Below are 57,671 nucleotides of genomic sequence, written 5' to 3' on the forward strand. Positions count from 1 at the left end.
TAGAGAAGAGGTTCGTAATGTTATTAAAGAAGAACTATCTCCTATTATTAAAGAGATTGAACAAAATTGTAAACCAAAAATATACTTAACTGATAGTGAGATAAGCAATGCGGAAAAAATTCTACAAAAGCATGAAATAGATACTTCAAAACAACTATTTATGATTAGCGCCTTGGGAAGCAACGAGTTTAAAACCTATCCGCTTCCTTTTATGGCAAAACTCTTGGATTATATCGTGAAACAAACCAACGGGCAATTGCTTTTCAATTATATTCCTAGTCAAAGACCAAAGGTAGAAGAGCTGTATAATTTATGTAGTCCAAAAACACAACAGCATATCTTTTTGGAGCTTTACGGAAAAACCCTTCGTGAATTTATGGCGCTTACCCACCATTGTGATGCATTGATAGGCAACGAAGGCGGCGCTATAAATATGGCAAAAGCACTGGGTGTAAAAACTTTTTCTATATTCTGTCCTTGGATTAAAAAAGAAGCGTGGAATATTTTTGAAGACCGAAAGAATCATGCTTCGGTACATTTATATGACTATATTGATTACAAACCTCATTTTTCAAATAAAAAAGGCGCACGTGCTAAGGGACAGAAAAGTTATGATTTTTTTAAACCGGAACTCATCATTCCAAAATTACATGAGTTTCTTACCGGCGAAAATTTATATCCTGAAGCTAAACGTTTTTCGGCCACAGTAATCACGTTAAACGAAGAAAGTAAAATTGCCCGATGTATTGAATCGCTGCTTCCGATAGCTGATGATATTGTTATACTAGACTCTTTCAGTACCGATGCTACTGAAGCTATTTGCAAAAAATATCCGGTTCGGTTTATTCAGCAGAAATTTGAAGGACATATTCAGCAGAAAAACTCAGCAATCGATGCTGCAAAATATGATAAGATTATTTCTCTTGATGCCGATGAAGCTTTAAACAAAGAGCTGCAAGCTGCCATATTACGATTAAAAAATAACTGGGAAAAAGACGGCTATTATGCCAAACGGTTCAATAATTATTGTGGACAATGGATTTATCATTCAGATTGGTATCCTGATAGAAAACTCCGTGTTTTTGACCGCAATAAAGCCCGTTGGGGTGGTATTAACCCACACGACACCATACAAATGCAGCCCAACTCTAAGAAAGGAAAATTAGATGGCAGTATTTTACACTGGGTACATACCAGCTATGAAGAACATAGCTTGAAAGTACACAAATTCTCTTCTATTGCGGCAAGGGAATATTATAAACTAGGCAGAAAATCGGGTATATTTGAGATTTTAGTAAAACCAGCTTGGACCTTTTTTAAAGCCTATATTTTACGCCTAGGTTTCCTAGACGGTTTCAATGGTTTAATAATTTGTACCTTTAGCGCCTACACTACTTTCTTAAAGTATTTAAAACTAAAACAGATCATTAAAAACAACTCCAATAAATAAATGAAAATCGTAATCCTTGCTGCAGGAATTGGCTCCAGATTGGGCAACCCGTTTCCTAAACCGCTTACACCACTAAAAAATGGAAAAAGCATTATGCAAATGATGCTTGAAAACATAGACAAATACTTTTCTGAACACGATGTTTACGTAGTTGTTGGGTTCAAAAAAAACAGCATTATGGAAAATTTTCCGCAATTGGCTTATGTTTACAATCCGTATTTTGATCAAACCAACACAGCAAAAAGTCTTGTACGAGCTTTAAAAAAATGCAAAGGAGAGAGTGTACTTTGGTTTAATGGTGATGTTGTTTTTGATGAAAAATTACTAGAAAACCTACAACCCCATATTGATGAAGACACTTCATTTGTAGCTGTAAATACAAATTCAGTTGGCGATGAGGAAGTAAAATATACATTAGAAAATGGCTATATAAATCAACTTTCAAAAGAAGTTAAAAACGGTTTGGGCGAAGCGGTTGGCGTTAACTTTATTTCAAAAAACAATCTTTCAGAGTATATTTTGAGACTAGAAGAATGTCATAATAACGATTACTTTGAACGTGGGCTCGAACTGCTCATTGAAAAAGACAATGCGAAAGTAAAAGCCGTAGATATTTCAGCATTTAACTGTATGGAAATAGATTTTCAAGAAGATTTAGACAACGTAAATAAATTTCTGTAACCTATGAAAGTGATTTTGTTCTGTCAAAATGCCTATGCTTTTGAAATTATGAAACCCATAAAAAAGGTTTTACAGGAACAAGCTCATGAATATATTTGGTTTATCACTCCAAAACTTGCAAAACTTTTTCCCTTTACCAATGAACCTGTAACACAAAGTATTTCTGAATTAGAAGCTTTTAAAAGCGATGCTATTATTGCGCCTGGCAATGAAGTGCCACACTATTTACAAGGGTTAAAAGTTCAGATTTTTCACGGTTTGGCAGGCGAAAAAAAAGCACACTTTCACATTCGACATTATTTTGATTTATATTTAACGCAAGGACCTTATTTTACGAGAGGTTTCAACAAGTTAAAAGCACGTTTTAAAAATTTTGATGTCATAGAAACTGGTTGGTCAAAATTGGATCCATATGCTCAAAATAATCAAGAAATTCTTTCAGAAAAAGAGGATCTGCTCAAAAAACATAATGCCAAGTACGTTTTATTATATGCGCCTACCTTCTCGCCTTCCCTAACTTCTTCAGAGGTTTTAGAGCCTGAAATAGAACAATTAGCACAACAAGGCGATTATGTAATCAATATTAAGTTTCATGATTTAATGGCCTCAAAATTCATTGAGGCTTATAAAAATCTTGCGGCTACATATGATACCGTTTATTTTAAAGAAGGTCGTGATATCATTTCGCAATTTTTAACGGCAGACTTGTTAATAAGCGATACTTCTTCAGTAATTTACGAATTTTTATTGCTAAATAAACCCGTTATCACCTTTGGAAATATTAATGAAGACATACAATGGGACAATCATACTGAAAAAGGAGAATTACAGAAAGCCGTTTCAGAAAACCTTACAACCGATCCATTTGCCAAAAAACGTGCAAAGGTAATTGCTGAATACCATCCTTATACTGACGGAAAATCTTCAGAAAGAATGGTGAAAACCATTGAAGAATATATTGAAAAATACGGCGTACCGAAAAAAAGGAAGTTATCCCTTTTCAGAAAATATAAAATCAATAAGATTTTTGATAGAAAATCGTAACTATTTCAGCTTTAGTTTTTTCTTTAATTCGCGTTTACGGTGGAACTTCATTTGAAATTTTTCAGTCAATCCCCACATTAAACCAAACACCTTACCGTAGGGTTTACCTGTAATTTTTGCATATTCATCACTCATTATTGCCACCATTTCTTTATGAGGTGATAATCTTGAAAAGTTTTTAATTCGTTCTTGAAAAGAAAGGTCTTTAAAATCCATCCTATTTAAATCTACCAAATAGAATTGATATCCATTTTCTTCTTTTTTTATCAATGTATTTCCTGGAGAGTGATCTTTAAAAAGAATTCGGTTTTCATGCAATTTATGGGTAAAAGCGGTAAACTGCCGTAATATGTTCTCACGATCAGGATAGTTTGCATTTTCCACCAATTCGCGGTAGGTTAAATCTACATCTTGGTGTTCACTTATATAATAACTTTTTCCGAAGAACAAAGGATTACTTTCTTCCATAAAAGCAACAGGATATGGTGTTCCTATATTGTTACTTAACAAATAAGATGCGTTTAAAAAAGACCGTTCAGCTTTCGATTTTCTGAAAAAATTATAAACAACCTTATTAATTAGATTTGGAACTTTAAACGATTTAATGTTGATTTCCTGCTCCCCTAACGGAAAAATCTTGATAACATTTCTATCTCCTTTTCCTACAGATTCACCATTATTTTCAAACGAATTGAGGATGCTCAGCACCTCTTTTTCTTTCGATTTGTATTTTTCAGAAAACGCTTTTTTCATTTTTCAAAGATACAATTTGAATTAGAAGAAAGCTATGTTTAATTATTATGGTTATTTTGCAGAAAACTAAACCTCAACAAACAAATTCATGAGATTAATCCAAGTAACCGCTTCGCAAGTTTGGCGCGGCCACGAACAAAAAATTATATATCTCTATGAAGCATTTAGAGACTTGGGTTACGTGGAAGATCAATGGATTGTTTGCCCTAAAGATTCTGAAGTATATAAAATTGCATCACAAAAAAACATGCAAGTGATTGGGCTGGAGTTTAACGGTGAATACGATTTGAAGTTTGCTAAATCGTTGAAAAACATTTCTGAAGAAAAGAACGCTGATGTAGTTTTTATACACAACAGCCAATCGCATACCTTGGCCGTTCTCGCTTCTTTGTTTTACGGAATGAAAACCCCAATGGCACTTTGCCGGACGCTTATAAAACGGGTGGACACCAATTTTTTCAGAAAATGGAAATACAATTACAAAGGCATTAAAAAAATAATTTGTGTGTCGCACCCCGTGGTAGAAGTGCTGAAATATGCAGTGAAAGACCATAGCAGACTGAGTGTGGTAGGAAGTGTAACCGATGTGGAAAAATTCCCCAAAAAAGAAAAAACTGGTTTACTGCATAAAGAATTTAACATACCTGAGGATTATAAAATTATAGGAAATATCGCCGAATTCACAGGCTTTAAAGACCATTATACCTGGGTAGATACAGTTGAAATATTAGTTAAAGAAGAGAAATTGAAAGCTAAATTTATTTTAGTTGGTAAAGGGAAACTAGAAACTGAAATAAGACAGTACGTTGAAGAAAAAGGATTGACCGATCACATTATTTTTGCAGGTTTTAGGAAAGATATACCACAGATTTTACCTGAATTCGATCTATTTTTGTTTACCTCTAACAATGAGCCTACGGGAGGCGTTTTATTAGAATCGTATGCCTGTAAAGTGCCCATTGTAGCTGCAAATGCCGGCGGAATACCCGAAGTAATTGTAGAAAATGAAACCGGTTTGTTAGCTGAAGTGGGAAATCCAAGAAGTTTTGCCGAAAAAACAATGCAACTTCTGAATGATATAGCGCTGCAAGAAAAATTTAAGAAAAATGGATATCAATATTTGGTAGATAATTTTACTAAAGATGTAATTGCAGAAAAAATGTATAGTGAGTTAGCCGAAATAATTAAATAAATATGAGAATTCTATTTTTTACTAATGAATATTCTCATAAAGATTTGCCTCCCGCAGGAGGCGTAGGTACATTTTTTAAAATTATGACTTCTGAGCTAACAAAGCGAGGTCATACCGTTTTTATTTATGGATTTTCAAAAAAAAGTTTCAAGATTATAGATGATGAAGCTACAATAGTTTTTTTCAAAAAGTATTTTAAACAATATCCTTTAGCAGAATTATCAAGATCTGTTTCTTCTAAATTAGGGTTTAAAAAGACCTCAAAATATTTTGTTGAAAAAGAACGAAAATACCTTGCGAAAAAATTACATAAATATGCAACAGAACAAAATATAGACGTTATTCAGTCTTTTACGTTTAGTGGTTATACCGCTTTTTGGCAAAACACTATACCCTTAGTAACTAGGTATCATGGATCAAGAGGTTTTTGGGAGCAATATTTAGGTGACACAGATAACCACCTTAAAATTAAAATGGAAAAAAAAGCTTTGGAAGCCACACCTTACACCATAGCTAACTCTTATTTTTCAGCAGATTTTATAAAAGATTATTATAATGTTTCCGTAGATACTGTAATTCAAAATGGTATTAATACACAACTATTTACCCCTAACTATAGTGTTGATACAATTGAAAAATCCATTTTTTATTTCGGAACGCTATCAAAAGCAAAGGGGGTAGACAGGTTAGCTCAAATTTTTAATGTAATTGTAGAAAAACACCCTACTGCTACTTTACATTTAATCGGTAAAAACGAGACGTATTTTAACTTCTTAAAAGATGATATTTTATCTAAAAAAGCAATAAAAAACACAACGTATTATGGACCTTTAGTGTTAGAGAAAATTCCAGAAAAATTATCTCAGGCTTCAGTAATTGCTGTACCATCAAGAGGCGAAACGTTTGGATTTACTATTGTAGAGGCTATGGCTATGGAAAAGCCAACAATAGTTTTTAATATTCCTGTTGCCGAAGAAATTATAACGCATAAAGATGATGGATTAATTGCCCATAATAAAGAGGAGTTTATAAAACATATAGATCAAGTTTTTAAAAATCCAGATAACTATAAAACGCTAAAATTAAATGCTAGAAAAAAAGTTCTTGCTAATTTTACACAAGAATTATTGGTTGAAAAATCTATTAAGTATTACGAATCTATTTTAAGTGTTAAAAAGTAAAACACAAAAACCGTCTCTTTTGAAAACTACTAATCTTCAAAAAAACATTTTTATCGATTTCCATTACCTGAAAAACCTTAACAAAGGGTTTGGGCAGTTTTCACTGCACTTAGGTGAAAAAATGGCAGAACAGCCTCATGAAGATATAAACTTGACCTACTACGCTCCTTTTAAGTTTAAGAATCGGTTTGGTAAGCAAATAAAACACAAAACTTCTTTTGACTTCCATCGCTACTTTTCCTTTAAAAAAGAGTATGATGTTTGGCATAGCGTAACCCATCTAAGCAAAGTTGAGCCTCATGACAACAACAATTCAAAATTACTTTTCACCATTCACGACGCCTTATTTACGCTCTTTGACCGTCCACATCATCAAATAAAAGATCGATTTGATAGCTTACAATCTAAAATAAATAAAGCTAGCGGGTTAGTATATATTTCAGAATTCACAAAAAATAACATTCAGGAGAAATTTGATATCCCAAACCATGTAAAAGAATATGTAATTTACAATGGCAACCCATGTGAGGGAATTTCGGCTATTAAAAGTGAAAAATATAATTTCCCATATTTGCTTTCTATCGGTGAGTTTAGAGGCTATAAAAATCAGGAAAGCCTAATCCCGATGCTTCAGTTTTTAAATTCTGAAACGCGTTTAATTTTTGTGGGTCGCTGTTCCAAAAAGCAAAAAGAGAAAATAGAAGCACTTGCCAAAAAACACCAAGTAAGCGATCGTATTATTATAAAAGGAACTGTTTCAGAAAAAGAAAAGATAACCTTGTACAGTAATGCATCTGCACTCTTACATCCGTCCCTTGCTGAAGGATTTGGACTTCCGGTAGTAGAGGCCATGACCTTTGGCGTTCCAGTTATTATTTCAAACAAAACATCGCTTCCAGAAGTTGGCGGAGATGTAGCTAGTTATTGGAATCATTATGATGCCGAATATATGGCTAAGATTGTACAAAAAGCATTAGATGATTATAAATCGAACCCAGAAAAGAAAAGTCTAAAATTAAAAGCCCAAGCAGCAAAATTCAGTTGGGAAAAAGCTGCAAAACAATATATTGATGTTTATAAGGAACTATAACCTGAAACCAAAATTTAACTTATGCGCGAAGAAATAAACAATACCATAGCCGTTTTAAAACGTGGTGGACTCATTCTCTACCCTACCGATACCGTTTGGGGTATTGGCTGCGATGCTACCAATTCTGAAGCCATTGAAAAGGTTTTTAAATTAAAACAACGCGATGAGAGTAAATCGTTAATTTGTTTGGTACACGATTTTAAAATGCTGAATGAATTTGTAGAAGATGTGCCAGAAGTAGCTTACGATATATTAAGATATGCGGCAAAACCAACCACCATAATCTATGACGATCCCATTCGAGTGGCTGAAAATTTAATTGCAGATGACAATTCGTTGGCAATACGGGTGGTACAAGATGATTTTTGTAAACAACTCATCCGAAAATTTAGAAGACCCATCGTTTCTACCTCGGCAAATATAAGTGGTGTTAAAACCCCGTTAAATTTTAAGGCCATTGCTCCCGAAATTTTGGAAGGCGTAGACTATGTGGTAAATTTGCCTCTATCTAAACAAACGGCACAACCATCGGCTATCATTAAGCTAAAGAATGATGGTACTGTAAAGGTTATTCGCAATTAAACTAAGATTAGCTTAAAAACACTTTAAACAAAAATGCCAAAATACCCTAACGCGTTACAACATCCTATATTTAAAACTGTATCTAAAGCTGCTAGCAACTTAAAAACAGAAAGCTATGTTATTGGCGGATTTGTACGCGATTATATTTTAGACCGCGGCGAAGCAAAAGATATAGATATTGTAGCCGTTGGTAGCGGTATTGAATTGGCTAAAGAGGTTTCTAAGTTGCTTCCCGGAAAACCAAAAGTCTCTGTTTTTAAAACCTATGGTACTGCGATGCTAAAAACCGGTGGAATTGAACTGGAATTTGTTGGCGCTCGTAAAGAATCCTATTCTGAAGAAAGCCGCAATCCCGCAGTGGAAGACGGAACATTGCAAGACGATCAAAACCGACGTGATTTTACTATCAACGCTTTGGCTTTAAGTTTAAATGACAAAAACTTTGGTGAGTTATTAGACCCTTTCAATGGCATAGCAGATCTTGAGAAAAAAATAATCAAAACTCCATTAGAGCCAGACATTACGTATAGTGACGATCCATTACGTATGTTACGAGCCATTCGTTTTGCTACGCAACTTGATTTTCTTATTGAAAAAGAATCGTTGCAATCCATTACTAAAAATGCAAAGCGAATCAAGATTATTTCAAAAGAACGGATTATTGACGAAATAAATAAAATATTGTTGGCCGATAAGCCTTCCAAAGGATTTGCCTTGCTTCATAAAACTGGGTTGTTACCATTTATTTTCCCCGAATTAGTCGCCTTAGAAGGAATTGATGAAAAAGAAGGACAACGCCATAAAGACAACTTTTGGCATACACTTGAAGTGGTCGATAATATTTCAAGAACAACTGACAATCTTTGGTTACGCTGGGCCGCCTTGTTACATGACATTGGTAAAGCTCCCACAAAAAAGTTTGACAAAAAAGTTGGTTGGACGTTCCATGCACACGAATTTGTAGGCTCCAAAATGGTCTATAAACTTTTTAAACGCATGAAAATGCCACTGAACGATAAGATGAAATTTGTTCAGAAAATGGTTTTTATGAGCTCCCGTCCTATCGTTTTGGCGACCGATGTAACCGATAGCGCTGTTAGACGGTTGATATTTGATGCTGGCGATTATGTAGAAGATTTAATGACGCTTTGCGAGGCGGACATCACCACTAAAAACCCGAAGAAGTTTAAAAAATACCACAATAATTTTCAAAAGGTTCGTGATAAAATTCAAGAGGTAGAAGAACGGGATCACGTTAGAAATTTTCAACCACCCGTATCTGGTGAAGAAATTATGAATACCTTTGGATTAAAGCCTTCTCGAGAAATTGGTATTATTAAAGATGCAATAAAAGAAGCTATTTTGGAAGGCGACATACCAAACGAATATGATGCTGCAAAAAAGTTTATGTTGAAAAAAGGCGAAGAATTGAAATTAACTCCCGTTAAATAATGTATAGAAAGTGGGTAAAAATAGCACTGATTGCTGTTTATCTAGTAATTATTGCAGGCGCTATGGTGCGGATGACAGGCTCGGGAATGGGTTGTCCCGATTGGCCTAAATGCTTTGGATACTACGTCCCTCCTACTGATGTTACAGAACTAGAATGGCAACCACAACGCAGCTTTAAAAAAGGACAAGTAATTATAAAAGATGAAACGTTACAAGTAGCTGCCAAAGATTTTAAAACAGGCGAAGCTTTTTCAGAAAACAACTGGAATCTCTATACCAAACACGATTACGCTACTTTCAACGTTTGGCACACCTGGATTGAATATGTAAACCGGTTATTTGGTGCGTTATCTGGTATAGCGGTTTTTATTATGGCTTTGTTTTCATTCAGCCAATGGAAATACAGCAAGCGTATCACCCTCCTTTCTTGGGTAAGTGTCTTACTGCTAGGCTTTCAAGCTTGGTTAGGCGCCACTGTGGTTTACTCCGTTCTATCACCAATACGTATTACTATCCATATGGTTATGGCCTTGGTTATTTTGGCCGTTTTACTCTATTTGTTGTACTATTCAAGACCTAAATTACGCACATTCTCAATATCAAGAGGATATATAAACTTATTAATATTTGCTCTTATACTCACCATAATACAAGTTGTAACCGGCACACAAGTGCGTCAATTTGTAGATGAACAAATAGATATAGTAGGATATCAAGCTAAATCGCTTTGGCTCGATAATCCAGATATATATTTTTACATACACCGCTCCTTTTCTATTTTAATATTCTTGGTCAACCTAGCGTTGTGGTTTTTCAATAAAAAACATAGCTACGGTTTAAGAAAAATAAACATGGTTTTCTTTTTGGTGATCCTAGAAGCCGCGACAGGCATTGGTATGTATTATTTTGACTTCCCATTCTTATCCCAACCACTCCATTTAGTGATTGCTTCTTTACTTTTTGGATATCAATTCTATGTTGTACTACAAGCCTGGAAAAGACATCGACCAGATTTTATTACTAGACAGGTTTAAATTTTAGGTTAAAAACAACAAAGATTTAACGGGTTTTTCTTCTTCTGAAAAGTGGAATAGTTCGTATCTTTGCGCCCTAAAATTTTTAGTTATGGTGTACCGTTTTAGAGTCATTCTTGATACAGATGAAGATGTTTTTAGAGACATTGAAATTGAAGCTTCAGACAACCTAGAAGACCTTCATAATGTAATCTTGCAATCCTTTGGTTTTGAAGGGCAAGAAATGGCGTCTTTTTATGTAAGCAATGAGAAATGGGAACAAGGTGAAGAAATCGCTCTGTTCGATATGGATGACAAACCCGGAGCTGTTCGGGTAATGAGTGAAAATAGGCTGGAAGATACTGTTTGGAGAGAACAAACTCGATTGCTTTACATATACGACTACCTCAATATGTGGACTTTTATGGTAGAATTGGCAGATATTGTCGAGCCAGAAGATGGTCAAAGCTATCCAAACTTGATGTACGTGGAAGGCCAAATACCTGCAATAGCTCCCGAACGTGAATTTATTATAGAAGATATTGACGATGCTTTTTCTGAAGAAGATGAAGACGTAATGGATCTTGATCCAGAAGATTATGATACGCTTGATTTTGACGAAAACTGGAACTAATTTAATTCAAATTCTCAGCTTTTTACAGTAGCTTTAAACGTTTCAATTTTCAGTTAATTTAACCTTTAGATTTTACATTTCAAATGATCAACTTATACGCTGCACATACCGCCTCCCTTTCTATTCATAGGGTAGGAAATAAAAGCCGCAATGAAGGTATTTTTCTTTCTTCGGCTCCTTACAAAATGGATGATGAGATTAGACCTTTGTTAAAAGAGTTTTTTCTAAAACCATTTCGTGATAAAGAAGAGAACTATTTTCAGTTTCGTCATGAAACCGATTTGGAATTTCACGATTTATACAATACTATTTCTGCAATTTTTGATAATCCAGAAAGCATTCATGAGCATAGTAAAAAAATAACCAAACATCTTTTTGATCAGTCCATGCACCCGCATATTAAAAATGGTGAAGTGTATGTAGCCTACCTTGAAGGTTTGCAGATTGATAATATAAAAGTAGATGGTATCGGTATTTTCAAATCTGAAATTAAGCAAGATTTCCTTCAATTTGCTGAGCAAGGCGACCAATTGGATGCTATCCTTCAACAAGGGGTCAACTTGAAAAAGCTGGATAAAGGCGCACTCATTTTCAATGTAAAAAAGGAAGAAGGTTACAAAGTGCTTTCTATTGATAGTAACCGTTATGATGCCCGTTATTGGGTGGAAAGCTTTTTAGGGGTCGAAGCATTTGAAGATGAAAACTTCTTCACCAAAAAGTATTTAAAGTTCTGTCAAGATTTTGCGAAAGATGTAGTACTTCCGGCGGAAGATAAACAACAAGAAGTTATGTTTATGAACCGTGCGGTAAATCACTTTGCAAAAAACGATAATTTTGAAGAAAGTTCTTTTGTTAACGAAGTGATTGACAACCCTGCATTAGTGCCTGAATTTAATCATTACAAAACAGAAAAAGCACCAAAATATAAAATTGAAGACCTAACTACCTTTCCTATTGCTAATACTGCAGTCAGCGCCGCACGTAAAAAGATTAAAAATGTAATTAATCTAGATACTAACATTCAGATAAAAATGGATTTTATCAACCCGGACAGTGCAGAACGCTTTGTGGAAAAAGGTTGGGACGAAGAAAAACAGATGTATTATTATTTGGTTTATTTCAACAAAGAAGAAAAGTCATAAAAACCGCTGTGTTGCAACAAATACAAAGCAGTATTCATTTTCGAATGCTGCTTTTCTTTTTTCTAATTGTAACAAATCTTCAGTACATTCGTCGTATAGATAGCTAACCCAAAAAACACAATTCTTTGGAACCCATACTTACTATTGATAATCTCACCAAAAAATTTGGTCCCATCACCGCCGTAAAAAACCTTTCTTTTACCATTGAAAAAGGAAATGTATACGGAATTTTAGGACCAAATGGCAGCGGAAAATCTACCACTTTAGGCATTGTCCTGAATGTTGTTAATAAAACTAACGGTAGTTACCATTGGTTTGATGGCATAGATTCTACTCACAACGCGTTAAAAAAAGTAGGCGCTATTATCGAGCACCCCAACTTTTACCCGTATATGACCGCGGCACAAAACTTAGCTTTAGTTTGTAAAATTAAAGACGTTTCTACTTCAAAAATTGAAGAAAAACTAGAGGTTGTAGGATTACTTGATAGAAAAGACAGCAAATTTAGAACGTTTTCATTAGGAATGAAACAACGTTTAGCTATTGCCTCAGCACTATTAAATGATCCTGAAATATTAATATTAGATGAACCCACAAACGGCTTGGACCCACAAGGAATTCATCAAATACGGGAAATTATTAAAAAAATTGCTTCGGAAGGAACAACGATTCTTTTGGCTTCTCACCTACTAGATGAAGTTGAAAAAGTATGTTCACATGTTGTAATTCTTCGGAAAGGAGAAAGTTTGTACACGGGTACTGTTGATGAAATGAACGCCAGTCACGGCTTTTTTATTCTTCAAGCAGGCGATATGACTGTTTTGGAAAATGAGTTGAAAAATCACGCTGGTTTCGGAAAAATAAAAAAAGAAGGCGACACACTTGTTGCCTATTTAGAACAACCGATGGATGCCTCCACATTGAACAAGGATCTTCAGCAAAAAGGAATCATTCTATCGCACTTAGTAAAACGAAAAGAAAGCCTAGAAGAGCAGTTTCTTGAATTGACTAAAAACCTAAACTAACCAACCGACATGGTACGACTTCTCAATATAGAACTTCAAAAATTAAGATATAACCGCTCCGCAAAGGTAATTTCGATCATTTATTTCGTATTAATTACGTTTATAGCATTAATCGCTTCGATAGAATTTAGCTTAGGAAGTGTAAATTTTAGAGTGGCAGATCAAGGGATTTTTAACTTTCCGTTTATTTGGCATTTCAATACCTATATCGCTGCAATTCTTAAAATATTCTTGGCAATCGTCATCGTTTCCATGATGAGCAATGAATATAGTTACCGGACATTAAAACAAAACTTGATTGACGGTTTAAGTAAAAAAGAATTTGTTCTTTCAAAATTTATAACAGTAATCGGTTTTGCGCTGATTTCTACACTATTTGTCTTTATCGTTTCGCTGATTTTAGGACTTAGTTTTTCAGATTATACTGAAATGGGCATCATTTTTAGCGATATGGAATATTTACTTGCCTATTTCATCAAATTAATCGGTTTTTTTGCCTTTTGTATGTTCTTAGGGATATTAGTAAAACGCTCCGCTTTTGCCATCGGCTTTTTAGTGGTTTGGTGGATTATTGAAAGTATTGCGTACGGACTTTTAAAATGGCAATTTTTTAAGGGAACCAACATCGCCGAAAACATTTCACAGTTTTTCCCTTTGGAAGCGATGAGTAATTTAATTAAGGAACCTATGACGCGTTTGGGAGCCGTACAATCTGCCGCCACTCAATTAGGAGAGAACTTTACTAAAAACTATGATGTCACCTTTTTAAACGTTGCCATCGTATTAGTTTGGACATTCCTTTTTGTGTATTGGAGTTATGCTTTGTTAAAAAAACGTGATTTATAATTTTTCTGAAATATAGTTTCGATAACTAAAATACTTTCAGCCGTTCACAGTTCTTTCACAAGTTACTACTTACATTTTCGTTATTTTTGTAGCGCATTGAAAAAGAACCTATGAAGTTTAAAGTAGTATCAGATTTTACGCCTACTGGTGACCAACCGGAAGCGATAAAATCATTGGTGAACGGCCTCAATTCCGAAGAAAGATATCAAACCCTCCTCGGTGTTACAGGGAGTGGAAAAACCTTTACCGTAGCCAACGTTGTTGAAGAAGTACAGAAACCAACCTTGGTATTAGCACACAACAAAACGCTAGCAGCACAATTGTATGCTGAGTTTAAAAACTTCTTTCCAAATAATGCAGTAGAATATTTTGTCTCCTATTACGATTACTACCAACCAGAAGCATTTATACCCAGCAGCGGAACGTATATTGAAAAAGATCTTTCCATCAATGAAGAAATAGAAAAACTTCGGTTAAGCACAACCTCTTCCCTATTGTCGGGACGGCGAGACGTGATTGTAGTTGCTTCAGTTTCATGCTTGTATGGTATTGGTAACCCTGTTGAATTTCAGAAAAACGTAATCAGTTTACAGCAAGGTCAGACCCTTTCGCGTACTAAACTACTACATAGTTTGGTACAAAGTTTATACGCACGTACCGAAGCAGAGTTTCATAACGGAAATTTCAGAATAAAAGGAGATACCGTAGATGTGTATCCGGGTTATGCTGATGATGCTTTTCGAATTCATTTTTTTGGAGATGAAATTGAAGAAATTGAAGCTTTTGATCCGAAAACGAATGAAGTAATTGAGAAATACGAACGCTTGAACATCTATCCTGCTAATATGTTTGTTACTTCGCCAGATGTATTACAAGGAGCTATTCGTGAAATTCAAGATGATCTGGTAAAACAGATTGATTATTTTAAAGAAATAGGAAAACACTTAGAAGCCAAACGCTTAGAAGAACGAACCAATTTTGATTTGGAAATGATTCGCGAATTAGGCTATTGTAGCGGTATTGAAAACTATTCTCGCTATTTAGATAGACGCTTACCAGGAACGAGACCGTTCTGCTTATTAGATTATTTTCCAGATGATTACTTAATGATTGTAGATGAAAGTCACGTTTCTATACCACAGGTTGGAGCGATGTATGGTGGTGACCGCAGTCGAAAAGAGAATTTGGTTGAATATGGTTTCCGCTTACCGGCCGCTATGGACAACCGTCCTTTAAAAGCTGAAGAGTTTGAAGCGTTACAAAACCAAGTGATATACGTAAGTGCAACACCAGCCGATTATGAATTGGAAAAAACCGATGGAGTTTATGTTGAGCAAGTTATTAGACCCACCGGATTGTTGGATCCGCCTATTGAAGTGCGCCCAAGTTTAAATCAAATTGATGATTTACTGGAAGAGATGCAACTTCGCATTGAAAAAGATGAACGGGTACTGGTCACCACACTTACCAAAAGAATGGCCGAAGAGTTAACAAAATATCTAACACGTGTTCAAATACGGTGTCGCTATATTCATAGTGATGTAGATACATTAGAACGTGTAGAGATTATGCAAGATTTACGTTTAGGATTATTTGATGTCTTAGTAGGTGTCAATTTATTACGGGAAGGGCTGGATTTACCAGAGGTATCTTTAGTAGCAATTTTGGATGCTGACAAAGAAGGTTTTTTACGTAGCAAACGTTCACTTACCCAAACGGTAGGTCGTGCAGCAAGACACATAAACGGAAAAGCTATTCTGTATGCTGATAAAATAACCAAAAGTATGCAAGGTACTATTGATGAAACCGAATATCGTCGTGAAAAACAAATAGCATATAACAAAGAACATAACATTACTCCAACGGCAATTAAAAAGTCTTTTGAAAACACTTTGGCAAAATCAAAACAAGAAGCTTACACTTTTGAAACAGCCGACACCTTAGCTGCCGCAGAACCGGAAGATGCTTATCTAACTAAATCACAGATTGAAAAGAAAATCCGTGACACTAGAAAAGCAATGGAGAAATCTGCAAAAGAGTTAGATTTTATGATGGCTGCCAAGTTGAGAGATAAGATTAAGGTGCTGCAAAAATCCTTAGAAGAAGTTTAGTCATTCCGAAGAAGGAACGACGAGGAATCGCATCTGAGTAGACAGAATAGGTTCAATAAAAAAGTAGAATCTATAAAGCAATTCCTGACAAAGTGGGTGTGGTTTCTCCTTATAGACAAAGTGATTGAAAATCGTTATATTTAAGAGTGCTATTCAATCATTTTGTATATATAGTAACCAACATTTACAGGACAACACTTTACATTGGTGTAACTAATAATATTCAGCGAAGGATCTCCCAATATTATTTTGACAGTCAAAACGGCGGGAAGTCGTTTGCAGAAAAATACAACTGCTACTATCTAGTGTATTATGAAGGTTTTGAATCCTCAAGAGATGCAATCGCAAGAGAAAAAGAACTGAAAAAATGGCGACGAGAGAAGAAAAACAAATTGATTAAAGGTTTTAATCCTAAATGGGAAAGTCTAAACAATCAAGTGATATGACAATCTCTAAAAGAATAAAAATGAAAATTAAAACCCGGCAAGCAGGATGTGATTTCTCCTATCGTCGAAATGACTTACAACATAGTTTATGACCTTATTAACACAACTGTTTTTACCAATTTTGTACTTTTCAATTAATATGATGCCAACGCAAGACAGTATTCCCGAAAACAAGACAATTCCTGAAATTATTAAAAAAGAAGCCTTAATCGCCCTTTCTTATTATCCTGAATTAAAAGACACGCCAATAACCTTTAAGTTTAAAGACCGTATTAAAAAATCTACAATGCAGGCGCAACCTACTTGGACTAGCTTTTTTAAGCGAAGTAAAAACCGGGAGTATATTATACTAATTAGCAGAGAAATACAGATTGAAAACGAAGCTTTTACCATAAACGACATCCCTTCAGATGTTATCGTTGGTTGGTTAGGACACGAATTAGGTCATGTTATGGATTACAGCGATCGGAATAACTTAGGAATGTTAATTTTCGGTTTTAAATATCTTTTTTCCAAAATGCATATTAAAGAAGTAGAACGAACGGCCGATACTATTGCCATTGCGCATGGAATGGGAGATTACATCTTACAGACAAAACATTATATTCTAGATCAAGCTAATATTTCTGAAAAATACAAAAAAAGAATCCGTTCATTTTACATGTCTCCTGAGGAGGTTATGGAATTAATTAACGAAGGAAAGTTAGAAGAAGCCGCTACTGCTGAATAGTCTTTACAAATGCTTCCCAGTCGGCAAACTTTTCTTCATCCATTACTTTTTCCATTTTTACTTGACCGCCTTTCTTTTTATTTTTAGCACTCCATTCGTGAAAAACATTTGGCGAAACAGTAGTCACTTTTATTCCTTTTAATGCTTTACCACGAGCCACTTTATAGTTTTTATTAGCTTCTTTTAAAGCATTATCAAGTGCTTCGGAAAGCTTATCCCCTTCCACGTTAGCTGTTGTTCCTAAATACCAATGATGGTAAAATTCATCGTCTATTTTTATAGCCGCAATAGTAAATTCTGGTAATTCTATATCGAATTGTTGCTCTAATTCTCGAAGTGCTGTTTCCATTTTATTAACCGAAAGTTGCGACCCAACAACATTTAAAAAGAATTTTGTTCGACCCGTAATTATAATTTCGGCTTTTTCAAGATTTGTAAATGCTATGGTATCTCCAATTAAATAGCGCCAAGCACCTGAAACCGAACTCATAATCAGCACATAGTCGGTATCTTTTTCAACTTCTGAAAGATTTAAAATTGGAGCTTCTTGAGCAATGGAACCATCTTTATGTATGTATTCTGGTTTAAAAGGAACAAACTCAAAATAAATTCCGTTGTCAGTAACCAACTTCATAGAAGTAGTTTCTGGTCTTTGTTGATATGCAATAAACCCTTCCGAAGCTAAATACGTATCTATAATTGTAATGGGATGCGATAAGAGTTTATTAAAGCTTTTCTCATATGGTTGAAATGCTACACCTCCACTAGTATATACTTGTAAGTTAGGCCAAATATCGTGTATAGTTTCTAGATTGTTGTGGTCGATAACTTTTTTCATCATCAGTTCCATCCAAGATGGAATGCCACTTAAAGCACCTATGTCCCATTCGTGAGCACGTTCAGCAATGGTTTGTACGCGTTCGTCCCAATCGGCTATTTTGGCGATTTCTTCACCTGGCTTGTAATATCCTCGAAACCAAAAAGGAATATTACTCGCGCTAATTCCACTAATCTCACCTTCTTTAAATTCATCTCTCTTTTCCAAGTCTGTTGAACTACCCAACATCATAATTTCCTTTTCAAAAAAATCTGATGGTAAATTAAAATTGGTTAAAGCACCTACTTGTTTAATCCCTGTATTTCTAATAGCTTCAATCATAGCATCGGTTACAGGTATCCGTTTACTTGTTTTTCCTGTAGTCCCACTACTTATTGCAAAATAAGTGGGTTTTCCGGGCCAAGTAATATCTTCAAATCCATCGTGAACACGACACCACCACTCTTCGGTCATTTTATTATAGTCGTGAAAAGGGATTGCTTCAGAAAAACTTTTTTCAATTTTTTCTGAATTTATTATTCCTTTAAATCCGTAATATTTTCCAAATGCTGTATTCTGAGCCTTTTCTAATAAGCTTTTTAATACTTTTTTTTGTGCTTCTACTGGAGAATCTTCAGAAACTAAATTATCCCGAAGATCAATCGCACTTTTTATGATAGAGCCTAAAACAGCCATAGTTTTCAGTTTTATATGAAAATATAATAATTAAAATTACCTCGCTATTTATTTAAAATAAGTTTAACGCTTACACAATGTGTATCTTTGTAACCTATGACACATCACCCAGATTCTGTACGGATAAATAAAGCCATTAGCGACAGTGGATACTGTTCCAGAAGACAAGCAGATACGTTAATTGAAAAGGAAAAAGTTACTATTAACGATACCTTGGCTACTTTAGGAGATCGCGTAATGCCTAATGATATTGTGAAGGTTGATGGTAAACTTATTGCCGAAAATGAAAATCTGGTTTATATCGCGCTTAATAAACCCATTGGCATTACTTGTACAACTGATAAACGAGTAGAAGGAAATGTAGTAGATTTTATAAACCATAAAGAGCGAATTTTTCACGTGGGCAGATTAGATAAACCTAGTGAAGGATTACTTTTAATGACCAATGATGGTGATATTGTAAACAAAATATTACGTGCTGGAAACAAACACGAAAAAGAATATATTGTAACAGTGGATCGCCCTATAACAAACGATTTTATAAAAAGAATGGGCAATGGAATCCCTATACTAGATACGGTTACCAAAAACTGTGAAGTAGAAAAAATAAGCCGTTTTGTATTTCGTATTGTGTTAGTTCAAGGTTTAAATAGGCAAATTAGAAGGATGTGTGAATATTTAGGGTACGAAGTAACAGCTTTAAAAAGGCTTCGGATAATGAATATTGAATTAGGTAACTTACCAACTGGAAAATGGAGAGACCTTACCCAAGCAGAGTTAAAGGGTTTACAAGATTCGGTTGAAGAATCTAAAAATGTACCACAGGCTAATCGCTTTCAAAGTACAGGCGGTAAACGCAGAAGAAGGTAAGGTTTAGGCATAAAAAAACCACGCACCGATTGAGTAGCACGTGGTCATTTCAACTAACTAACCAAATTAAATTTCAATTATGAAATCTCAACCATTCTCTTTAATGCTTTTTCTTCTTCTTTTTTTGGTAATGTAATTTCTAACACACCGTTTTCGTAACTCGCATTTACACTTTCAACATTTACATTTTCTGGCAACGTAAATGACCTTTTGAAACTATTGTAATTAAACTCTTTGCGAGTATATTTTATTTCGTCTTCTGTTTTGTTTTCTTCATTTTCTGAAGAAACTTCAGCAGAAATTTTTAATATATCTTCTTCAACCTCTATACTGAAATTTTCTTTACTTAAGCCAGGTACAGCCAATTGAACTACAAAATTCGTGTTTTTTTCCTGAATATTTACCGCAGGAATGCTAAAGTTTTCATAATTGGGAGTATCTAACCTGTTTTCTGTAAAAAGCTCATCTAATAAAGATGGAAGCCAATTATCATTTCTTTTAACTAAATTCATAACATTTTATTTTATTAATATTTTACTTTACTTTTTGTACTATGGTTATAGCAAAACCAATTCCAATTAAGGTTTCAAGACATTTTGACACTGTTAACGCAATTATTTACGACTTATTGACAGTTTATTTTGTAAATACATACATAGTATCTGACTGAAATACTAAATTTTTCTGTTTATCTTTAAACTAATTGATAAATTTATGAAACAATTTTTTACACGAATTCGTACTTTTTACAGTACGTTACAAAGCAAAATAGCTTTTTACCCCTCTCTAATTTCTCTTGCAGGTTTTATGTTTGCTTTGGCAATGATTATTGCTGAAAAGGAAGGTGTCTCAAGAAGTCTTATAGAAATATTTCCTCTCTTAGTAGTTGAAGATGGTGATACGGCTTTAAGCGTTTTAAGCACATGTATTGGAGGACTTATATCGTTAATGGTGTTCAGTTTTTCTATGGTGATGCTATTGTTAAGCCAGGCTTCCAGTAATTTTTCACCCCGATTGCTTCCAGGTTTGATTTCAAACAAAAGTCACCAAATGATTTTAGGGATTTATTTAGGTACTATTATCTACAATATTTTCACACTCTTTAGTATTGAAACTAGCGAAGAAAAATTTACACTCCCAGGATTTTCCATATTACTGGGAGTTATTTTTAGCATCATCTGCTTAGGTGCGTTCATCTTTTTTATTCACAATATTTCGCAAAGCATCCAGATTAATAATATCATGGATGGTATTTACGATCAAGCAACAATAAAATTGAATAGCACCATAAATCGTGAAAACAAAACTGAAACTAAAACGATAGAAACATTTCCTGATACTGAAAATTGGCACAGCCACACATCGCCGAAAAGTGGCTATTTTCAAAATATAGCGACTCAAAACATCATCAACATCTGTAAAGAGAAAGATATAAAGATATATATTACAGTTCCCAAAGGGTTATTTGTACTGAAGAACATACGTGTTTTAAAATCCAATAAAAAACTGGAAGACGAAACAGTTAAAGCCATATTTTCAAATTTAAACTTTGCTAGAGGAGAATATATTCAAGATAACTATGTACTTGCTTTTAAACAAATTACTGAAATTGCTGTAAGAGCAATGTCACCAGGAATTAACGATCCAGGAACAGCTATAAACAGTATTGATTACCTTACCGAGTTGTTTGCACTTCGAATGCAGAAAAACGACTTGGGAGTTTTTTCAGAAAATGGCACCGCTTATATTAAAATGGCTGTCGTTCATTTTGACGAACTCTTATATCAAGTAATGGCATCGTTGCGCACCTATTGTTCTCAAGACCCCACAGTAGCTCAAAAACTGATTTGGATGCTCGCATACCTAAAACAACAACCTTCTATAGAAAAAGCATATATGGAAGCTATTGACGAGGAGTTAAAAGTGTTATTGAAAGTTGTTTCTTTTGATTCTGAAAAAGACATGAAAACCATACAAAAGCTAGCAGATAATATCTTAGAAACTTAGCATTAAGGCATAAAAAAAGCCTGAAGCGAAACGCTTCAGGCTTTTCTAAAATTCTATTGTGTGATTATGACAATACTGCGTGTACTTTATCTGCAGCTTCTTGAAATTCTACTGCACTTTCTACAGCTAAGCCACTATTGTCTATCAATTCTTTAGCTTCATCAGCGTTGGTACCTTGTAAACGTACAATAATAGGAACGTCTATATTTCCCATGTTTTTATAAGCATCTACAATACCTTGCGCTACACGGTCACAACGAACTATACCTCCAAAAATATTAACTAGGATAGCTTTTACTGATGGGTCTTTAAGTATTAAGTTAAACGCTGTTTCCACACGTTCGGCATCTGCTGTACCACCAACATCCAAAAAGTTAGCAGGTTCTCCACCAGCTTGCTTAATAAGATCCATTGTAGCCATTGCCAAACCTGCACCATTTACCATACAACCAACATTCCCATCTAAGTCAACATAACTTAATCCAGCTTCACGGGCTTCTACCTCAACTGGGTTTTCCTCACGTACGTCACGCATAGCCGCATAATCTTTATGACGGAACAAAGCGTTGTCATCCAAACTTACTTTTGCATCTACTGCAATGATTTTATCGTCACTTGTCTTTAAAACTGGATTGATTTCAAATAAAGAAGAATCAGATTCTGTATAAGCTTTGTAAAGTGACGTAACAAACTTAGTCATTTGCTTAAATGATTTTCCACTTAACCCTAAGTTAAAAGCAATTCGGCGTGCTTGAAATGGCATTAAACCCAAAGCAGGATCTACTTCTTCATTAAAAATTAAATGAGGAGTTTCTTCAGCTACAGTTTCAATATCCATTCCACCTTCAGTAGAATACATAATCATGTTTTTACCAGTTGCACGGTTAAGCAATACGCTCATATAATATTCTTCCGGCTCACTATCACCTGGATAATAAACATCTTCAGTAATTAAAACTTGGTTTACTTTTTTTCCTTCTGCACTGGTTTGAGGAGTTACCAGGTTCATCCCGATGATGTCGCCTGCAATTTCTTCAACCTCTTTAAGGTTTTTGGCCAACTTTACACCGCCACCTTTACCTCGGCCCCCAGCATGTACTTGTGCTTTGATAACGTGCCAACCGGTTCCGGTTTCTTCAGTTAATTTTTTTGCAGCTTCTACAGCTTCCGCTGGGGTTTGTGCAACGATTCCTCGTTGTATTTCAACTCCAAAACTGTTTAATATTTCTTTTCCTTGATATTCGTGTAAATTCATAATAGCGTTTTATGGCTTAATTTTCAGATGCACAAAAGTAATAAATGTAATAGGATTTTACTATTATTTTTTAAGTAGTCCTGCTTTAATTACAAAAACTTTAGGCTTTGAAGGAGTTTATTTTTTTTTGATAAAGTTTAAACTCCTACTATTTTTTAATAATGTATCTTTTAAGAACAAAAAATCACTACTATGTCTCTCGATCATTTTTTTAAAAACCTCACAGAAATTCCCGAAGTATTTATTGGTACCACATGTATCTTTTTACTTATAATCCTATACACAAGAATCTTTGGCTTAAAAAGTTTTAGTAAAATGACAGGATTCGATTTTGTGATAACAGTTGCCATAGGTAATATTATCGCGATGACTGTAAATACAGGTAATCCTTCTGTATTAGTGGGAGCCATCTTACTTCTTATTCTTTATCTTCTTAATTATTTAATCACATATATACGATACAAAAGCAAATCTGTTGAAAATTTGATTGAGAACAAACCCATAATGATTATGCGGAATGGTGTCGTTTTAAAGGAGAACCTTAAAAAATCGAAAGTAACAGAATCTGAACTACAATCAAAATTACGAGAAGCTAACGTGATTACGCTTGACCAAGTAAAAGCCGTTATCCTTGAAACAACAGGTGATGTATCGGTTTTACATAGTGATAAAGAAAATATAGAAGTGGCTGATTACTTGTTGGAAGGAATAGACATCTAAAGACTAGAAACTTCTTTTTTGGCCGTTTCAAACTCCGTTATCATTTCTTCAACAATTTGTGCTGCTGGCTTTATATCGTGTATCAATCCAGCTATTTGTCCTATTTCTAATTCGCCTTCTTCTAAATCGCCTTCAAACATACCCTTTTTAGCACGTGCTCTACCTAAAAGTTCAATTAATTGTTCTTTTTTAGGGTTTTGAGTGTAAAGTTGCATTACGTCTTCGAAAAATTTGTTTTTCAACATGCGTACTGGCGCCAATTCTTTTAACGTAAGCATGGTATCTCCCTCTTTGGCATCGACCACCATTTTTTTGAATGCCTGGTGCGAACTAGATTCTTCACTTGCTACAAAACGACTACCTACCTGTACAGCATCTGCTCCTAAAACCATAGCTGCTAACATGCCTCGGCCAGTGGCAATACCTCCAGCTGCAATTAATGGAATATCTATTTTTTCCTTTACCATAGGGATTAATGTAAACGTAGTGGTTTCATCTCTCCCATTATGCCCTCCAGCTTCAAAACCTTCTGCAACAACTGCATCCACACCTGCCTCTTGTGATTTTAAAGCAAATTTCAAGCTACTTACCACATGCACAACGGTAACTCCGTGCTCTTTTAATTTTGGTGTATATGTCTTGGGATTTCCGGCAGAAGTGAATACAATTTCCACTCCTTCATCTATGATTATATCAATAATTTTATCGATATCGGGATACAACATCGGTACATTAACTCCAAAGGGCTTGTCGGTTGCTTTTTTACATTTTTGAATATGTTCCAAAAGTACTTCTGGATACATAGAACCAGCACCTATGATGCCCAATCCACCTGCATTACTAACAGCACTAGCCAAATGCCAGCCACTGTTCCAGATCATACCAGCTTGAATTAATGGGTATTGTATCTTGAAAAGATCAGTAATCCTATTTTGCACGTACTATTACTTTTTAATTAATTTGAAAGAAGTTTTCTCTGTTCCAGTCTGGATAGTCGCAATATAAACCCCCGCAGACAAATAGCTTACGTCTACTTGATTATTTTGACTTGAAATACGAGCCTTTTTCACCTGTTCTCCTAACACATTATCTAAAGAAAACGTTGCTTCAGTATATCTTTTAGGAAACGAAATATTCACTTCAGTAGTGACCGGATTTGGATATAATGCAAAATTATTTTCTAGCATTTCATCTTCAATACTCAACTCAATTAAAGCATTATATGCATCTTGAAAGTTTGGTATTCCGTACCCCATTCCATCTGAAGGGTTATCAAACATGGAAGCTGATTCCCGTATAATTTGCATAATTTCATTATTAGGAGTTTGTGGTCTTGCTTGCCAAAATGAAGCAACCGACCCTGCCATAATTGGTGAACTAAAAGAAGTTCCATTACTAAACGTAACATTACCAAAACGATCTACTATCGCTGCGAACTCTCCTTGCGCCATAACATCTGGTTTTACGCGCCCATCAACTGTGGGCCCAATGGAGCTAAATCCTGCTAAATTACCGTTAGAGTCTACCGCACCAATTGTCAACATTCCTGGTGAATCTCCTGGGGTGCCTACATATGTAAATCCACCTCCATCATTACCTGCAGAGGTTACCAATATCATTCCTTTGTCAAACGCATGATTGGCGCCGCGAGCACCAATAGTGGTTTGCCCGTCTAAATCTTCATAGCTATGGTCATAATCTGAATCGTCAAAATCTTGATATCCTAAAGAAGTGTTTACTACATCAACTCCAAGACTATCAGCCCGTTCTAACGCTTCCACCCAAAGGGCTTCTTCTACAGGACTCTCATTATCACCATCTTCTGTTACATATAAATAATAAGACGCCTCAGGGGCCGTACCTACAAATTCACCATCTAAAAATGCCGCAGCATCACTAAATGTATTAGATCCATGACTACTAGTACCATCTGCATTCTCTTGACGTTCTACAAAATCGTATGTTCCTAATAATCTTCCTTCATTTCTAAGAGTTGCAAATGCTGGGTTGCTCATTACATTAGGAAAACCACCATCCATAAATGCTACAACCATTCCTTCTCCTGTAAAATCATTTTCATGCAGAAAATCCACTGAAAGCATTTCAGTCTGGTTAGTGGCATCACCATAATTATACTCTATTCTAGCTTGTTGGTTCTCGATTGTAAATTTATCTGAGGTTTGTCCAGCTGGCTTTTTAAAATTCATATCCTTATCGGCAAACTCTACTTCAGTTACAAATTCTAAATTCAATAAATCATTAATACTGGAAACCGAACCACGAACATAAACTGCGTTCATCCATTTAGACTTTGCTAACACGGTTATGCCTGCAGTATTATTTATTTCTGTTTTATAGTTTTCATTAAGGGGGACATCACGTTCATCAATTGATGTTCCTTGCATTTGCTTTCGGTCAATTGCATCTTGTGTTAAAATGGTAAGTGGATTTGCAAGAGCGTCTGCTACTCCTTCTTTATCTGCTAAGAAAACAAGTGCGTCTTCTTGTGCATAATTAAATTGAGTTACAAATACTGTAAGTAGTAGTAATAGTATTTTTTTCATAATATTTTTTTTTAAGAAATAACACCACTGCCGAGCAATTCTTCTCCTTGATACCAAGCAACAAATTGTCCTTCAGTAATAGCAGATTGTGGTTTGTCAAATATAACATAAAGTCCGGAGACTGCTTGATGTATAGTAGCTTTTTCCAAAGATTGTCTGTACCGAATGCGAGCCGTAACCTCTTTGGCTTCGTCCTCTTGTAAGCGTAAATCTTCTCGAACCCAATGAATTTCTTCATTTTTAACAAAAAGCCCACGACGGTATAAACCCGGATGGTCTTTTCCTTGTCCAGTGTAGATTACGTTTTCTTCCACATCGGTATCAATCACAAAGAGTGGTTCTTTAGTCCCGCCAACAGCCAAACCCTTACGCTGTCCTTTGGTAAAAAAGTGAGCACCTTGATGTTTCCCCACTTCTGTACCATCTGTAATAGTGTATTTATTTTTTTCTGAGAGGAATTGTAATTTTTCCTCTTCGGAAGTAAATTCAGGCTCGGTTTTATTGTAATTTGAATACGCTGTAGGTACTTCAATTATCTTTCCTTCTTTAGGCGCCAATTGTTGTTGCAAAAAGTCTGGAAGTCTTACCTTACCAATAAAGCACAATCCTTGCGAATCTCTCTTCTCTGCAGTGATTAAACCTTGTTCCGAAGCTATTTTTCGCACATCTGGCTTTAAAATTTCACCTATAGGAAATAATGTTTTGGAAAGCTGCTCTTGAGATAATTGACAAAGAAAATACGACTGATCTTTGTTAGGGTCTTTTCCTGAAAGTAATTGATAGGTGGTTTTACCATCATTTACAATTTCCCCTTTTCTGCAATAATGACCGGTAGCTACATAATCTGCTCCGAGCTCTAATGCTATTTTTAGAAATACATCGAACTTAATCTCTCGGTTACAAAGTACATCTGGATTTGGAGTTCTTCCCATTTTGTACTCCTTGAACATATAATCTACAATACGTTCTTTATATTGCTCACTCAGGTCGACAGTTTGAAATGGAATATCTAATTTTTCAGCGACCAACATGGCGTCATTACTATCTTCTAGCCACGGACATTCGTTAGATATGGTAACAGTATCATCATGCCAATTTTTCATGAACAGCCCAATAACATCATAACCCTGTTCTTTCAATAGGTATGCCGCAACACTTGAATCTACTCCGCCGCTTAGACCAACAACAACTTTTTTTTGTTTGCTCATTTTAATACTCTAAATATTCTAATTTTCTGCAAAGATACAGTTTTCAAAAGGCTTTTTTTATTCGAATGTATCTATTGATTTTATGGGTACCAATGCAAAATTTATACCGTGTTGAAGTAAAAAAGAAAATGATTTGTTTTTATTCAGGCTTTTCTGGTTTGGGGTAGGTTTCTTCCATTTCCACTTCGCCGTTTTTAAAGTACTGCCAAAGACCGTTCTTTTTGCCTTTTTTATAATAACCTTTAATCGTTATTGTACCATTAGCATCATAGTAAAGAGCTTCTCCATTAAGTTTATCATCGAAGTAGTTCAATTTCTTTAAAAGAACACCTTCTGGTGAGTAGTAGTTATTTTCGCCTTGTTTTAAACCGTTTTGATAGTGGGTTTCTTCAGTTTTGGTTCCATTAGGGTAATATGTGATCTTAACTCCTTCTAATTTACTATTTTTGTATCTTTCCCGAGTCATGACAGCGTTAGATTTTTCATGGTAATATACCCATTCGCCTACTCTATTTTTGCCTTCCATTTCCCCTTCGCTTACCAATTTTCCTTTTATAGTAAAATAGCGTACAAAAGCTTTAGTTCCGATAACGGAAAAATCTTTGGTGGCCATTGGTTGATCTTTACACTCTTCACAGTAAAATTTAAAAACTCCTGTTTCTACCCCATGATCAAATTGTCCTTCATATCGGAGTTGCTTGGTAGCTGGGTAATATTTTTTCCATACTCCGTCACGTTTTCCGTTTGCATCAAACTGATTAACACTTTCTTGCGCAATAGAAGATTGTATGATGAATAATATTCCAAGGGAAAGTAAGAATAGGTATTTCATTTTAAATTATGTTCTTGATTTTAGTTTAAAACGCTGAAATAAAACCGAAAGTATAAATAGTACTATTATAAAAAAACCTCCTGATTAGAGGAGGTTTTTATTAGATTACTTTTTATTCTGAGCTCTCTTTTGCTCTTCGGCCTGCTCCATCATCTCAGACATTTTTCGCTGAAAACGATTTTGCTTTTTAGGCTGTTTTTTCTTTTTCTGAATTTTAGCATGAACCTTGTCATCATCAATTATAAAGTTTTTAATCACCAACATTATGCCAATGGTAATCATATTTGACGTAAAGTAATACAATGAAAGTCCACTCGCGTAGTTGTTGAAGAACACTAACATAAATAGCGGAGACAAATACATTATAAACTTCATATTAGGCATACCCGGTTGTTGTTGCGCTTGCATCGTTTGCCCTGTGGTCATCATCATATAAATAAATATAGCGATAGATGCTAAGATAGGGAACAAACTTACGTGATCACCATAAAAAGGGATATGGAAAGGCAATTGAGCTATAGTATCATAACTTGAAAGGTCGTCTGCCCATAAAAAGCTTTTTTGACGCAAATCAAATGCAGATGGGAAAAACGTAAACAAGGCATAAAACACAGGCAATTGCAATAATGCCGGCAAACATCCTTTTAACGGGCTTGCTCCTGCTGCGTTTTGAAGTTTCATCGTTTCTTGCTGAATCTTCATTTTGTTATCCCCGTACTTTTCGCGAATTTCTTCAATTTCTGGTCGCAGTATTTTCATTTTTGCCTGCGACAAATACTGTTTGTACTGTACTGGAGATAATAAAAGTTTTATCAAAATAGTTAAACAGATAATAGCAATTCCTGCTGGTAAAAACCCTGTTAAAAAGCCGAAAAGCGGAATAATGATGTATTTATTAATTACCCCAAAAATTCCCCAACCCAACGGCATGGCTTCATCAAGGTTGCGGCCATAATCGTTCAATATTTGATAATCTGTTGGACCCAGATACATATTCATATTATAGGAAAGTCCGCCAGCTTTAGGTTCCAATAACATTTTAGCAGCATATTTCTTGGTATAAACCGTATCGATTTCTTCATCTTCTACTAAATCTATTGAACTGAATGAAACCTCTTTAAAAGGCGTATCGGTCAACAGCAACGAACTGAAAAAGTGCTGACGGAAGTTCATCCACGTTACATCTTTCTCCGTTTCGTCATCTTCGCCAGTTTGAGAAAGCTTGTTATGGTCGTCCCCTTCATATTCATACACTAAGCGGCTATACCTATTTTCATAAGTAATACTCTTAGCGTGGCGATATCCCTTTAAACGCCAATCTAAATACATGGGTTGTGAGGTATTCATAACGCCTTCCAAGCCTTGTGATTTTATACTGAAGTCAATCATGTATTCATCGGGCAATAACTCATAGCGGTATTCTATATAAGCACTTTCTGAAGTTTTTAGCTTCATAGACAACACATTGTTGTCACCATTTGTGCTTAGAGAAGGTTCAAAAAACAAGTCTTTAGTATTTAACAACCTGTTTTCTGAAGAAAATTGTAAGTTTAAACTGCTATTCCCATCTTTTATAATACTTACCGGAACCGAATCGTAAGTAGTATGATTTTTTAAACGAGCTTCAGTAATATAACCTCCTTGGTTACTCACTTCTAAGTAAAGTACTTCGTTTTCAATTACGGTAGTATTTTCTTTTGCTGAAGCAAGTGTACCCGAATAGGCAAAAGAACCTAATTTGTTTTTAAGCTTTTCAACGGCAAGAGAATCTTGCGCATTTGCAACAGACATCTCTTGAGTAGCTTCTTGAAGAGTAGTATCAGTTTCTTTTTGAGTTTCAGATTCCTCTTTAGCAGCAGCCTCAGTTCTTGCTTTTTCAGCCTGAACTTCATCCTCAGAAGGCTCCTGCATATAAAGCATCCAGACTAATATACCTCCAATTAACACAAACCCTATTAGGGAATTAACGTCAAAATTCTTTTTTTCCATGTACGCTCAATTGTTTCAAAAATGTCCGTTTTACGAACCGTTTTATAGTTATGTGTTTCTGAAATATTACTTTTTCAGAAAAATTCTTCTTAATAATTTAAAAGCATAAAGCAAATATCCCGCCCCAACATCTTACTACGCCAAATTGTCGGTTTAGTTTTTTTCGGCGTGTTCATGCGCTGCCTTAACAAAAGCGACAAACAACGGATGAGGACTAGCCACAGTACTCTTATACTCTGGGTGGTATTGAACGCCTACAAACCAAGGGTGCTCTGGCACTTCTACCACTTCAACTAATTGTGTGTCTGGATTTACTCCAGTTGCTACCATCCCGGCTGCTTCTAATTGTTCTTTATATTTATTATTGTATTCATACCGATGGCGGTGGCGCTCTTCTATAGTGCTTTCATTATAAACCCTACCAATAATACTATCAGCCTTTACCTCACACTTCCAAGAGCCCAATCGCATGGTGCCTCCCATATCGGTAATGCTTTTTTGGTCTTCCATTAAATTAATAACAGGGTTAGGCGTTTGTGGATTCATTTCAGTAGAATTGGCATCTTTAATACCCAAAACATTTCGACTATATTCTATCACGGCCATTTGCATTCCTAAACAAATACCTAAAAAAGGTAAGTTAGTTTCTCTTGCATACCGAACTGCTTCAACTTTACCTTCAATACCACGTTCTCCAAAACCAGGAGCAACTAAAACAGCATCCAAGTCTTTGAGTTTTGCTTCTATATTATTTTTGTTGATGTATTCTGAATGAATATACTTTACATCCACACTCACCTCGTTTTCTGCACCTGCATGTATGAACGACTCTAAAATCGACTTATAACTATCTTGAAGTTCTACATATTTCCCTATCAAGCCAATACTTACTTTTCCTTTCGGGTTTTTATGTCGTTCTAAAAACTGATTCCAACGGGTAAGGTCTGGTTTTTCGGTACTTTCCATACCGAGTTTTTGAAGCGTAACCGTATCCAGCCCTTCTTCTAACATCATATTGGGAACATCGTAAATAGTAGAAGCATCTATTGACTGAATTACCGCTTCGCGCTTTACGTTACAAAACAGTGCCAATTTTCTTCTAAGATCATCTGATAAATCATGTTCTGTACGACAAACCAAAATATCAGCTTTTATACCGCTTTCCATTAATGTTTTTACAGAGTGCTGTGTAGGTTTTGTCTTTAACTCTCCTGCAGCAGAAAGATAAGGAACCAAGGTTAGGTGAATAACTAAAGCGTTGTCATCGCCAAGTTCCCAACGTAACTGTCTAACTGCTTCAATATAGGGCAATGACTCTATATCACCTACGGTACCGCCAATTTCAGTAATAACGATATCGTACTCTCCTGTAGAACCTAATTGCTGAACACGTTCTTTAATTTCATTGGTAATATGTGGAACAACCTGTACTGTTTTTCCTAAAAATTCACCACGGCGTTCTTTTTCAATAACACTTTGATAAATACGACCGGTAGTAACATTATTGGCTTGTGACGTTTTTACATTTAAAAAACGTTCATAATGCCCAAGGTCTAGATCGGTTTCGGCGCCATCATCTGTTACATAGCATTCGCCATGTTCGTATGGATTTAATGTTCCAGGATCTACATTAATGTAGGGATCCAATTTTTGAATAGTAACGCGGTATCCTCTAGCTTGCAATAGTTTGGCAAGTGAAGCTGCGATTATTCCTTTTCCTAAAGATGATGATACTCCGCCCGTAACGAAGATGTATTTGGTAGTGCTCATTTTGAAGCGTTACTGAGTTAATTATACGGGATGCAAAGGTAGCGAAATATTGTGGAAGGCAACAATTAAAATATAATTATCAAAAAACTATCTTCTAAAAAAGAAATCCAAATGACAAATAGGATGAGGAATCGTGTTTTCATCCAAGTATTCTTGTCCGCTCAGAGTTTAGATTAATATGTTTAAACAATAATACAATGGACATTATAATATTGAGAGTTAAAAAACCAGCACCTATGAAAAACATTTTTTGAGTAGAAATACTGAAAACTGAAATTTTAAAAAGATCAGAAAGTAATGCTAAAATTAAATATAGATTCAAGAATATAAACACACAACTTAAAAAGATTCCCATTCCTTTTTTATTGAAAATTAGTTGTGACACTGTAAGAACTAACAAAACAAAAGCTATAGGATTTAGAAGTGTGGCGGTTGAAGCCCAATAAAAAATAGTTGCCAAAACAAGATATAACTCTGGCATCCAGTAGAATAATGGTTTAATGTATTTTAAAGTAATCCCCACGTTGATTATTTAACTATACAGTAGATGGAGAAGTAGCGGGATGGTTGCGTTGTATTTACCTTAATTTTATATGAATACAGCAAGTAAAGACACAAATCAATAACTATTAAACTGTTAGACTTTACCTTTTAATCAATTTCCTTAAAAGCCCCTCTAAACCATTTAATTTAATCTCATACATTTCTTGCATTAGATTACCTAATTTACCTTGTGGGAAACCTTTTTGTTTAAACCAAACATAATAAGGTTCGGGAATATTAACCAAGTACTGGTTTTTGTATTTTCCGAAGGGCATTTTGTAGTTTGCCAATTCTTCTAAATGTTTAGGATCTGGGCTATTTCCAGCGTTCATACTTTTTTAATTGGTTGGTGATTTTTTCTCGCCAGCGGTATTCTTCTTCTTTGTTTTTGGAGTGGTCGGTCTCCAAATCATATTGATTTTGCAGGTCTTGCCTTTCTTGTTCTGTTGTATGATATAAAGCCCCTATTTCTTCTTTTACATTTTTTGAAAACTCAGCTTCAGCTATTCGTTTTCGTAAAATCCGCGCATGTAATTCTGAGATATCAAAATGAGTTTGTTCGTGCTTTAAAATATACTCAGAAACCTTACCGGGCTTAAACCATGACAGCTCTGGGTAGAAGTTACACGATATACTGTGTTCCATTGTCCGTTTTCCATTTTTTTCGGTATATGAAAATGAAAAGGACATCCCACTGTTGGTACTGGCAACAAAATCAGCCCCAGGTTTTGGCGTACCCCTAAAGTCTTCCCAAGTGAGTTGCCTGGTTTCAGTCCAAAGAATTTTTTCTTTATTTTCTTCTGAAGGAAAAAAGGAAAGTGTAAACAATAAGAGTGTTACAAAAAGTTTCATACAGACTAAAACGCAAAAACCCTGCTTTTATTGAACCATTATGAAAAACTGATTACCCCCAATTAAAGATTATCACTTTTTCAATATCTGGATGTAAACTATAATGTACCGGACAAGTGTTAGCTGTTTTTTCTAATAGTTTTTTATGTTTCTCTTCTAAGACAACAGGTAAATTAAAAACCACCTCAATCTTAGAAATACGTCGAGGGTTGCTAGCCATTGTTTTAGTCACAGTTGCCGTGCTTCCTTCTAAATCTACTTGTAGATCATTCGCCTTAATGCCCATCATCGTTAGCATACAGTTGGCTAGACCAGTCGCTACTGTATCGGTTGGCGAAAAAGCTTCACCCTTACCGTGGTTATCTGTTGGGGCATCGGTAATATATTTATTACCTGACTTTATATGTTCGCTTTCAGTACGGAGACCCCCAAGGTATGTTACTTTAGCTGTGCTCATTCTGCTTCTATAAATTGAAGTTTATCATTATATTCTACTATGTATACTGCATTATTTTGATAGCCAGAAAGAAGTTTGTTTGTGTACTGAAATTTATTCTCAATGTATTCTGTTACAAAATCATTTTCGCTGGCTTTATACATATCGTCTGCCGAAGCCAGGCGTAATAAAATATCATACATAATATCAAAACCTCGTACTGCGTATCGGTTAGGCAATACACCGTATTCATTTTTATAACTGATTAGAAAAGGATCTTTTTCATTAAAGTCATAATTCTTGTTTACTGAAGGAAATGTAAATTTCAGCTTTGCTAAATGCATATTCGAGACATCGTGATAATCGTACGCCTTATTTTTATCAAGGGCTAACAACCTTAATTTATGATTTTTAGGCATACCATTTAAAAGTCCTACCACATTACTAACCAATACCGGGTCACTCGAAGCTAATACCACCCAATTTTCACGGTTTGTGTCTACTTTTGCAGCAATATCACGCTGATATAAATAACCGCCTTCACGTGGAGAAACTGATTTTGCTGTAGGAATTTGAGAAATTATTTTCTGTTTTTCGGCGTTGTGCTTTGAATCGCTAACAATGATTAGGTTTTTTCCAGCTGATTTTTCAACTAAAAAATCCATCATTCGTGCTTGAAGCATATCATCTGTAGGTAACGTTTGGAAAAGATTAGGGTACATCCGTATTTCCTTATTGCTCAAAGGAGAGAAAACAGGCACATTATCACTGCGTAACGTTGCTGCAGCTTTGTCAACATTTTTACTTAATAGAGGCCCAATAACGGCATCCATATTATCAAAATCACCACCCGAAACAATGGCACCTACTTTAGCTGCGTTTCGTTCAGTATCGAAAACCTGAAGGTTGACAGAAATCCCTTTATCTTTCGCAAATTCGGCTGCCATTAATACACCGCTGTAAAAATCAAGAGAAATACGTAAAACTGAGTTAGATTTTATTAAATCCTCATTAGCTTCTGTGGAATCTGGGTCTGCTTCTTGCAGTTGAAAAGGCAATAACAGAGCAATGTTTTTCTCAGATTTGTTAGCAATGTAGTTTTCAAGATTTACTGGGGTCGCTTTTTCAGTAATACCCACAGAGTTTTCTTTTGGAATTTTTAAAATCATTCCGTCCTTTAATCCATCTTTAGCGTATGGATTAAGAGCCACAATATCTTCTTCTGAAAGTCCTAACTTTACTTTTAACCGGTAAAACCCCTCTTTAGGCTGTACCTCGTATAAATCGTATTTCTCATTATCAATCGTGGCAGATTCTGTTGTAGAAACATCTGGAACATTTAAAGCAGTACCGATTGTAATATTTTTATCTAGACCTGGATTGAGTTTCTTTAATTCGGCAATCGTGGTATTGTACTTTCTAGCAATTCCGTAAATAGTTTCTTTAGGTTCAACAGTATGAGTGCTAATATCTGTATTTTCTGTTGTTTCAGAAACTGTAGTAGTACTTCCCTTTGGTGTAATAGGAATACGTATTTTCTCTCCTTTTTTAAGCTGTCGTGAATACAATTCTTTATTGTATTTCTTTATTTCATCTTGAGAGACATTGTATTCTTGCGAAATACTAAATAACGTTTCTTTTCTTTTTACACGATGTTCCTTAAAAGTGACACTTGTTGCGCCGGAGTTTGAAATAACATTTGAAGAACGGGGTAGAATAATAATTGTATTTGCACCAATACCATTTTTAGCATCAGGGTTTAACCTATAGATTGCACTTTCTGTAGTTCCGTATTCTTGGGAGATACTGTAAATTGTTTCACCACTTTTTACTTTATGACTTCGATATTGTTGCTGCTGAGTTGCAATACCACAACCTGTATTAAGCGTACATATCAAAAAAAGGTATATAAAATGCTTCAAAATATTCTTATGTTAGGTTATATGTATTCGTATTTGTTCCTTTAAGTTTATAATCCTTAGCTTATTGAATCTAGCTACGAGGCTTTAAAAACCTTTTAGAATGTTTTCAGGGGATCTTATTCCCATTCAATCGTAGCTGGTGGCTTCGAACTAATATCATAGACTACTCTATTAACGCCTTTTACCCGGTTTATTATATGATTACTAGTTTCCTGTAAAAACTCATACGGTAAATTCACCCAATCTGCTGTCATACCATCGGTAGATTCTACCGCTCGCAATGCTACAACTTTTTCGTATGTACGTTCGTCTCCCATTACGCCAACACTCTGCACTGGAAGTAAAATAGCACCGGCTTGCCATACTTTATCGTACAAATCCCATTTTCTAAGTCCATTGATAAATATAGCATCAACTTCCTGTAAGATACGAACTTTTTCAGCAGTAATATCTCCTAAAATTCTAATAGCTAATCCAGGCCCCGGAAATGGATGTCTGCCTAAAAGTTTCTTATCAATACCCATTTCTGCTCCTACACGTCTTACTTCATCTTTAAAAAGCATACGAAGGGGTTCTACCACTTTCAACTTCATAAAGTCTGGCAAACCTCCCACATTATGGTGCGATTTAATTGTTACCGAAGGACCGTTAACCGAAACACTTTCTATAACATCAGGATAAATAGTTCCTTGTGCTAACCAATTAACATCTTGTACTTCATGTGCTTCGTCGTCAAAAACTTCAATAAAAGCGTTGCCAATGGCTTTTCTTTTTAATTCGGGATCACTTATATCTTTTAAAGCCTCCAAAAAACGTACCGAAGCATCCACTCCTTTAACGTTTAAGCCCATATCTTTATATTGTGACAAGACATCACTGAATTCATTTTTCCGAAGCAATCCGTTATTCACAAAAATACAATACAAGTTTTTGCCTATCGCTTTATGTAATAAAATAGCAGCTACAGTAGAATCTACACCACCGCTTAAACCTAATACCACCTTATCGTTTCCTAATTGCTCTTTCAGGGCGTCAACAGTAGTATCTACAAATGCTGCAGGCGTCCAACTTTGCTCAACACCGGCAATATGAACTAAGAAATTTTCTAACAGTTGTTTCCCATCTGTTGTGTGATACACTTCTGGATGAAACTGAATAGCATAAATTTTTTCGCCTTCAATATGGTAGGCTGCATTAAGCACATCTGGTGTGCTTGCTAACCGAATTCCATTTTCAGGGAGATGAGCAATGGTATCACTATGACTCATCCAAACCTGTGTTCCTTCTAAAATACCCTTAAAAAGAGAAGCATCAGCCTTTATCATTGAAAGTTTGGCCCTTCCATACTCTCTAATATTAGAAGGCTCCACACTACCCCCATTAAAATGAGCGATATATTGTGCGCCGTAGCAAACAGCCAACATAGGTAGTTTACCTTTTATACGGGATAAATCTGGATGTGGTGCATCTTCGGCACGAACCGAAAACGGACTTCCCGAAAGGATTACGGCTTTAAACTCATCTAAACTCTCTGGAATGTTGTGGTAAGGGTGGATTTCGCAGTAAATATTCAACTCTCTTACACGACGTGCTATTAGCTGTGTGTACTGTGAACCAAAATCTAAAATAAGGACGTTGTTTTGCATAGGCAAAAATAATTGAAAAATAAGGTTACTAAAACCTTATGCTACTTTTTTTATAAAATTTTAAATATTCTGTTTTCACTCCCAACCTAATGTTGCGCTTACAGGAAAATGATCTGAAAACGATTTTTCCATTGTATTGAATTTCAACACTTCAAAATCGTTTGAATTCATTATAAAATCAATTCGCATGGGGTAAAAATCAAATTTAAAGGTTGTGCCAATTCCATTGCCTCGTTTTAAAAAGGCATCCTGCATATCGACTGTCAAACTTTTGTACACATATGAGAAAGAAGTATTATTAAAATCACCCATAACTAGCGTTTTGTAGGGACTCTTCTCTTTATGTTCTTTTATCATGGCAACTTGCCCTTCTTGTTTTACAAAAGCATCTGCTATGCGTTTTCGCAATCTTGTTTTATCATTTTCCTGCAAATAGCTTACTCTAGGTTTTATACCCATTGATTGCAAGTGTAAATTGTACACTCTTAAAGTATCTTCATTTTTTACAATATCTGCAAAAATTGTGTTGTTAGATGTATCAGAAAAATCAAACGCTCCTTTATTTACAATGGGATATTTTGAAAAAATGGCATGTCCCAACTTATTTTCCTTCTTAAAGTTAATAAACTGATATGGGTATTCTGAAAAATCTATTTTGTTTTGCAAATAATATTCTTGTATCGAAATAACATCAGGTTTTTCTTCTTCTATAATTTCTAAAAAAGTTTTAGATACTTCTTCGGAAGCAGGATTATCTTCATACGCATTAAACAACCGTACATTATAGGAAAGAATACGAATCGTTTTATTATATTCTGAAGCGTCTTTTTCAGTAGAGATTTCAAAAAAAGGATTGAAGTAAAAATAAGCAATTACTAAGATAACAGTCGAAACTAGAAATTTTCTTTTCATCCTTATAAGCCAATAAATAGCAAAAAAAATGTTTAATGCAATTAATGGCGAGACCAATAAACTCAATAACGAAAGTGTTGGAAATTTTGAAGGTGGTAAATAGGGTAATACAAATGACAATAAAAGAAAAAACGCTACTAGCGAATTACCCCAAAAAAGCAATTTAGTTATGATTCCTCCTTTTTTCAAACTCAATTATCTTTACCTGCTTTAAACAAAAAATCTTTTTCAGCTTTTGTTAAGCTATCGTAGCCACTTTTACCTATTTTATCTAAAATTTCGTCAATCTTTTTCTGATTGTCATTTTTATTTTCAGTAGAAGTAGATTTTTTAGAAGTTTTTTTATTTCGATGTACTTTAGTAAACGGTTTCTTTTTTCGAGGTGTAAATAAGTTTTCTACCCAATCAATTATATTTTCGAACCATTTTCCAATGTCGTTTCCTTTTTGAAGCTGTTGCGCATACACAAAACCAAATATAGCACCACCAATGTGCGCCAATCGGCCACCAGCATTACCACTACTTGGCAACAACACCAAATCTAACAATACCAAGACCAAAGCTATTTGCCATAGTTTAATACGGAACCTGAAGACCATCACCTCTGCATTAGGTGTATATGTTGCGATAAAAACCATTATGGCTGTTACGGCTCCTGAAGCACCTATTAACCCAGCAGTAGTACCTTTTAAAGCAGGAAAAACACTATATGCTGTTACATAGAGTAATCCACCAAAAAGAGCTCCCAATAAATAGATGGTTAAAAATCGTTTTTCGCTGAAAAGGTTTAATATAAAGCGTCCAAACCAATAGAGCCAAAGCATATTAAACAGAATATGGAAAAACCCAAAATGTAAAAACGAATAGGTTAACAGTGACCAAGGTTGTAATAAAACGCTACCAAAATTTTCGGGTAATATAAACCATTGCACCAATTGTCCAGGGCCCATACCCATAAAAAACGCCAATAAACGCACACCTATAAAAATAACTGCATTAATAGCAATCAATTTTATAATTATACTTGAAGTTTTAAATTGATATTTTAAGCTGTTCGTATCCATTGTTAATTCCAGCGATGTGAATTAAAACTATTTTTTTTCCAATAATAAGCCATAATAAACCCAAATATAGCCCCACCAATATGCGCCCAATGAGCGATTCCGAAAGGTGAGCCTGTTATTCCGAAAAACACATCTCCTGCAATAATCAAAGGGATAAAATACTTCGCTTTTATGGGAACAGGTAAAAATATAAGCATCAATTCTATATTAGGAAACATCAAACCAAACGCTACTAATATTCCATAAATTGCACCTGAAGCACCAACGGCTGGTGTATTAAAGTTATTGTACAATGTTTGAATGGTTTCCTTTGAAACACTTTCCAATATTCCTGTATTATACTGTCCAGTTTCTAACAAAGTCATGATTTGTGACTGATCCATTCCTGCTGCCATCAACGCATCGTAACCACTATGTATTTGATAATAATTTACTAATGTATGAATTAATGCAGCTCCAAATCCTGCCGAAAAATAGAAAAACAAAAACTTTTTCTGTCCCCAGCGCATTTCTAATGGCGAACCAAAAGCCCACAACGCATACATATTAAAAAGAATATGCATAAAACCTCCGTGCATAAACATATGCGTAAGTGGTTGCCAAATTTGAAATTTTGGGTTTTCAAAATAAAAAAGTGAAAACAACCTGTATACTAAATCGCCTGAGATTAAAGTCCCTACAAAACAAATTGCGTTTATAATGATTAAAACCTTAACGGTTTCGGTTATTCTTCCCATTTACATAAATTTTTTATCAAAGTCGTTGGCGTCCAAAGTTACCAATACTGGTCTATTACTTGGCGACACGCTAGGTTCTTTACAAGCAAACAATTGGTGCACCAAATGCAATTGCGCCTCTTGCTTTAAAGGTGTTCCCGTTTTTACTGCCATATTTTTTGCCATACTTTTTGCCAATAAATCATTTTGGCTAAAGCCAGCATCTGGCACTTCTTCTTTTATATCTTTTACTAACTGTGTTAAAACAGTTTCAACTTGGCTTTCGGTTATTGAAACAGGAATACCACTAATTTCAACGGTTCCGTCTTTTATTTCTGAAAAAACAAAACCTGTATGCTCCAATTGTTCTTTCAAATCTTCTAGAAACACCAAGTCGGGGTTTGAGAAACTCAGTTGCAACGGAAACAATAATTGTTGACTCACCGCTTCTTGCACGGTGATATTTTTTAGTAATTCTTCATATATAATACGTTGATGTGCCAAATGTTGATGAATTACTAACATGCCACTTTTAATCGGGCTGATAATGTATTTATTCTGAAGCTGAAACGTAACACGTAGATTTTCCTCTTGGTCATTTTCAAAAAGACTTCCAGAGACCTCTTCACTTTCAAATTCGATGCTATCATCTTGACCTAAAACTGCCGTTTCACTTTTTAAACCAGCATATAAAGATTCCCAAGAGGCTGATGATTTTTTCTCGCGTTTAAAAGGAAAAGTGATATTTTTTTGTTTCCGTTCGCCTTGAAAAGGATTAAAATTTCTATCCACATCTATAGTAGGTGCTACCGGTGATTTTTTACTGTACTCGTAGGGTGTATCAAACCCCGTATCTTTTTCAAAATCAAGCACTGGTGCAATACTAAACTGCCCTAAACTGTGTTTAATAGTCGCTCGAAGCATTGCATAAATAGCGTGTTCATCGTCAAATTTTATTTCAGTTTTGGTGGGATGAATGTTTATATCAATGCTTTTGGTATCTACTTCTAAAAATAAAAAGTACCCAGCATAGGCTCCATCTTTCAACAATCCTTCAAAAGCAGCACTTACAGCGTGATGTAAATATGAACTTTTTATAAAACGATTATTGACAAAGAAAAACTGTTCGCCTCTACTCTTTTTAGCGTATTCGGGCTTTATTACAAAACCCTCTATTTTAAGTATTTCTGTTTCTTCGGAAACGGGAACGAGTTTTTCGTTCATTTTATTTCCGAAGATATTTACAATGCGTTGTCTTTCATTACTGGACGGAAGATTAAAAACATTACTTCCGTTGTGCAACATATTAAATTCTACTTGCGGATGTGCTAAAGCAACACGATGGAATTCATCAATAATATGACGCGTTTCTACATTGTTACTTTTTAAGAAATTTCGGCGTGCAGGAATGTTGTAAAATAGATTTTTAACTGAAATAGTCGTGCCTTTAGCAACCACCTCAGGTTCTTGTTCGGTCACTTCACTACCTTCAATAGTAATTTTAGTGCCAATTTCAGAATCTTTAGTCTTAGTTTTCAATTCTACGTGAGCAATCGCTGCAATAGAAGCCAAAGCTTCCCCACGGAAACCTTTAGTGTGCAGATTAAAAAGGTCGTCTGCAGATTTTATTTTTGAAGTTGCATGCCGTTCAAAAGATAACCGGGCATCGGTAGTGCTCATGCCGATTCCATCATCAATTACCTGAATAAGTGTTTTACCAGCATCTTTTACCACCAATTTTATTGAGGTTGATTTAGCATCAATCGCATTCTCCAACAATTCCTTAACTACAGAAGCTGGGCGTTGTACCACTTCTCCCGCTGCTATTTGATTGGCAACGTGATCCGGTAAAAGTTGAATGATGTCGGTCATTAGTTTTGGTAGAATATTGACAAATCAAAATCGATGATATATAGGAAAATGAAAATAAAAATCGCAACAATCAATATAATTGTTCGGTTAGCTCGACGATTTTTAGACTGCTGAAGGTCTTCCCAAGCCGTTTTAAATTTATTTTTTAACCCCGAATTACCGCCAACAGTGCTTCGGTATTCATCAAATTTATGCTTAATGCTGTACGGACTTCCTTCACCATCGTTCTTGTAATAACGCGGGCTGTAATCAAATTTTTTATTCTTTCGTGACTTTATAATTCCCATAATCCTCGTGTTTCAAATGTACTTAAAATACTGCAGTTTTTGAAGTGATTTGCAGTGCTTTATTTGTGAATACAATAACCGTTCCGAAGGATTGGCACTCAACGGTATCTATAAAAAGAGGTTTATAAAAAATCTAAAAACGAGCATCTTTTCTAAGCTGCGCCATTTTTATGGCGGCTATAGCAGCTTCACTCCCTTTATTACCGTGCTTACCACCGCTACGGTCTATGGATTGTTGCATGGTATTATCGGTAAGTACGCAGAAAATAACTGGAATATCGCTTTGTATATTAAGGTCTTTTATACCTTGGGTTACCCCATCACACACAAAATCGAAGTGTTTTGTTTCACCTTGTATTACACTACCTATAGCAATTACAGCATCGAGCATATCGTAGCTTTGCTGCATTTTTTTACAGCCATAAATTAATTCGAAACTTCCAGGAACGTTCCAACGAACAATATTCTCCTTCACCCCGCCACAATCTAAAATAGCATCGAAAGCTCCTTGAAAAAGACCTTCGGTAATGTTGTCATTCCATTCTGAAACAACAATCCCAAACCGAAAGTTTTTCGCGTTTGGGATTGTTGCTTTATCGTAATGTGATAAATTTTTATTTACTGTTGCCATACTACTGCATTGATTCAGCTTGCCCTACATAGAGATCAGCTTTTTTTGCTTCTTGTGAATTAGGATATTCTTCAGTAATTTTTTGAAAATGCTTTAAAGCAACATCTTTATTACCAATATTTAATGCTGTAATACCTGCTTTTAAAAGAAAGCGAGGCGCTGTTAGTTCATTATCACGTATTTTAGCAGCTTCTTCGTAATATTTAAGCGCTTCTTCGTTTTGCTCTAATTGAACAAAAGCATCGCCAATTGCACCTTTTGCAATAGGACCTAAAAAGGCATCATCACTACTAAAGTTATCTAAATGGTCTATCGCTTCTTGATATTTTTGAGTATTCAAATAAGCCATTCCAGCATAATAGTTTGCTAGATTTCCAGCATCGGTGCTTCCGTAGTTATCAATTATATCGATAAAACCGTACTTACCTTGCCCTCCGTTTAACGCTAAACTATATAAAGAATCTTTAGACTCTGCAGTAAGTGCCATCTCGTAATAAGATTGTGCTTGGAACATTTCGTTCATCGCTTCAGACTCTTTCGGTTTTTGGATAAATTGCTCATACGCAAGGTAACCAAGCACACAAATTGCAATTGCACCTACTATTCCTAAAATATAGTTTTGATTTTTCTCTACCCAAGCTTCGGTTCTTGACGCTCCTTGGTCTAAGGTACTAAATACCTCTGCCGTTGTGCTTTCTTCTTCAATTGCCTCTTGCTTTTCAGCTTTGGTCTTAGGTTTGTATCCTCGTTTCTTGTACGTTGCCATAGTGTTGGTTTAATGATGGGCAAAAATAAAATTTTTAATGGAATTAAAAAGGGAATTTATTTAGTATTTTATAATATTTTGTGCTCATTTTTTCAGAATTTTGCTAAAGAACACTCAAGTTACACAAAAATACGCAACTTGTTCATATCTATGGTTTTAGACACACTTTCCTTACTCAATTATAAAAATTTTGATGCCATCACATTTCAAATGGACCCAAAAATCAACTGTTTTACAGGTCATAATGGAGTGGGAAAGACAAATATACTCGATGCAATTTATCATCTTTCCTTCGGAAAAAGCTATTTTAACCCTATTACCAGCCAAAACATAAAACACGATGCCGATTTCTTTGTAGTTGAAGGAAATTATGAGAAAAACGACCGCCCAGAAAAAATAATCGTGAGTGCCAAACAAGGCCAGAAGAAAATGATAAAACGCAATGGGAAGGCTTATGAAAAATTTAGTGAACATATTGGGTTTTTACCGTTGGTTATCATTTCGCCAGCAGATCGCGACCTTATTATAGAAGGTAGTAGCACTAGACGCAAATTTATGGACGGTGTGATTTCGCAAGGAGATTCACAATATCTAAACACCTTATTAAAGTATAACAAAACATTAGTGCAGCGTAACTCGTTATTGAAATATTTTGCCGCTAACAACACCTTTAACCAAGACACCCTTTCCATTTACAATGAACAACTTCATGAATTTGGAACTCTTATCTACGGAAAACGAGCCTCTTTTTTATTAGAGTTCACCCCTATTTTCCTGAATCGATACAAATCAATTAGTAGCGGAAATGAAACGGTAGGATTGGACTACAAGAGTCAGTTAAAAGATAATGATCTATTAACTTTATTGAAAGAAAACATCACCAAAGATAAAATTACACAATACACTAATTTCGGAATTCATAAAGACGACCTTGTTTTTGAAATTGATGGCCATCCTATTAAAAAATTTGGCTCGCAAGGACAGCAAAAATCGTATTTAATTGCTTTGAAATTAGCGCAATTCGATTTTATAAAAGCGCAAAGCAATGTAAATCCTATTTTATTATTGGATGATATTTTTGATAAATTAGACGAACAACGGGTGGAACACATAATACAGTTGGTAGACAATGAAAATTTCGGTCAATTGTTTATTAGTGATACTCACGCAGACCGAACTGAAGCCGTAATTAAAAAAGTGCACCAAACCTATAAGATGTTTGCGTTGTAATAAAATTTCAGAAAACATGTTGAAAAAATTCTTATTCATTTTAGCTACCGTTTTCATTGTAGCGTGTTCACAACAATCACCAGATGAGCAACTACAAAACCTTCCTGGTTATTGGGAAATTGAATCAGTAGAATTTCCTGATGGAACTAAAAAAGAATACAACTTAAGCACCACTATCGATTTTATTGAAGTAAATGGCACGGAAGGGATGCGAAAAAAAGTGAACCCACAATTAGATGGTACATTTAAAGTAAGCAAAGATGCCGAAACCTTTATTCCTAAAATAGAGCAAGATAGTTTGCAGCTATATTATAAAACTCCTTTCGATACTTGGAAAGAAACTGTTTTATTAGCAAAAGACAGCACATTGCACGTGTTAAACAAGGACGGAAACATCTATAAGTATAAAAAGTTCAGTACCTTTAATTTTTAGCGAATAACCCACAAAAAACCTGTTTTGGCAAGAAGAAATAAAGAAGAAAGCACATTGGGCGATGTAATAAAAGACTTTATTGAAGCCAACCGTTTACAAAATGGCTTGGACAAAGTTTCTGTTAAAGAAGCTTGGCACAATGTTATGGGAAATGCTATTTCAAATTATACCACTGCTATAAAATTAGAACGTGAAGTATTATACGTGCAATTAAGCTCTTCAGTATTGCGAGAAGAATTAAGTTATGGGAAAGAAAAAATAATAAAACTAGTTAATGAAGAACTAGGGAAAGAATTGATACAAAAGTTGGTTCTTCGTTAGTAATTATCCATTTGTTAAAAAATTTGTAACTTTATTGACAAATCATTCTAATTATGGAAAAATTATTACTTTTTTTCATCCTTTTCTATAGTTGTTTAACTTTTTCACAAGAAAACTGGAATTATCTACCCATCGAGTTATCAAATTATCATGGCGCTCTTTATCCAACAGATGAAAATATAGTACACGTTATTACCGATGGCGGTATTTTTTATAAAACAGAAGATGGCGGGGAAACTTGGTCGCAATTTGATAGCGGAATAGATGAAATTTTTCTCGATTTAGCATTTGATGGAGCAAATAATGGGTATGCCGTAGGAGACAACGGAACCATTTTAAAAACCATAAACGCAGGTGAAAACTGGTCCCAACTCGCTTCAGGAACTACAGAAGCTATTATTTCTGTTGCTGTCAACACTTCTAACAATATTTGGGCCGTAGGTAATAATGGTGTGGTTTTACATTCTACAAATGGCGGGAATAATTGGAGTTTAAATACTTCTTTAACTTCTGAAAAATTAAACAGCATTCATTTTAAAGACAAAAATATTGGTTATATAGCAGGAGACAACGGGGTTTTGTTTTATACCGAAAACGGTGGTGATGACTGGGAGCCGCTTTCAATACCAACTACAGATGATCTATTTTCGATTGCTATTACTGAAAATTATGTGAATTTACTTTCCGGTTCAAGTAACATTTTTGATACTTTTTCATATAGTGGATTTGCTGGCTATAGAACCCAAAATAATACAGATTGGGCTGATTTATATTTTCAAAATCAAGATTTGGGAATTACAGATATGTATTTTTTAAATGATAATAAAGGTTTTACCATTAATTCGGCAGCTGCACTTTGTGATTGTTGTAATGTGTGGATTGAAAAAACCAATGATGGTGGCGATAGTTGGGAATATAGTCTTGAAGAAGAAACCACGAGTGCTAACTGTCATGCTAATGAAGGATTTGCAGACATACATTTTGCTTCTGAAGATGTAGGGTATGCACTCTTGGGTGGGTACATACTGAAAACACCTTATGATGCTGTGGCAGGAGTAGAAGAATTTAATCATAATTCGTTTACTATCTATCCTAATCCAATTATGGAAGATAATTTTAAACTTACCTTCAAGACTCCCGAATATGAAAATATTACATTAGAAATTATGGATATAAACGGCAGGAAAGTTTTTCAAACTAATAATTTAAAAGAGACCAACACCCTATCTATTCCACAAAGTTCAGCTGCAGTGTATTTCGTAAAACTTTTAAAAAACAATCAAACGATTGCCATAAAGAAAATTATTAAACAATAGAAACCACTAAATTTATATAAAAATAAAAAGCCGCTTAAGAAAGCGGCTTTTGCAATTAAGTAAAGTTACCAATTAAAAAATCTCTCTTCCTGCAAAGTGGAATTGACTTTCAATTTCGGCATTTTCGTCGCTGTCACTTCCGTGTACTGCATTCTCACCAATAGAGGCAGCATATAATTTACGGATAGTTCCTTCAGCAGCTTCTTCTGGGTTTGTTGCTCCAATTAGCGTGCGGAAATCTTCTACAGCATTGTCTTTTTCAAGCACAGCAGAAACGATAGGCCCACGCGTCATGTATTCAACTAATTCGCCAAAAAACGGACGTTCTTTGTGAATAGCATAAAACTCCTCAGCATCTGCTGTAGTCATTTGTGTTAATTTCATCGCTACGATTTTAAAACCAGAAGCGGTAATTTTTTCAAGAATAGCCCCAATGTTTCCTTTTTCAACACTATCAGGCTTTAACATAGTAAACGTTCTATCTGTTCTCATGTTTTTTTAAATTTTGTGCAAAAATAGCTAAATACATTTCAAAAACAAGAACTTTACAGTAGTTTAATATTGCTGCACAAATTCTTCATATAAAACATTATTTTCGCCTCGTATTTGATAGCTAACTTTCTCATTGGCAAAGTCAAAATACAACACACCAAAATTTAATTGCTTGGTTCCTTCGCCCACTCGATATGGATTATTATCCATAGGTGTTCCCGGCCATGTATGGGTTAACCCACTACTTGTAAAATCTACTAAAGGATCTTCCAACCCAGTAACTTCTTTTACTGAAACTTCTGCATGATGACGGTCGCCACTAAGTATTAAAATATTATTTGCTTTAGCACCTTTTAGTACACTATACATTTTCTTTACTTCAGAAGGGTGATTCGCCCATTTCTCAAAACCATGCTGATCGCTTAAAAATTGAATACTGCTTACAATTACGGTAAAATTTGCTGTATCATCTTTTAATTCATTTTCAAACCATCTCCATTGTTCTTCACCCAAAACACTTCCTCCCTCACCTTCTTGCCAAGGTATGTAACGCTCATATTCATTTTCGGGGTTTGGGTTCACTTTTAAAGGACCTCTAAAATAGCGAGTATCTAATAAAATAACCTTTACACTTCCACTGTCTGTAGTAAATGTTTGTGAATGGTACACACCTTCTCGTTTTCTTCTTGGGTCATCTTTCGGGAGTTTTAAAAAATCAAGAAAAACCTGTTGTGCTTCTTTTTTTTTATGCCATTCTTTCCCCGCATCGTTTTTTCCATAGTCGTGGTCATCCCAAGTAGCGATTATATCGGTATTTTCTGCTATTGTTTGATATTCTTTATTGGCCCATACTTTATCATAATCTGAAGCCATTTTCTCCATATCATCTGTATCGGAATAAACGTTATCACCGCCCCAAATAAAGACATCTGGATTAGTACTTATTACAGGCTTCCAAAGAGGCTGTTCGCGGTCTTGATCGCTACAACTTGCAAAAACCATAGTAAAAGAGACGTTTTCATTCTTCTTTTCTGAAGAAACTACTTGTTTGGTTTCCTTACAGCTTGCTAATACCAAAATTGATAGCAAAAAAAGTGTATTTTTCATAGTGGATGTTTTTTCGATTTCAAAAATAAAAAAACTATTAAAGTTACGTGTTATTAAATTGTATCTTCGCAAGATATGAATACCGAAACTACCGAACGAGTAAAAAAATTACTTGCCTCTCCTCAAAAAATAGTTGTTGTAGGTCATAAAAACCCAGATGGAGATGCAATTGGCTCTTGCTTAGGCTTATCTTTTTTTCTTAATAGATTAGGGCATAAAGCAGATATAATTATGCCAAACGATTTTCCTGATTTTTTAAAATGGCTACCAGGCTGTGATGATATAATCATCCACGATAAAGACACTGATAAAAGCATTGAAACCATAAACAACGCCAGTTTAATTTTTACACTAGACTTTAATGCCTTAAACCGTACCGGGAATATGGAACAGTTTCTCGAAGACTGTGATGCAAAGTTTGTAATGATAGATCACCACCAAGAACCTGATGATTACGCTACTGTAACCTATAGTGATGTATCCATGAGTTCTACTTGTGAAATGGTTTATCATTTTATAGATGCTATGGATGAGCTAGGAGCTCTTTGTTTAGAGGTTTCTACACAATTATATACAGGAATTATGACCGATACGGGTTCATTCCGGTTTCCCTCTACTACTGCAAAAACGCATCGCGTAATAGCGCATTTAATAGAAGTGGGTGCTAATAATTCTCAAATACATCAAAACATTTATGACGTAAACAGCCCTGACCGTATGAAGTTATTGGGAGTAGCCTTAAATAACCTCAATATTCTACATGATTATAATACGGCATATATTACCCTTTCTCAAAAAGAATTGGACAATCACAATTTTAAAAAAGGCGATACCGAAGGATTTGTCAATTACGCACTGTCCATAAAAGGAGTTAAATTTGCTGTTATCTTTATTGAAAACAAGCAAGATAATATTATAAAAATGTCATTGCGCAGTAAAGGTGATTTTTCAGTAAACACATTAGCCCGCGAACACTATAATGGTGGTGGACATACCAATGCTGCTGGCGGTAGAAGCACCTTGTCTTTATCTAAAACAATTAGTGAATTTATTAGTATATTGCCTAAATATAAAAATGATCTTACAGATGCTTCGTAATATAGCCTCTTTATTTATTCTTTTCATCTTTGCTTTTTCTTGTAAAAGCCCCGAAGCTAGAAGACCAGTACATCAATCATCTGGCACGTTTATACATGAATCTGCGCAACGTAATAAGGCTTTATATGATGAAGAAAAAGAATACATCCAAAAAATAATTGATACCGATACTACAAAAGACTACATTGCTTCAGACAGTGGTTTTTGGTATTATTACAACACCAAAGATAGCATCGTTGAAAATAAACCTAAGTTAGGTGACGATGTTACTTTTACCTATAACATTAAAGAGTTAAACGGGAAAACAATCCTTACTGAAGAAGAAGTTGGCTTGCAACGCTATAAAGTAGACCAAACCAACCAAGATTTAATTTCCGGAATCCGTGATGGAATAAAACTGATGCAAGAAGGCGAAACGGTGACGTTTTTATTTCCTTCTTACAAAGCATTTGGATATTACGGAATAGAGAGTAAACTAGGAACTAATATTCCTGTTAAAAGTACCGTAACCTTAAAAACAATCAAACAAAACCAAGAAAATTAAAAGTAACCATGAAAAAATTCACGTTATTATTTTTATTAATATCCCTAACTTTTGTAGCATGCAAAAGCAAATACCCAGATTTAAAAGACGGTGTTTATGCAGAGTTTGTAACTAATAAAGGAACCTTTGTTGCAGAATTATACAATGAAGAAACTCCATTAACCGTAGCCAACTTTGTCTCTTTGGCAGAAGGAACTAACGGAATGGTTGATTCTATCTATAAAGGAAAAAAATTCTATAATGGATTAACATTTCACCGTGTAATCAAAGATTTTATGATTCAAGGTGGAGACCCAGAAGGAACCGGCCAAGGAAATCCCGGTTACCGTTTTCCTGACGAAATTGTAGATTCATTAAAACATGATAAAAAAGGAATTTTATCTATGGCCAACTCTGGCCCCGCTACAAATGGAAGTCAGTTTTTTATCACTTTAAAACCAACCCCTTGGTTAGATGGCCGTCATACTGTTTTTGGTGAAATAGTAAAAGGACAAGAAGTAGTAGATTCAATCGGAATGGTTGAAACTATAAAGCCTGGTGATAAACCAAAGGATTCCATTTTTATGAAAGAAGTGAATATCATAAACAAAGGGAATACGAAGGTGTCTCAATTCACTGAAAAAATGGAGAAGATTGAGAAGGAAAAGAAGGAGAAAGAAGAGCGAATTGCTAAAGTAGCTAAAGAAAAAGCTTTAGGCTTTGATAAACTTCGTGGAGAAGCAGAAGAATTACCTTCAGGAATTAAAGTTTACTACAATACAAAAGGTGAAGGTGAAAAACCAAAAGAAGGAAGCAAAGTATTGATGAACTACGCAGGTTATTTTGATGATGGTCGTTTATTCGATTCTAACATATTAGAAATTTCTGAACAATTTGAAACTGTAGATGAAGCTCGTAAAGCAGCTCAACAATACAAACCAGTTGAAACACAATATAGCACAGAAGCAAAATTAATTCCTGGTTTTAGAGAAGGATTAATGCAACTGAACGTAGGTGATAAAGCCACTGTGTTCATTCCATCTCACTTAGGTTATGGACAAAGAGGTTATCCGCCGTTAATTCCAGGAAACGCTGATTTGATTTTTGAATTAGAACTCGTGGAAGTTGTAGAATAAACAGCAATCCAAAACACATAAAAAAGCCTCTTGAAAATTTTCAAGAGGCTTTTTAAGTTGTAAAAAACATTTTTTATTTCTTCGGAATACGTTTCAACGCTTCCAATACAAATTTCCAGTATTTCTGTGCAGATGAAATACTCGCTCGCTCATCGGGTGAATGTGCTCCGCGAATGGTTGGTCCAAAGGAAATCATTTCTATTTCAGGGTAATTTTGTCCTAAAATACCACATTCTAATCCGGCGTGACATGCAGCAACTTCAGCTCGTTCGCCGTTCATTTCTTCATATAAAGAGTCTAGTAATTTCACAATAGAACTTTCCATATTTGGCGCCCAACCTGGATATTCTCCAGAAAAATTAACCGTAAAACCTGCCATTTCAAAAACAGCTTGCAAGGTATTGGCTAAATCATCTCTTGAAGATTCTACCGAAGAGCGTGTTAAACACAACACTTCAACAGTTCCACTCTTAACAGTAATTTTAGCAATGTTATTCGATGTTTCTACTAGATCTTCAATCTCCGGACTCATTCTATACACACCATTATGTGCTGCGTAAATGGCTTGAATAAACTCCTTTTGAGAAGCAGTATCCATTACTTTTTTAGATGCTTCAGAATTTTTTTCTGTAGTAACGCTTAATTCCGGTTCTAAGTTTTTGTACTCTTCTTTTATTTTATTGGTTACCGTTTCAACTTCAGAAGTAAAATCATTCATTTTATCTGAATCAACAGCAACAACTGCAACACTTTCCCTAGGGATTGCATTACGCAAACTACCCCCAGCAACTGATGCTATATGAATAAAGTTCTGTGCGGCATACAAAACACGATTCATTAATTTATTGGCATTCCCCAATCCTTTAATGATATCCATTCCACTGTGACCCCCACGTAATCCCTTTACAGTAATAGTAACCATCTCAGTATTGGAAGGTGCTTCTTTTTCAGAATACGTTTTAGTTGCTGTAATATCTACACCACCGGCACAGCCTACTCCTATTTCGTCGTCTTCTTCAGTATCTAAATTTAAAAGGATATCACCTTGTAATATTCTACCTTTTAAACCTTTAGCACCTGTCATTCCCGTTTCTTCGTCGATAGTAAACAGTGCTTCTAACTCTGGATGCGCAATGGTATCACTTTCAAGAATTGCCATAATCGTGGCAACTCCCAATCCGTTATCGGCTCCTAAAGTTGTTCCCTTAGCACGAACCCAATCTTCATCTACATACATATCGATCCCCTGAGTATCAAAATCGAAATCGGTATCGTTATTTTTCTGATGCACCATATCTAAATGCGATTGCATTACGATTGGTTTTCTGTCTTCCATTCCTTCAGTTGCAGGCTTGCGAATAATTACATTCCCTACTTCATCCTCAATGGTTTCTAGATTCAATTTTTTACCGAAATCTTTCATAAAAGCGATAACACGTTCCTCTTTTTTTGAAGGTCGCGGTACGGCGTTTAAATCGGCAAATTTGTTCCAAAGTTCTTTTGGTTCTAAGTTTCTTATTTCTTCGTTCATAGTAATTTCTGTATTAAAAGCACAAAATTAAGGTTTTAGAGTCGCATTAAAAATTATGCGGTAATCAATTTACTTTGTAAGTTTACGCTATGCAAAAAAAACGAACGCAACTTATTTTAACCCTCTTACTATTGGTTCAAATTTTTGCACTGCAATTGTTGAAATATTTCCCTGAATTTGTAGAAAAATATTACAGTTTAGGCATCTACCCTATTATTTCTAAAGCCTCTCGCTATTTATTTGGTTGGGTTCCTTTTTCGGTTGGTGATATGTTTTATGTATTAATTTCAATTGTAGCGTTACGTTGGCTTTTTCTAAATTTTAAAAGAATTTGGAAACAGCCCCTTGGTTTCTTTCTAGATATTACCGCAGCTATTTCGGTGGTGTATTTTATGTTCCATATACTTTGGGGCTTTAATTATTACCGCTTGCCACTTCATAAGTCCATCGGTATTGAAGCTGATTATACTACGGAAGAACTTGTTGAAACAACCCAACGCTTAATTGCAAAATCGAACAAAATGCATCGTCAATTAGGCTATGCAGACAGTGTGAAAATTGATTTACCGTTTACACAACAAGAAGTTTTTGATATTTCAGATAATGGCTATAAGAATTTGGAAGCCAAGTTTCCGAAGTTAAAATATTCCCCAAAAAGTATTAAAAAAAGCGGTTGGAGTTTAGGATTAACCTATATGGGATATAGTGGTTATTTAAACCCATTTTCAGGTGAAGCACAGGTAAACAACTTAATTAAAACCTATAAATTTCCCGTAGTGAGCTGCCACGAACAAGCCCATCAAATTGGATATGCGGCTGAAAACGAAGCTAACTTTATTGCCACCTTGGCCACTTTAAACAGTGATGACGAGTTTATACAATATTCCGGATATATTTTTGCCCTTCGCTACTGTGTTAATGAAATTGCCCGGCGGGATATGGATACTTATAATGATTTGCTTACAACCATCAACCCAGGAATTTTAGCCAGCTACAAAGAAATGCGCGATTTTTGGTCCAATTACGAGAATCCATTCGAAGTATTTTCAAAACATTTTTACAATTACTTTTTGAAAGCTAATAACCAATCAAAAGGAATTATGAGCTACAACTATATGGTTGCTTTGGTTGTTAATTACTTTGAAGACAAGCCATTTTAAAACTCTTAACACTTTGTTAAAATTAGGTTTGCACCTATCAAAATGTAATGACTACTTATATCTTTAGGAATCTAAAAATTAAAAACTCGTATATTAATGAGAAAAATTACGTTCCTCCTCTTTTGCTTCTTTTTTTCTTCTCTCATTTTTGCTCAGGATTATTTTCCAAAAAATGATGGTGTAAAAGAACAAAACAACAACTACACAGCCTTTACAAATGCAACCCTATTTGTAACTCCTTCAGAAAAAATTAAAAACGGAACCCTCCTTATTCAAAACGGAAAAGTAGTCGCTTCGGGAAAATCAGTCGATATCCCTGAAAATTCTGTGGTTATCGACTTAAAAGGAAAATACATCTACCCTTCTTTTATAGATTCGTACACTAATTTTGGGGTAAAAAAGCCTAAAAAAGCAGAGCGAAATGGTCGTTCGGCGCAATACAAACCTTCTCGAGATGGTTATTATTGGAACGACCATATTAAGCCAGGTCAACACGCTATCGACGACTTTAAATACGATAAAAAGTTGGCCAAAGAGCTTCGTAAAATGGGATTCGGTACAGTGAACACTTTACAAATGGATGGTATTGCTCGCGGTTCGGGAGTTTTAGTAGCCTTAAATGACGATGAAGGTGCTGCCAAACGAGTGTTAGACGATGCGTTAGGTCAATATTTTTCTTTTGAAAAAAGTGTTGCAAGCCGTCAAAGTTACCCAACTTCTTTAATGGGAGCCATGGCATTACTACGCCAGATGTATCACGATGCAGATTGGTATGAAAAAGGAAATATTGACACCAAAGATCGCTCTTTAGAAGCGTTGCTTGAAAACAAAGGTAAAATTGCCTTTTTTGAAGCAGGTAGTAAAAGCAACAATCTACGCGCTGATAAAATAGGAGATGAATTTAACACAAATTACATTATAATTGGTGGAGGCGATGAATATGAAATGATTGACCAAACAAAAGCAACTCAGTCAAAATTTATTATTCCCATCAACTTTCCTGAAGCGTATGATGTAAGCAACCCATACTCCACTAAGTATATTTCGTTGGCTGATATGCGTGATTGGAACCAAGCACCTATGAATCCAAAGGTATTATCTGAAAATGGGGTGGAATTCGCATTGACAACCTACGAATTGGAGAAGCCGAAAGAATTTACCAATAAACTGAAAAAAGCCTTTGAATATGGGTTCGACAAAACAAAAGCGTTGGCTGCTTTAACCACGGTTCCTGCCCACTTATTGGGTAAAAGTGACCAAATAGGTTCACTGAAACCTGGACGATATGCAAACTTTTTAATTACTTCGGGTGAAATTTTCGATGACGAAACAACTTTGTATGAAAATTGGGTTCAAGGCACAAAGAATGTAATCAACACCAAAGACCAAAAAGACATTCGTGGTAATTATAAAATCACTTCTGGCGGAAAAACGTACGATGTTGTCATTACTGGTGATGCATTAAAGCCTAAGGCTAAAGTAAAGGCTGGCGAAGTAGAATATCCTTCAAAAATGGAATATTCTGAAAATTGGGTAACACTTTCTTTTACTGATGAAAAAACCAATGAGATTTTTAGAACTACAGGAATTGTACCCAAAGAAGGTGATAATTTTTCTGGAAAATTAGTTGCCCCAGATGGCAGTGAATCAGGTTTTACTGCAGAAAGGCAAAAAGACAGCTCTTCTGAAGAAGATTCAGAAAAAAAAGATAAAGGCGAAAAGCCAGAAATTGTACCCCTTACCTACCCTAATATTGGGTATGGATATACAACCAAACCAAAACAGGAAAATGTATTATTTAAAAATGCAACGGTATGGACTAGTGAAGATGCAGGTGTCCTGAAAAACACAGATGTATTGGTGAAGAATGGAAAAATTGTTGAAATAGGCTCCAATTTAAGATCTGGTGGAGCTAAAACTATCGATGCAACCGGTAAACATTTAACTGCCGGAATTATAGATGAACACTCACATCTTGCAGCGTTGGCAATTAACGAGGCTGGTCAAAACTCGTCTGCCGAAGTAACTATTGAAGATGTAGTAGACCCCGAAGATATTGGCATTTACAGAGACCTTGCCGGAGGTGTTACATCCATTCAAATTCTACACGGTTCTGCCAATCCTATTGGTGGGCGTTCGGCAATCATTAAATTAAAATGGGGTGAAGATGCAGATGGGCTTATTTACGATAATTCTCCAAAGTTTATAAAATTCGCTTTGGGAGAAAACGTAAAACAATCTAACTGGCAAAGCTTTAACCGCTTTCCTCAAACAAGAATGGGTGTTGAGCAGGTGTACGTTAATTACTTCAACCGTGCTAAAGAATATGATGCAAAAAAGAAAAGCGGACAAGCTGTTCGGTACGATGAAGAACTAGAAGTATTAGCTGAAATTTTAAACGGCGAACGTTTCATTAGCTGTCATTCCTATGTACAAAGTGAAATTAATATGTTGATGAAAGTTGCCGATAAATTCGATTTCAAGATTAATACTTTTACACACATTCTTGAAGGATACAAAGTAGCCGATAAAATGAAAGAACACGGTGCTGGTGGTTCTACATTTAGCGATTGGTGGGCCTACAAATACGAAGTAAACGATGCCATCCCCTACAACGCTGCGATAATGAACAGCCAAGGAGTAACCGTTGCGATTAATAGTGACGATGGAGAAATGAGCCGTCGTCTAAATCAAGAAGCAGCAAAAAGTGTAAAATATGGCGGTATGAGTGAAGAAGAAGCTTGGAATATGGTTACCATAAATCCTGCAAAATTACTTCATCTAGACAATCGCACTGGCAGTATTAAAGAAGGAAAAGATGCCGATTTGGTGCTTTGGAGCGATAACCCATTATCTGTTTATGCGAAAGCAGAAAAAACAATGATTGAAGGCACTACTTATTTCGACCTTGAGAAAGACAAAGAAAAAAGAAATGCTATTAAAAAAGAACGCAATAAGTTGGTAAAGATGATGCTCGCTGAAAAACAGAACGGAGGAAAAACCAAACCACCAAAAGGAAAAGACATACGCGAATTTCATTGTGAAACAATAAACTAAGCAACCATGAACGTATTACATAAAATAGCCACTCTTGTTGTTGTATTTGCCACTTCGGTTGGCTTTGCACAACAAACACCGGCACCAAAACAAACACAAGCTATCACCATTACAGGAGCAACCGCCCATATTGGTAATGGTTCAATAATAGACAACAGCACAATTGTTTTCGAAAACGGTAAAATAACCGCCATAGGCACCAATGTGGCTTCAAAAGGGAAAGTGATTGATGCTTCAGGAAAGCATGTATATCCAGGAATAATCGCTCCCGTTTCCACCTTAGGACTGGGAGAGATTGATGCCGTACGTCCTACAATTGATGATGATGAAATTGGTGAAATGATCCCGAATATTCGCAGCTTGATAGCTTACAACGCAGAGAGTAAAGTAGTAGAAAGCATGCGACCTAATGGTGTTCTTTTAGCTCAAGTCACACCGCAAGGTGGACGTATTTCAGGGACGTCATCTATCGTACAATTAGATGCTTGGAATTGGGAAGATGCTACCGTAAAAGTTGATG

54 protein-coding genes (1 of these 54 running past the window's edge) are annotated in these 57,671 nt (G+C 35.3%); 29 read left to right on the forward strand and 25 right to left on the reverse strand.

Going from position 1 to position 57,671, the window contains the following annotated elements:
• The 3 genes from AACZ92_RS07070 to AACZ92_RS07080 all read left to right on the forward strand — a co-directional run.
• Positions 1-1,450 (forward strand): glycosyltransferase (locus AACZ92_RS07070; RefSeq protein ID WP_339698956.1); only part of this gene is annotated, 1,450 nt, incomplete at its 5' end.
• A complete protein-coding gene (locus tag AACZ92_RS07075) occupies positions 1,451-2,131 on the forward strand; it encodes a phosphocholine cytidylyltransferase family protein (protein ID WP_339698959.1) in 681 nt (226 codons plus the stop codon).
• 3 nt (positions 2,132-2,134) lie between these two features.
• Entirely contained in the window at positions 2,135-3,175 is a 1,041-nt protein-coding gene (locus tag AACZ92_RS07080) for a CDP-glycerol glycerophosphotransferase family protein (RefSeq protein ID WP_339698962.1), read from the forward strand.
• Here the strand turns inward: AACZ92_RS07080 and AACZ92_RS07085 are convergent, their stop codons facing one another.
• Positions 3,176-3,928 (reverse strand): lipopolysaccharide kinase InaA family protein, encoded by a 753-nt coding sequence (locus AACZ92_RS07085; RefSeq protein ID WP_339698964.1) that lies wholly within the window; start codon positions 3,926-3,928, stop codon positions 3,176-3,178.
• An 88-nt stretch (positions 3,929-4,016) separates the two neighbouring features.
• Between AACZ92_RS07085 and AACZ92_RS07090 the strand changes: the two genes are divergently transcribed.
• The 13 genes from AACZ92_RS07090 (at position 4,017) to AACZ92_RS07150 (ending at position 17,372) form a co-directional block, all read left to right on the forward strand.
• Positions 4,017-5,120, forward strand: a complete 1,104-nt coding sequence (locus AACZ92_RS07090) for a glycosyltransferase family 4 protein (protein WP_339698966.1) — start codon at positions 4,017-4,019, stop codon at positions 5,118-5,120.
• Positions 5,121-5,122: 2 nt separating this feature from the next.
• Complete coding sequence (locus AACZ92_RS07095; protein ID WP_339698969.1) at positions 5,123-6,301, forward strand: glycosyltransferase family 4 protein; 1,179 nt, start codon at positions 5,123-5,125, stop codon at positions 6,299-6,301.
• 19 nt (positions 6,302-6,320) lie between these two features.
• The gene (locus AACZ92_RS07100) at positions 6,321-7,391 is read left to right on the forward strand and encodes a glycosyltransferase family 1 protein (protein ID WP_339698972.1); all 1,071 of its coding nucleotides are present in this window, start codon (positions 6,321-6,323) and stop codon (positions 7,389-7,391) included.
• Between the two features lie 21 nt (positions 7,392-7,412).
• Positions 7,413-7,973: an L-threonylcarbamoyladenylate synthase gene (locus AACZ92_RS07105; protein WP_339698975.1), complete on the forward strand. Its 561-nt coding sequence runs from the start codon at positions 7,413-7,415 to the stop codon at positions 7,971-7,973.
• Positions 7,974-8,006: 33 nt separating this feature from the next.
• Entirely contained in the window at positions 8,007-9,425 is a 1,419-nt protein-coding gene (locus AACZ92_RS07110) for an HD domain-containing protein (protein ID WP_339698978.1), read from the forward strand.
• The gene (locus tag AACZ92_RS07115; RefSeq protein ID WP_339698981.1) at positions 9,425-10,459 is read left to right on the forward strand and encodes a COX15/CtaA family protein; all 1,035 of its coding nucleotides are present in this window, start codon (positions 9,425-9,427) and stop codon (positions 10,457-10,459) included. The genes AACZ92_RS07110 and AACZ92_RS07115 overlap by 1 nt, the downstream gene beginning before the upstream one ends.
• A 91-nt stretch (positions 10,460-10,550) precedes the next feature.
• Positions 10,551-11,072, forward strand: coding sequence for a hypothetical protein (locus AACZ92_RS07120; protein ID WP_339698984.1), 522 nt, complete (start codon positions 10,551-10,553; stop codon positions 11,070-11,072).
• An 83-nt stretch (positions 11,073-11,155) separates the two neighbouring features.
• A complete protein-coding gene (locus tag AACZ92_RS07125; protein WP_339698987.1) occupies positions 11,156-12,214 on the forward strand; it encodes a nucleoid-associated protein in 1,059 nt (352 codons plus the stop codon).
• Positions 12,215-12,339: 125 nt separating this feature from the next.
• Positions 12,340-13,239, forward strand: coding sequence for an ABC transporter ATP-binding protein (locus tag AACZ92_RS07130; RefSeq protein WP_339698991.1), 900 nt, complete (start codon positions 12,340-12,342; stop codon positions 13,237-13,239).
• A 9-nt stretch (positions 13,240-13,248) separates the two neighbouring features.
• Complete coding sequence (locus tag AACZ92_RS07135; protein ID WP_339698994.1) at positions 13,249-14,085, forward strand: ABC transporter permease; 837 nt, start codon at positions 13,249-13,251, stop codon at positions 14,083-14,085.
• Positions 14,086-14,195: 110 nt separating this feature from the next.
• Positions 14,196-16,196 carry an excinuclease ABC subunit UvrB gene (uvrB, locus tag AACZ92_RS07140; protein WP_339698996.1) on the forward strand — a complete coding sequence of 667 codons (2,001 nt, stop codon included), beginning with the start codon at positions 14,196-14,198 and terminating at the stop codon, positions 16,194-16,196.
• 146 nt (positions 16,197-16,342) lie between these two features.
• The gene (locus tag AACZ92_RS07145; RefSeq protein ID WP_339698998.1) at positions 16,343-16,642 is read left to right on the forward strand and encodes a GIY-YIG nuclease family protein; all 300 of its coding nucleotides are present in this window, start codon (positions 16,343-16,345) and stop codon (positions 16,640-16,642) included.
• A gap of 88 nt (positions 16,643-16,730) precedes the next feature.
• Positions 16,731-17,372, forward strand: a complete 642-nt coding sequence (locus AACZ92_RS07150) for a hypothetical protein (protein ID WP_339699001.1) — start codon at positions 16,731-16,733, stop codon at positions 17,370-17,372.
• Here AACZ92_RS07150 and AACZ92_RS07155 read toward each other — a convergent pair.
• Positions 17,359-18,885 (reverse strand): GH3 auxin-responsive promoter family protein, encoded by a 1,527-nt coding sequence (locus AACZ92_RS07155; RefSeq protein WP_339699004.1) that lies wholly within the window; start codon positions 18,883-18,885, stop codon positions 17,359-17,361. The genes AACZ92_RS07150 and AACZ92_RS07155 overlap by 14 nt on opposite strands.
• A gap of 96 nt (positions 18,886-18,981) precedes the next feature.
• Here AACZ92_RS07155 and rluF point away from each other — a divergent pair, with 96 nt between their 5' ends.
• On the forward strand, positions 18,982-19,755 hold the full coding sequence (gene rluF, locus AACZ92_RS07160) for a 23S rRNA pseudouridine(2604) synthase RluF (RefSeq protein ID WP_339699007.1): 774 nt from the start codon (positions 18,982-18,984) through the stop codon (positions 19,753-19,755).
• Between the two features lie 77 nt (positions 19,756-19,832).
• On the opposite strand, the gene AACZ92_RS07165 is transcribed toward rluF, so the two are convergent.
• The gene (locus AACZ92_RS07165) at positions 19,833-20,267 is read right to left on the reverse strand and encodes an Hsp20/alpha crystallin family protein (RefSeq protein WP_339699010.1); all 435 of its coding nucleotides are present in this window, start codon (positions 20,265-20,267) and stop codon (positions 19,833-19,835) included.
• Positions 20,268-20,469: 202 nt separating this feature from the next.
• On the opposite strand from AACZ92_RS07165, the gene AACZ92_RS07170 reads away from it, so the two are divergent.
• Positions 20,470-21,762 carry a DUF2254 domain-containing protein gene (locus AACZ92_RS07170; RefSeq protein WP_339699012.1) on the forward strand — a complete coding sequence of 431 codons (1,293 nt, stop codon included), beginning with the start codon at positions 20,470-20,472 and terminating at the stop codon, positions 21,760-21,762.
• A 64-nt stretch (positions 21,763-21,826) separates the two neighbouring features.
• Here AACZ92_RS07170 and sucC read toward each other — a convergent pair whose 3' ends face one another.
• A complete protein-coding gene (gene sucC, locus AACZ92_RS07175) occupies positions 21,827-23,017 on the reverse strand; it encodes an ADP-forming succinate--CoA ligase subunit beta (protein ID WP_339699014.1) in 1,191 nt (396 codons plus the stop codon).
• A gap of 192 nt (positions 23,018-23,209) precedes the next feature.
• On the opposite strand from sucC, the gene AACZ92_RS07180 reads away from it, so the two are divergent.
• Positions 23,210-23,737, forward strand: a complete 528-nt coding sequence (locus AACZ92_RS07180; protein ID WP_339699016.1) for a YetF domain-containing protein — start codon at positions 23,210-23,212, stop codon at positions 23,735-23,737.
• Here the strand turns inward: AACZ92_RS07180 and AACZ92_RS07185 are convergent.
• From AACZ92_RS07185 to AACZ92_RS07270, 18 genes are all read right to left on the reverse strand, one after another.
• A complete protein-coding gene (locus AACZ92_RS07185) occupies positions 23,734-24,675 on the reverse strand; it encodes a nitronate monooxygenase (RefSeq protein ID WP_339699018.1) in 942 nt (313 codons plus the stop codon). The two genes, AACZ92_RS07180 and AACZ92_RS07185, sit on opposite strands and share 4 nt — an antisense overlap.
• 6 nt (positions 24,676-24,681) lie before the next feature.
• A complete protein-coding gene (locus AACZ92_RS07190; protein ID WP_339699019.1) occupies positions 24,682-26,301 on the reverse strand; it encodes a S8 family serine peptidase in 1,620 nt (539 codons plus the stop codon).
• An 11-nt stretch (positions 26,302-26,312) separates the two neighbouring features.
• Positions 26,313-27,509, reverse strand: a complete 1,197-nt coding sequence (gene mnmA, locus AACZ92_RS07195) for a tRNA 2-thiouridine(34) synthase MnmA (protein ID WP_339699021.1) — start codon at positions 27,507-27,509, stop codon at positions 26,313-26,315.
• Between the two features lie 139 nt (positions 27,510-27,648).
• Entirely contained in the window at positions 27,649-28,341 is a 693-nt protein-coding gene (locus AACZ92_RS07200) for a hypothetical protein (protein WP_339699023.1), read from the reverse strand.
• A 105-nt stretch (positions 28,342-28,446) separates the two neighbouring features.
• Positions 28,447-30,330 carry a membrane protein insertase YidC gene (yidC, locus tag AACZ92_RS07205; protein WP_339699026.1) on the reverse strand — a complete coding sequence of 628 codons (1,884 nt, stop codon included), beginning with the start codon at positions 30,328-30,330 and terminating at the stop codon, positions 28,447-28,449.
• A 153-nt stretch (positions 30,331-30,483) separates the two neighbouring features.
• On the reverse strand, positions 30,484-32,100 hold the full coding sequence (locus AACZ92_RS07210; protein WP_339699029.1) for a CTP synthase: 1,617 nt from the start codon (positions 32,098-32,100) through the stop codon (positions 30,484-30,486).
• A 644-nt stretch (positions 32,101-32,744) separates the two neighbouring features.
• Positions 32,745-32,975, reverse strand: a complete 231-nt coding sequence (locus tag AACZ92_RS07215) for a DUF3820 family protein (protein WP_339699032.1) — start codon at positions 32,973-32,975, stop codon at positions 32,745-32,747.
• Positions 32,959-33,495: a DUF922 domain-containing protein gene (locus AACZ92_RS07220; protein ID WP_339699035.1), complete on the reverse strand. Its 537-nt coding sequence runs from the start codon at positions 33,493-33,495 to the stop codon at positions 32,959-32,961. Before AACZ92_RS07220 ends, AACZ92_RS07215 begins: the two co-directional genes overlap by 17 nt.
• 52 nt (positions 33,496-33,547) lie before the next feature.
• A complete protein-coding gene (locus tag AACZ92_RS07225) occupies positions 33,548-33,952 on the reverse strand; it encodes an OsmC family protein (RefSeq protein WP_339699037.1) in 405 nt (134 codons plus the stop codon).
• Complete coding sequence (locus AACZ92_RS07230; protein WP_339699040.1) at positions 33,949-35,853, reverse strand: LysM peptidoglycan-binding domain-containing protein; 1,905 nt, start codon at positions 35,851-35,853, stop codon at positions 33,949-33,951. The genes AACZ92_RS07225 and AACZ92_RS07230 overlap by 4 nt, the downstream gene beginning before the upstream one ends.
• Positions 35,854-35,969: 116 nt before the next feature.
• A complete protein-coding gene (gene guaA / locus AACZ92_RS07235) occupies positions 35,970-37,499 on the reverse strand; it encodes a glutamine-hydrolyzing GMP synthase (RefSeq protein ID WP_339699043.1) in 1,530 nt (509 codons plus the stop codon).
• Positions 37,500-37,574: 75 nt separating this feature from the next.
• Positions 37,575-38,600, reverse strand: coding sequence for an endonuclease/exonuclease/phosphatase family protein (locus AACZ92_RS07240; protein WP_339699046.1), 1,026 nt, complete (start codon positions 38,598-38,600; stop codon positions 37,575-37,577).
• Positions 38,601-38,602: 2 nt separating this feature from the next.
• On the reverse strand, positions 38,603-39,475 hold the full coding sequence (locus AACZ92_RS07245) for a rhomboid family intramembrane serine protease (RefSeq protein WP_339699049.1): 873 nt from the start codon (positions 39,473-39,475) through the stop codon (positions 38,603-38,605).
• A 2-nt stretch (positions 39,476-39,477) separates the two neighbouring features.
• Positions 39,478-40,212, reverse strand: a complete 735-nt coding sequence (locus AACZ92_RS07250; RefSeq protein WP_339699052.1) for a rhomboid family intramembrane serine protease — start codon at positions 40,210-40,212, stop codon at positions 39,478-39,480.
• Positions 40,213-42,063 carry a DNA mismatch repair endonuclease MutL gene (mutL, locus tag AACZ92_RS07255; RefSeq protein WP_339699055.1) on the reverse strand — a complete coding sequence of 617 codons (1,851 nt, stop codon included), beginning with the start codon at positions 42,061-42,063 and terminating at the stop codon, positions 40,213-40,215. It abuts the gene before it with no gap.
• Complete coding sequence (locus tag AACZ92_RS07260) at positions 42,063-42,350, reverse strand: riboflavin synthase subunit beta (RefSeq protein WP_339699058.1); 288 nt, start codon at positions 42,348-42,350, stop codon at positions 42,063-42,065. Before AACZ92_RS07260 ends, mutL begins: the two co-directional genes overlap by 1 nt.
• A 133-nt stretch (positions 42,351-42,483) precedes the next feature.
• Positions 42,484-42,981 (reverse strand): 6,7-dimethyl-8-ribityllumazine synthase, encoded by a 498-nt coding sequence (ribH, locus tag AACZ92_RS07265; RefSeq protein ID WP_339699061.1) that lies wholly within the window; start codon positions 42,979-42,981, stop codon positions 42,484-42,486.
• Between the two features lies 1 nt (position 42,982).
• Positions 42,983-43,747 (reverse strand): tetratricopeptide repeat protein, encoded by a 765-nt coding sequence (locus AACZ92_RS07270; RefSeq protein WP_339699064.1) that lies wholly within the window; start codon positions 43,745-43,747, stop codon positions 42,983-42,985.
• Positions 43,748-43,897: 150 nt separating this feature from the next.
• On the opposite strand from AACZ92_RS07270, the gene recF reads away from it, so the two are divergent.
• The 4 genes from recF to AACZ92_RS07290 are packed head-to-tail and all read left to right on the forward strand — an operon-like array spanning position 43,898 to position 47,047.
• Positions 43,898-44,977, forward strand: coding sequence for a DNA replication and repair protein RecF (gene recF / locus AACZ92_RS07275; RefSeq protein WP_339699067.1), 1,080 nt, complete (start codon positions 43,898-43,900; stop codon positions 44,975-44,977).
• A 16-nt stretch (positions 44,978-44,993) separates the two neighbouring features.
• A complete protein-coding gene (locus AACZ92_RS07280; RefSeq protein ID WP_339699070.1) occupies positions 44,994-45,410 on the forward strand; it encodes a hypothetical protein in 417 nt (138 codons plus the stop codon).
• A 24-nt stretch (positions 45,411-45,434) separates the two neighbouring features.
• A complete protein-coding gene (locus tag AACZ92_RS07285; RefSeq protein WP_339699073.1) occupies positions 45,435-45,731 on the forward strand; it encodes a DUF721 domain-containing protein in 297 nt (98 codons plus the stop codon).
• A 53-nt stretch (positions 45,732-45,784) separates the two neighbouring features.
• Complete coding sequence (locus tag AACZ92_RS07290; RefSeq protein WP_339699076.1) at positions 45,785-47,047, forward strand: YCF48-related protein; 1,263 nt, start codon at positions 45,785-45,787, stop codon at positions 47,045-47,047.
• A 72-nt stretch (positions 47,048-47,119) separates the two neighbouring features.
• Here the strand turns inward: AACZ92_RS07290 and AACZ92_RS07295 are convergent, their stop codons facing one another.
• Together AACZ92_RS07295 and AACZ92_RS07300 are read right to left on the reverse strand one after the other, a co-directional pair.
• The gene (locus AACZ92_RS07295; protein WP_339699079.1) at positions 47,120-47,539 is read right to left on the reverse strand and encodes a nucleoside-diphosphate kinase; all 420 of its coding nucleotides are present in this window, start codon (positions 47,537-47,539) and stop codon (positions 47,120-47,122) included.
• Between the two features lie 63 nt (positions 47,540-47,602).
• On the reverse strand, positions 47,603-48,646 hold the full coding sequence (locus tag AACZ92_RS07300) for an alkaline phosphatase D family protein (RefSeq protein ID WP_339699082.1): 1,044 nt from the start codon (positions 48,644-48,646) through the stop codon (positions 47,603-47,605).
• A gap of 75 nt (positions 48,647-48,721) precedes the next feature.
• Between AACZ92_RS07300 and AACZ92_RS07305 the strand changes: the two genes are divergently transcribed.
• Genes AACZ92_RS07305 through AACZ92_RS07315 form a run of 3 tightly spaced genes read left to right on the forward strand, consistent with a single transcriptional unit; the run spans position 48,722 to position 51,403 of the window.
• Complete coding sequence (locus AACZ92_RS07305) at positions 48,722-49,744, forward strand: bifunctional oligoribonuclease/PAP phosphatase NrnA (protein WP_339699085.1); 1,023 nt, start codon at positions 48,722-48,724, stop codon at positions 49,742-49,744.
• On the forward strand, positions 49,734-50,288 hold the full coding sequence (gene gldI / locus AACZ92_RS07310) for a gliding motility-associated peptidyl-prolyl isomerase GldI (RefSeq protein ID WP_339699087.1): 555 nt from the start codon (positions 49,734-49,736) through the stop codon (positions 50,286-50,288). Before AACZ92_RS07305 ends, gldI begins: the two co-directional genes overlap by 11 nt.
• 8 nt (positions 50,289-50,296) lie before the next feature.
• Positions 50,297-51,403: a peptidylprolyl isomerase gene (locus AACZ92_RS07315; RefSeq protein ID WP_339699089.1), complete on the forward strand. Its 1,107-nt coding sequence runs from the start codon at positions 50,297-50,299 to the stop codon at positions 51,401-51,403.
• Between the two features lie 73 nt (positions 51,404-51,476).
• Here the strand turns inward: AACZ92_RS07315 and AACZ92_RS07320 are convergent, their stop codons facing one another.
• Positions 51,477-52,934, reverse strand: a complete 1,458-nt coding sequence (locus AACZ92_RS07320) for an aminoacyl-histidine dipeptidase (RefSeq protein WP_339699092.1) — start codon at positions 52,932-52,934, stop codon at positions 51,477-51,479.
• Between the two features lie 89 nt (positions 52,935-53,023).
• Here AACZ92_RS07320 and AACZ92_RS07325 point away from each other — a divergent pair, with 89 nt between their 5' ends.
• The 3 genes from AACZ92_RS07325 to AACZ92_RS07335 all read left to right on the forward strand — a co-directional run.
• Positions 53,024-54,094 carry a DUF3810 domain-containing protein gene (locus tag AACZ92_RS07325; RefSeq protein WP_339699095.1) on the forward strand — a complete coding sequence of 357 codons (1,071 nt, stop codon included), beginning with the start codon at positions 53,024-53,026 and terminating at the stop codon, positions 54,092-54,094.
• A 96-nt stretch (positions 54,095-54,190) separates the two neighbouring features.
• A complete protein-coding gene (locus tag AACZ92_RS07330) occupies positions 54,191-57,151 on the forward strand; it encodes an amidohydrolase family protein (RefSeq protein WP_339699098.1) in 2,961 nt (986 codons plus the stop codon).
• Positions 57,152-57,157: 6 nt separating this feature from the next.
• Positions 57,158-57,671 carry the start of an amidohydrolase family protein gene (locus AACZ92_RS07335; RefSeq protein WP_339699101.1) on the forward strand. 779 nt of this gene lie beyond the right edge of the window, so 514 of the gene's 1,293 nt are visible here — the first part of the coding sequence; its start codon is at positions 57,158-57,160; the stop codon falls past the right edge of the window.

This window comes from uncultured Marixanthomonas sp. (assembly GCF_963974425.1).
GTDB lineage: Bacteria > Bacteroidota > Bacteroidia > Flavobacteriales > Flavobacteriaceae > Marixanthomonas.

What these genes read in the sequence shown, in the direction of transcription:
- AACZ92_RS07075 (WP_339698959.1), top strand. Translation starts at nt 1,451, where the DNA reads ATGAAAATCGTAATCCTTGCTGCAGGAATTGGCTCCAGATTGGGCAAC.
- AACZ92_RS07080 (WP_339698962.1), top strand. Translation starts at nt 2,135, where the DNA reads ATGAAAGTGATTTTGTTCTGTCAAAATGCCTATGCTTTTGAAATTATG.
- AACZ92_RS07085 (WP_339698964.1), bottom strand. Translation starts at nt 3,928, where the DNA reads ATGAAAAAAGCGTTTTCTGAAAAATACAAATCGAAAGAAAAAGAGGTG.
- AACZ92_RS07090 (WP_339698966.1), top strand. Translation starts at nt 4,017, where the DNA reads ATGAGATTAATCCAAGTAACCGCTTCGCAAGTTTGGCGCGGCCACGAA.
- AACZ92_RS07095 (WP_339698969.1), top strand. Translation starts at nt 5,123, where the DNA reads ATGAGAATTCTATTTTTTACTAATGAATATTCTCATAAAGATTTGCCT.
- AACZ92_RS07105 (WP_339698975.1), top strand. Translation starts at nt 7,413, where the DNA reads ATGCGCGAAGAAATAAACAATACCATAGCCGTTTTAAAACGTGGTGGA.
- AACZ92_RS07110 (WP_339698978.1), top strand. Translation starts at nt 8,007, where the DNA reads ATGCCAAAATACCCTAACGCGTTACAACATCCTATATTTAAAACTGTA.
- AACZ92_RS07115 (WP_339698981.1), top strand. Translation starts at nt 9,425, where the DNA reads ATGTATAGAAAGTGGGTAAAAATAGCACTGATTGCTGTTTATCTAGTA.
- AACZ92_RS07120 (WP_339698984.1), top strand. Translation starts at nt 10,551, where the DNA reads ATGGTGTACCGTTTTAGAGTCATTCTTGATACAGATGAAGATGTTTTT.
- AACZ92_RS07125 (WP_339698987.1), top strand. Translation starts at nt 11,156, where the DNA reads ATGATCAACTTATACGCTGCACATACCGCCTCCCTTTCTATTCATAGG.
- AACZ92_RS07135 (WP_339698994.1), top strand. Translation starts at nt 13,249, where the DNA reads ATGGTACGACTTCTCAATATAGAACTTCAAAAATTAAGATATAACCGC.
- uvrB (WP_339698996.1), top strand. Translation starts at nt 14,196, where the DNA reads ATGAAGTTTAAAGTAGTATCAGATTTTACGCCTACTGGTGACCAACCG.
- AACZ92_RS07150 (WP_339699001.1), top strand. Translation starts at nt 16,731, where the DNA reads ATGACCTTATTAACACAACTGTTTTTACCAATTTTGTACTTTTCAATT.
- AACZ92_RS07155 (WP_339699004.1), bottom strand. Translation starts at nt 18,885, where the DNA reads ATGGCTGTTTTAGGCTCTATCATAAAAAGTGCGATTGATCTTCGGGAT.
- rluF (WP_339699007.1), top strand. Translation starts at nt 18,982, where the DNA reads ATGACACATCACCCAGATTCTGTACGGATAAATAAAGCCATTAGCGAC.
- AACZ92_RS07165 (WP_339699010.1), bottom strand. Translation starts at nt 20,267, where the DNA reads ATGAATTTAGTTAAAAGAAATGATAATTGGCTTCCATCTTTATTAGAT.
- AACZ92_RS07170 (WP_339699012.1), top strand. Translation starts at nt 20,470, where the DNA reads ATGAAACAATTTTTTACACGAATTCGTACTTTTTACAGTACGTTACAA.
- sucC (WP_339699014.1), bottom strand. Translation starts at nt 23,017, where the DNA reads ATGAATTTACACGAATATCAAGGAAAAGAAATATTAAACAGTTTTGGA.
- AACZ92_RS07180 (WP_339699016.1), top strand. Translation starts at nt 23,210, where the DNA reads ATGTCTCTCGATCATTTTTTTAAAAACCTCACAGAAATTCCCGAAGTA.
- AACZ92_RS07190 (WP_339699019.1), bottom strand. Translation starts at nt 26,301, where the DNA reads ATGAAAAAAATACTATTACTACTACTTACAGTATTTGTAACTCAATTT.
- mnmA (WP_339699021.1), bottom strand. Translation starts at nt 27,509, where the DNA reads ATGAGCAAACAAAAAAAAGTTGTTGTTGGTCTAAGCGGCGGAGTAGAT.
- AACZ92_RS07200 (WP_339699023.1), bottom strand. Translation starts at nt 28,341, where the DNA reads ATGAAATACCTATTCTTACTTTCCCTTGGAATATTATTCATCATACAA.
- yidC (WP_339699026.1), bottom strand. Translation starts at nt 30,330, where the DNA reads ATGGAAAAAAAGAATTTTGACGTTAATTCCCTAATAGGGTTTGTGTTA.
- AACZ92_RS07210 (WP_339699029.1), bottom strand. Translation starts at nt 32,100, where the DNA reads ATGAGCACTACCAAATACATCTTCGTTACGGGCGGAGTATCATCATCT.
- AACZ92_RS07215 (WP_339699032.1), bottom strand. Translation starts at nt 32,975, where the DNA reads ATGAACGCTGGAAATAGCCCAGATCCTAAACATTTAGAAGAATTGGCA.
- AACZ92_RS07220 (WP_339699035.1), bottom strand. Translation starts at nt 33,495, where the DNA reads ATGAAACTTTTTGTAACACTCTTATTGTTTACACTTTCCTTTTTTCCT.
- AACZ92_RS07225 (WP_339699037.1), bottom strand. Translation starts at nt 33,952, where the DNA reads ATGAGCACAGCTAAAGTAACATACCTTGGGGGTCTCCGTACTGAAAGC.
- guaA (WP_339699043.1), bottom strand. Translation starts at nt 37,499, where the DNA reads ATGCAAAACAACGTCCTTATTTTAGATTTTGGTTCACAGTACACACAG.
- AACZ92_RS07245 (WP_339699049.1), bottom strand. Translation starts at nt 39,475, where the DNA reads ATGGATACGAACAGCTTAAAATATCAATTTAAAACTTCAAGTATAATT.
- AACZ92_RS07250 (WP_339699052.1), bottom strand. Translation starts at nt 40,212, where the DNA reads ATGGGAAGAATAACCGAAACCGTTAAGGTTTTAATCATTATAAACGCA.
- mutL (WP_339699055.1), bottom strand. Translation starts at nt 42,063, where the DNA reads ATGACCGACATCATTCAACTTTTACCGGATCACGTTGCCAATCAAATA.
- AACZ92_RS07260 (WP_339699058.1), bottom strand. Translation starts at nt 42,350, where the DNA reads ATGGGAATTATAAAGTCACGAAAGAATAAAAAATTTGATTACAGCCCG.
- ribH (WP_339699061.1), bottom strand. Translation starts at nt 42,981, where the DNA reads ATGGCAACAGTAAATAAAAATTTATCACATTACGATAAAGCAACAATC.
- AACZ92_RS07270 (WP_339699064.1), bottom strand. Translation starts at nt 43,747, where the DNA reads ATGGCAACGTACAAGAAACGAGGATACAAACCTAAGACCAAAGCTGAA.
- recF (WP_339699067.1), top strand. Translation starts at nt 43,898, where the DNA reads ATGGTTTTAGACACACTTTCCTTACTCAATTATAAAAATTTTGATGCC.
- AACZ92_RS07280 (WP_339699070.1), top strand. Translation starts at nt 44,994, where the DNA reads ATGTTGAAAAAATTCTTATTCATTTTAGCTACCGTTTTCATTGTAGCG.
- AACZ92_RS07290 (WP_339699076.1), top strand. Translation starts at nt 45,785, where the DNA reads ATGGAAAAATTATTACTTTTTTTCATCCTTTTCTATAGTTGTTTAACT.
- AACZ92_RS07295 (WP_339699079.1), bottom strand. Translation starts at nt 47,539, where the DNA reads ATGAGAACAGATAGAACGTTTACTATGTTAAAGCCTGATAGTGTTGAA.
- AACZ92_RS07300 (WP_339699082.1), bottom strand. Translation starts at nt 48,646, where the DNA reads ATGAAAAATACACTTTTTTTGCTATCAATTTTGGTATTAGCAAGCTGT.
- AACZ92_RS07305 (WP_339699085.1), top strand. Translation starts at nt 48,722, where the DNA reads ATGAATACCGAAACTACCGAACGAGTAAAAAAATTACTTGCCTCTCCT.
- gldI (WP_339699087.1), top strand. Translation starts at nt 49,734, where the DNA reads ATGCTTCGTAATATAGCCTCTTTATTTATTCTTTTCATCTTTGCTTTT.
- AACZ92_RS07315 (WP_339699089.1), top strand. Translation starts at nt 50,297, where the DNA reads ATGAAAAAATTCACGTTATTATTTTTATTAATATCCCTAACTTTTGTA.
- AACZ92_RS07320 (WP_339699092.1), bottom strand. Translation starts at nt 52,934, where the DNA reads ATGAACGAAGAAATAAGAAACTTAGAACCAAAAGAACTTTGGAACAAA.
- AACZ92_RS07325 (WP_339699095.1), top strand. Translation starts at nt 53,024, where the DNA reads ATGCAAAAAAAACGAACGCAACTTATTTTAACCCTCTTACTATTGGTT.
- AACZ92_RS07330 (WP_339699098.1), top strand. Translation starts at nt 54,191, where the DNA reads ATGAGAAAAATTACGTTCCTCCTCTTTTGCTTCTTTTTTTCTTCTCTC.